Raw genomic sequence first — 54,247 nt, forward strand, 5'->3', positions numbered from 1 at the left:
ACGACCTCGCCGCGCTCAACGCCGCCCTCTATCAGGTGCGGCTCAAACCGGTTCTCGAGGCGTACACCATGATCCTCACCGATCTGCGCCGGTCAGGCCTGCGCATCTCGGACCGGCGGGCGGTGCGCTGCCTGAAGCTGGTGGCGGGAGCCGCCCTGCTGCGCTGCAGCGACGAGGCACGAACCCGGGACCTGTGGCCGCTCGGCCACGTCTGGAGCGCACCGGCCGACCGGGCGCTGGTGCAGGACGCGGTTCAACAGATCGTGCAGGACGACGGCGGCATGGTGGTCACCGGGTTTCGCAGCCCGCACGAGGTCCTTACGGAAGCGAGGTCGCTGGCCGCCCGCTCCGGTCTCGACGACCTGTCCCGCCTGCAGCAGCTGGGCCGGCTCCGGCACGAGCTCCGCCGGCACGGGGACGACGCGGCGGTCGCCGCGATCGACGAGATCATCCGGCCGTTTCTCGAAGACCCGACCCGACAACCCGACCCGCCGGGCGGGCCGTCACAGGAAGGTTCCGCCGATGTGTAACCCACGCCGTCTCGAGGTCCGGCTGACCCGCGAGGTCACCCAGTCCTGGAGCGAGGAGATCACCCGGGCTGCTCAGGCCAGCACCACTGTCGACGGCGAGGCATCGGTCGTCCTGCCGCTGACCCAGGATTTCACCGACGGGCTGCGGGCCGCCTTCCTCGCCGCCCTCGGCACCGATGAGCAGTGGATCGCCGTCCCGGACGGTTACGCGCTCGACGTCGCCGAGGGGACCGCCCGCTACGACGCGGCGACCGGCGAGCTGCGCCTGCAGTTCCAGCTGACCGACGAGGTCGTCGTGGAGGTGGAACAGTCGCAGGTGCTCTCCGATCAACGGACCGCCCGCGTCGCGGCCGAGGCGACCGAGCTCTACCGCCCGTGGCGGTCGGAGACCGAGGAAGCCGCCCGGCGGACCGCCACGGCACGCGTCAACCAGGATCTCGACCGGCTGGAGCGGGAGCGGGAAGTGAGCCTGCAGGACCAGGCCCGGCGCAACGTCGAAAGGCAGCGGGCGGCAGCGGAGCGGGCTCTGGAGCAAGAGGCAACGGCACTGGCCGCAGCCCGCCTGCGAGAGCAGGCCGACGCGCGCCGGGAGGCCCTGCGGGAGCAGGCGGAGCTGCGTCTGGAAAGGATCCGCTCGGCGGCCATGGCGAGCATCAACGCGGCGGTGCTCACCGCGATCCGGACGACGGTGGGCGCCTTCGCCGTCGAGAACAACGGGCAGATCACCCGGGACGAGGAGAGCGACGGCATCCTCGAGCTGGAACTCGTGTGGGAGGACCGGTGAGATATCGGGTCAGCCTGCGGTTCAACAGCCGTACCGGCGAGATGGAGACGTTCGTGGTGGAGGCGGTCGACGCGAACACCCACCGCCCGGAGCACGACGCCGAGCATGTGCGCGCCGCCAACGCCGTCGGCCGGTTGCTCGACCCTCATCCCGGCGTCCAACCGGTCGCCCCGGACCGGATCGGATCCACGGTGAACCGGACCGGGCTCCGCCCGCCGGCCGACGAGGAGAGCGAGACCGGCCGCAACCGGGTGACCGAGTGAGAAGCAGCCGCCGTGACCTGTTGCGGCGAGCCGCCGAATGTTTCCTGCGCGACGGCGTTCCCGACGAGGCGGTGGATTGTTATGTCGCCGCCGGAGACCACCTTCGAGCCGCGGAACTGCTCCGGGATCTGGGCCGCCCCCTCGACGCAGCCCGGCAGTACCAGCAGCTGAGGCAGTGGCGGGCCGCCGCCGATTGCCTCTACGCCGCAGGTCATGTCCGGGAGGCGGTGGACTCCTGGGTTGCCGCCGGCGATGTGCTGCTGGCAGCGTGGGAGCTGGTGTTGTCCGCCGCACCGCGGCGCCCCCCGGCGGCCGCCCGGGACCGGGCACGGCAACTGGCGGCATCGGTGACCGAGCGCTCCGCCGGAGTGCGGCAGCGCCGCCGACTGGTGCTGAGCCTCTGCGAACCGGACAGCACGGCGGCACGCCGGGCGACCGCCGTGGTCCTCACCGAGGCGCCCGCCTGGATCGCCGACCTGCCCCAGGGTGACTGGGCCGAGCTGGAGCGATGGGCGGTTCGTGCCGCCACCTTCATCGAGCGCCCGGACCTCGCCGCCGGAGTGTTCGCGGCGTCCTACCGAGCGGGTGGTGCCGGTGTACTCCCCCGCTGGCGGCAGTGGACGGTGTCCGCCCTCGGCGACGCCACCGGCGTGCCGGAGCGATGACATGAGTTTGCAACCGACCGGTGACCCGCCGCTGCACCAGGTCCGGGTCCTCGGCTGGTTCCCGGACGCGTCAGCGGCGCTGACCTTCGTCGGTATGTCCGTCCCGGATCCGGAAGTGGATCTCGCCCGGTCAGCACGCTTCTTCCGGTGGCCGATCACCCGGCCCGCCGCTCGGCCGGTGTGGGTGAGCGTCGACGCCACGATCCCGCAGATCGGCCACCTCGTCGAGCTGGCCGGCGGCAGGCTGGCGGCGATCCGCGACGGGCGGGTCGTCCGGGTCCGTGGACACAGCGCCGGCCCGGAGCCGATGCCGTCCTACTACTCGGAGTTGCTGCTGGCCGAGGTGAGCGCGGCGTCCCTGCTCGACGGGCTCCCCCACACTCCCGTACCGGCATCAACCCCCGGTGACCTGGTCGTACTCGCCCCGGGTGCGGTGGGCCGGCTGATACTCCGGCGGGCATTCGGCATCGGATCCGTCCGGGCGGCGACCGCCGTCTGGTGGCCGGTTGCCGCGCCGCAACAGATCCACGGCATCTACCTGCGCCTGTCGGCCGATGAACACGCCAGGACCGCGTTCCTGAACGACCTGGCCGAACTGCCCGCCGTCCTCGTCGGCCGGCCCGCGGACGGCGCGGAGGATCTGCTCACCGATGTGCGGTACCGCTTCCCGCAAACGGTCAACCGGTTGCGGACGCTGGTGCCGCCGAACCAGGGCTGGCTGGTGTCCGACCGGCTGTGGGCGTTCCATCTGGCCGGGCAGCCGGTGAACGGCACCGACCTGCTGGACGCGCCGGTCGTGTGCCCGGCGGACGAACTGCCGGCGGCGCCACGCCCGCTCGCCCACCTGGAGCGGTCGGCGGTGGCGGTGGCGGTCAGCCCAGGCGCCGGCTACCGGGTAGACGCCGTTCTGGTGAGCGACGCCGAGCTCGCACCGCTGCGTGGGTACTTGCAGCGAACCACCGCGCACAACGACGCCACCCTGGTTCCCGGACCGGGCCGGCACTTGCTGGTCAGCACCGGTGCCGAGGACCTCGCCGACATCCCGCTCGGTGTCCCGGTCCGCCATCTCGGCCCGGACGGCCTCTACCTGGAATCCGGATGTGTGCTGCGGCCACCGGTCCCGGTCACCGCGCGACCGGCGTTGTTCGGCGTCGACGGAAACGTGCTGGTGGTGGCGACCAGGGCAGGCACCGTCCGGCTCGAACTGGATCGCTCCTGCCCGGCGTGGACTATGTGGCTCGAGGGGCCGGCCGAGGTCGCCGGTGACCTCTCGCCGGAGGCGCTCCGGTTGCTCGAGAACCTGGAGATCAGCGGATACCGGCCGGAGGCCGGGGAGGCCGATGAGCCTGTCACCGGCGTCACCCGGGCAGCCGTGCTGGACAAGGCCGGCGACCTCGTCGCGGGAGGTGCTTTCGAGGCCGCTGCCGAACTGCTCGAACAGATCGGCGAGCAACGCCGAGCGGCGATCCTCTACCGCCGCGCGGCGGAGCAACAGCAGTGACGTCACCGGCCGCGTGGGCGGAAGCGATGGGCAGCACCGTCGGTCGCACCATGAGGTCCGCGTGCCCGTACCGAGGCCTCGACTTCCATGTACGGGGCATGGCGGCCAGCGGATCCCTCGTTGAACCGGTCACCACCGTGCATGGGGGTGCCCGGTACGCGGCCGCGGCCGACGAGGTCCACCGGCGCGGCGCCGGCCCGGTGTGGAGCACACGACTCGCCACGGACGGGCCGATCCTCGACCTTGACGTCTCCGCTGACGGGGAGTTCGTCGCGGTAACTGCCGGTGAGCCCAGCGCCGGCATCCACGTGCTGCGGGCCGATGACGGCGAGGTCCACTGGGTGCTCTCTGGTCACCGGGCATGCGCCTTCGATCCGCGCCGGCCCGGGCACCTCGCGGTGACCGGGCCGGAGGGCCTGACCGTCGTCGACGTCCGGGAGCAGGACGTCCTGGTGCGCCGCCCGGAACGGGACGAGCTGGGCCGGCCGGCCTGGGCGCCGGCGGGTACCCACCTGGCCGCCGGCACCCGCAACCGGATCTTGATCTGGTCGGTGGCGACCTGGGCCCGCGACGTCGTGGTCGAGGCGCCGGGCCCGCACGGCATGTACGGCCGGATCGCCTGGTCCCCGGATGGCACCCGGCTGGCCGCGGCGCCGGGACGGCCCCGCCACGGGCCGGTACACGTGTGGGACACCCGGAGCTGGCGGGTGGTCCGCCTCCTCGGCGAAACCTCCGGGCCGCAGCAGGCGCCGGCACTCTGCTGGTCACCGGACGGCACCGCGCTGTGCTTCGTAGCGGCGCCGGACAGCATCGAGGTGTGGGACGTCGCCGGTGACGTGCTGCTCGCCGTGTTGCGCCCGGTTCCGGGCGATCACGACCGGCACTCGCCGCTCTGGGCCGTTCGCTGGAACGAGCCCGGGTCGATCGAGGTCGGCACCTACGTCAGTGGCACGGTGGAGTGCGCCTTCAGCCCGCCGCCGCCTGGAGCCGCGGCGCCGGAGGTGCCGCTCCCGCACGACTGCCGGCCGGCCGAGGTCGCCTCGCTCGGGGCGGTGGTGGCCTCGTCCGGCGCCGAGGTGCCGTTGCGATTGCTGGCCGACCTGCTGGTGGCGACCGGCACGAGCGGGCCGCTGCTGGCCACCGCGGTCGCCCACTCGGCGGCCATGGCTCGCTTGCGGGCGCTGGACTGGCCGGCCCGGGCCCGATACGGCATCGTGCTGCTGATCGCCAAGCACATTCGCGGCCAGGCCCGGTTCCGTGCGCCGAAGGACGTCCCCCGGCACCGGCTCGAAGCGGACCTGCAGCGCGTCCTGACCGCGTACCACTGCCCCGCAGAGCCGGTGGACGTGCGTGAGGAGATCGTCGCTATGGCTGTCGACCAGGTCGCCGGCCGTTTCCTGGGCCTGCTCACCATCCTGGGTCCGCGAGCGATCGCCGCCGACCCGCTGCTGCCGGTCCGCCTGCTCGGCCTGCCGTCGCTGCCCGAGTTACCGCCGGTCGCCCGGGAACTGATCGACCAGCAGCCGATCGGCGGCGATCTGCGCCACCAGGGCTCGGGTACGGGCGGCGGTTACACCGGGCTGTCCCGGCGGGGTTCGCTGGCCCGGCTGCTGCCACGGGAGCTGGCCATCACGCAGCCCTCGCTGGAGGCCCGGTTCGCCAATCACGACCTGCTCTTCCGCACCGCCGAGGGAGCAGACCCTCGCCTGTCCGGCACCGTCGTCGTGGTCCTCGACGACACCCCGCCGGCCTTCGGACGGGTCGGCGTGACGCTCCGTTCGGTTGCCCATCTGGTCGGAGCCGCCCAGGTCAGGTCGCGGCGCCGTGTCGCGGTGATCAGTCTGGGCGATCCCGCGGACGTCCGGTGGATCACCGCCCCCGCCGAGTTGGTGCTCCTGTGGGACCACTGGCGGGCCACGCCGGCCCGGCCCCGCGACGCTGCACGAGCCCTCACGGCGGTCCGGCGCGACGCCGACGACGGTCGTTCCGGCCCGGCGCGGGCGATCCTGCTCACCCAGCCGTACCAGTCCTTCCCCGAGGTCCCCGGCCTGCGGCGGGTGGACGTGATCAGGCCCGGAGGCGCGTCGGCGCAGCGATCGCCCCACCGGTTCGAACTGGTCACCGACCCGGAGGCCGGGCAGATGCGCCGCCTGCTCGTCGAGCTGATCCGCTGAGGCCGGTCGGGTTCCCGCTCAGCCGCACAGCATCTGGTCGATGGGCCCGCTGCCTATCCGCCGCAGCAGCGCCTCCAGCGCCTCCGGGCGCATGCCGTCACCGAGGATCTCCAGTCCGTTCTCGGTGAACGAGACCCGCAGCCGCACCAGGTTGCCGTCCGGGTAGTCGTCGTACTCGTCGGCCTGAATGAGGTCGGGCAGGTCGTCGACATATCGAGGACCGTCGTTCATGTCCACCTACCTTTCAGCTCGGCGCCGTTGTGGAGGCAGCAGACGGCAACGGCGCTGGGCGCGGCGCTCTTGGCCGGTTCCGGAGGGGGTTCCGGAGTGGCGGACAGGAAGATGGCGACGCCGACGGTCACCACCAGCATGCCGAGGACGGCATGCACCCGCGCGCGACGCAACTGGGCCCGCACCTGCCAGGCGTGCATCAGGGCGAGCAGCCGCTGGCTGGTCTGCTGGACCACCGCCAGGTTGACCCGGGCGTCCTCCAAGCCGTGCACCAGGATCTCCCGGGTGGGATTCCGGGCGACGGCTGCCTCCAGAGCGGCCACTGCTCGCCGCCGCATCCGCAGGGCGTCGCGTAACGATTCCAGGTCACCGAACTGGCCGAACAGCGCGGACGGATCGGTGGCCGCGAGATTTCGCAGACCGGCGGTCTCGCGGCGGTGATAGGTCGCCAAGGAGGTGACCGGCGGCGTGAGTGCCTCGGAGATGTGCCAGATCGCCCACGCGACGCCCACCATGGCTATGGCAAGACCGATGGCGATGGCGACGGCGTCACCGGTGTTCTCGATCCGGCCGAGCGCGGTCAGTGGGACACCGGCGATCAGTGTGGCCCCGACCGCGCCCACGGCAGCGGCAGTCCACCGCGCGGCGGCCCGCATGTCCGCAACGGCGTCCAACGGCGACGGAAGTCCTGACGTGGCAACGGAGGCGACGGGTTCGAGGGGATCCTGCGCGATCGAGGGGAGCGTCATCCCACCGCGCCAGGCTCGTCGCCCTCGCGGAGCAGAACCAGCGCGTCGTCGTCGGCGATCCGCACGTGCGGGACCCAGTCCTGGCCGTCGAAGATGAGGAGCCGGCCGTCGGCCTCCTTGACATCGCCGGCGATCGGCGGATTGGCAGGCGCTGGACTCTCCGACATGGACCCATCCTGCCGGTGACACAGAGCCAGAACAACCCTCCTTTTCGGTGATCAGTGGCTGATACTTCCGCAGCCCGTTCGCTCCTGTGGTTCAGCGCGCGCGGCGATAATGCATGAACACCGCGCCGTTGCGGAGCGGCTCCGCCGACACCAGCTCGAGCTGGCGCGTGCCGGCCAGCCCGTCCTGATAGAGCGTCGGCCCGTGGCCGGCGATCCTGGGGTGCACGAGCAGCTTGTACTCGTCGATCAGGTCCAGCCGGTCGAGCTCGGTCGCCAGTTTGCCGCTTCCGAGGAGGACCCCGGCCGGGGTCGCGTCCTTGAGCTTCTGTACGCCCTCACGCAGGTCACCGCCCGCGATGTGGTGGCTGTTGGCCCACGTGAAGTCCGTGCGCGCCGACGACACCACGTACTTGGGCTTGGCCTCCAGCTTGACCGCCCACTCGTGGATGGCCGGCGGCACCTCCTCGTCGCCGCGGGCGACGGCCGGCCAGAAGCCCTCCATCATCTCGTAGGTGACGCGACCCCACAGCATTGCTCCGTTCTCGTCCATGAGACGGGTGAAGAGGGCGTGCGTCTCCTCGTCGGCGATCCCCTCCTGGTGGTCGACGCAACCGTCCAGGGTGACGTTGAGGCTGAAGGTGAGCAATCCCATGGTCGGCGAGTCTAACGGCACAGCGGCGCCGGCCCGGGCACGTCGCGCCGGCGCCGCCCCTGATCAACGAGGACACTCAGCTGATGGCTTCGACATAACGGTTCTTGCCGGCGGCCTTCGCGGCGTACATGGCGGCGTCCGCCTCCCGCAGGATGTCCTCCGCGTCCACGCCGGGCCGGTTCACCGCGATGCCCACGCTGGCCGAGACCAGGGCCGGCTCCCCGTCGATGTCGATCGGCTGCTGAACCACGGCGATCACCCGTTCCGCGGTCGGGCGCGCGGCGACGTCGTCGGCCAGGCCCTCCAGGATGATGGCGAACTCGTCACCGCCGAAACGCGCCACCGTGTCACCGACACGCAGTTCGGTACGCAGCCGGATGGCGACCTCCTGCAGGACGGCGTCACCGGCATGATGGCCGCGCTGATCGTTGATCTGTTTGAAGCCGTCCAGATCGATGAAGAGCACAGCGAACGTACGATCGCCGCGCGCGTGCGTGGCAATCGCGTGAGTGAGACGGTCGTAGAACAGCAGCCGGTTGGCCAGGCCGGTCAGCGGGTCGTGGAAAGCCAGCTGCTGGAGCTGGGCCTCGACGTGCTCGCGGCGGGTGATGTCCAGGCGCAGCGCGGCGGTGGCCCGGTCGACCTGTTCCAGAGCACGGTTACGGCTGCCGGCCAGGCTGCCGATCATGACGGCGAGCAGGATCGTCAGGAGGACGCCGGCGGCCCCGGTGAGCCGGCTCATGCCCCGGTCGGTGGTGGTGAGCAGCCGGTGGGTGGGCCACACCGTGACGTGCCAGCGGCGTTGCCCGACGGAGAGGTTGTGCTGGCGCACCAGCGTGGTGCCGGAGGCTCGGGTGCCCGGGCTCACGGCGGCGATGACGGCGCCGGACTCGCCGGAGTCGGTGAGACTGACCTGCACGGTGCCGTTTCCGCGGTCGAGCAGGGCCTGCGCCAGGAAGTCCTGGCCGCGCACCCCCATCAGTATCCAGCCCTTGAACTTGTCCGGCGCCGCCGAGCCCAGCCCGCTGTGCACCGGCACGGTCAGCACCACGCTGCTCTGACGTGCCTTCGCGGGCACCGTGCTGTCGCGCAACGCCGGATAGGCGGAACTGATCGCCAGGGTGTTGCTGTGCAGGGCGGTGTACAGCGCGGCGCTGATCGGTTCGCTGACGCCCACGTCCGTACCCTGCATGTCGCGTTCGTCGAACGCTTTCTCCAGGACGAGGAACTCGTGCATCGCCTCCCCCGCCTCCGGTTTCAGCGACAGGGTGGGATTGCCCCGGGCACGCCAGTAACGCTGCACCGCGCCGGTCTGGGCGGTGACGGCCGGCACGACGAATCCGAGCGCACTCGCGCCGGGCAGCCGGGTCGTGTCCAGCCCGGCGGTGATCCGGGTGAAGTCGCCGGCGTTCAGGTCCGACTGTGCGCCGACCGCGTACGCCATGTCGGTGAGCGTCTCGCCGTACCGGGTCACCCGGTCGGTGATCGCCGCGGTGACCTCACCGGCGTAACGATCCATGACCTGGTCGGCGTAGCGATTCTCACCGGCCACGACTGCCGCATAGGCGGTGCCGGTCACCACCAGCCCGGCCAGCAACACGAGCACCATCAAGGCCGCGCCGGCCCGGCGCCGCCGCGGGGACGCCGGGCCGCTCACCACAGTCACATCCCTCTGTTCGGCACCCACGGGCCGTCATTGAACCCGGTGCTGACGGGATCGGGAGTCAGACGCCCGGCAGCCCCGCGAGCCCGGCGATCAGGCCCAGGACCGCGCAGAGCCCGAGCACCCGCAACACCGGCCACGACCGCCAAAAGATCAAAACCGCCGCTACCGCGGCAATTGCCAGGGGTACGGGACGAGCGGTGCCGAAGTCGGGAACAGTGAGATGCAGTGGACCCACGCCGACCTCGCGCACCTCGCCGAACAGCGTGTGCACGGCGAAGTAGAGGCCCAGGTTCGCGATGACGCCGACGACCGCGGCGGTGATGCCGGTGAGCGTGGCCGACAGCGACCGGTTGCCGCGCAGCCGTTCCACGTACGGCGCGCCGAGCAGGATGAACAGGAAACACGGCACGAACGTGACCCACGTGGTGAGCAGCGACGCGACAACGCCGGCGACCCACGGGTCCAGGCTGCCGGGGTTGCTGTACGCGCCGAGGAACGCGACGAACTGCACCACCATGATCAGCGGCCCCGGCGTGCTCTCGGCGAGGGCCAGGCCACGGACCATGTCCCCGGCGGACAGCCAGGCGTAGTGCTCGACGGCTCGCTGCGCCACGAACGCGAGCACCGCGTACGCCCCGCCGAAGGTGACCACGGCGGTGCCGGAGAAGAACAGGCCCTGCTGGGTGTACACGCTGCCGGTGCCGGTGAACACGGCGAACAGCGCGACCGGCACGAACCAGGCGGCCAGCCCGACCGTCAGGATCGTCGCGGTCCGGCGCCCCGACGGCCGGTCGTGGTGCAGCACGTCATCGGAGATCAGCGGCTCGGGTCCGGTCGTCGCCGAACCGTGCCCGCCGGTGGACTCGACCAGCCGCGGCCGCCAGCGGTGCAACGCCCAGCCCGCGAGGGCGGCCGCCGCGACCACGACCGGGAACGGCACCGCGAACCCGGCCAGGGCCAGGAACGCGAGTACCGCGAAGACGACAAGGGTCCGGTTCGTCAGCGCACGACCGGACAGCCGCCACACGGCTTGCACGACGATCGCCACCACCGCCGGGGCGAGACCGGCGAACAGGGCGGTCACCACCGTGGTGTCGCCGAAGCCGACATAGACGGCGGAGAGCGCCAGCAACGCGACCACACCGGGCAGCACGAACAGGGTTCCGGCGACCAGACCACCGCGCAGGCCGTTCAGCAGCCACCCGACGTAGATGGCGAGCTGCTGGGCTTCCGGGCCGGGCAGCAGCATGCAGTAGTTCAGCGCGTGCAGGAACCGTTTCGGCCCGATCCAGCGGCGTTCGTCGACGAGGTGCCGCTGCATGACGGCGATCTGCCCGGCCGGCCCTCCGAACGTCTGCAGCGAGATGCTGAACCAGACCCGGACAGCCTGCCCGAACGGCACGACGTCGCCAGGCGGCACGGCAGCGGTTCCGGGTTGGGTGGTCGTCACAGTGCGTCTCCTGCGAGGTCAGCCGGGCGGGCGGTTGAGCAGCACCAGCCGGCGCTGGTACTCGTAAAGGCCGTCGAAGATCGGTTCAGCCAGCGCGATCACCTGGTTGTCGTCGCAGGTCATCGACAGTCCGCGAAGGACGACGTCCAGGCCGGGGCCTTCCGGGGCGTCATAGCGTTCGTCGGCCAGGTCCGCCTCGTGCACGATCTCGGCGATCTTCCACAGCACCGGGTCGTGCAGTTCGTACCGGCGCAGAATCGTCTCGAACGAGCAGTCACCGTGGTGGTGGCCGAGAGCGGCCCCACGCATGTCGAACGGTGTCGCCCCGGCGGGAACAGCCATGCGGTCGTCGACGAACAGGAACTCCGCCTGCGCATCGATGTGCCGGCGAATCAGCCAGGCACACGCGGCCCTGTCGATGTGGACACCGGCGCGCGTCGCCCACCTCACGCGGTTTCCCGCACGGATGCGCCGGCGAGATCCTGCACCGCGAGCCGGGCCGACTCCCGCTGCGGCGGTGCGAAGTAGTCCCGCTCGGTGATCCGGCGCAGTTCGCCGCGCAGCCTGCGCACCAGCCGGCCACGGTCCGCTTCGTCGCCGGGGACGGCACGGGCCTGGTCGATCACCGACTGGTACTCGGTGGCGCGATCAGCCCGCATCCCGTCGATGATGGCCTGCTCCTGCTCGGCGTCGCCGGTCTCGGCGATCCAGATCATCGCGGTGCCACCGTTGTCGACCACCTCCTCGGCAACCCAGTCGAGCTGCTCCCGGGTCCGGTCGTCGGCGGGCAGGGCGACCAAGCCGTCCCCGAGCCGGGCCACGCCGAGGCGCTCGAGTTTGCGCCACACCGCGATCCGCGGCTGCGATGGCTCTCGCGGGATCCGGTACGACAGCAGCACCCACCGGACGATGTTCCCGACTCGCTTCACCCCAGCAATGTAACCGTGGTTACCGTTTCCATCAATGCTCGTCCGGTCAGCCTCGTTCGGACACGGCTTCGGCGCGCTGCTCGGTGTCGGCGGTGATGCGGGCTCGGCCGGCGCGTTTGCTCGTGTACAGAAGCTGGTCGGCTCGCTGCAGCAGCGCTCGCGGCCCCTCGCGGCCGTCCCAGCGGGCCAGGCCGGCCGAGAAGGTCTGGCGCTGCGGGGTGACGACCAGCAGCCGGTCGAGCACGCCGATCGCCGCGGCCTGTGTGCAGCCGGTGAGCAGCACACCGAACTCCTCGCCACCGTAACGGGCGAGCAGGTCGCCGTCGCGTACCTGTCCGCGCCAGGCGGTCGCGGCACCGGCCAGGAGTTCGTCACCGGCCTGGTGGCCGTACGTGTCGTTGTACTTCTTGAAGTGGTCCAGGTCGATCAGGGCGACGAACAGCGGCTCGCCGGTGGCCGCGCTGTCGGTGATCGCGGCGGCCAGGCGTTCGTCCCACTGGCGGCGGTTCGGCAGTCCGGTCAGCGCGTCGTGCTGCGCGAGTTGTGCCAGCCTGCGGGCTTGAGTTTCGACGCGGCGCAGCAGCCCCGCCATGCGTACTCCGACCAGCAGGAAAAGGAGGATCGAGCAGAGACCGGCGGCAAGCCAGTTCTCACCCGCGTGACCGGTGACGCCCCGGTAGAGGCCGACGGCCGGCGCCAGCAGGATGGTCACGATGAGCAGGATCAGCCGGGGCCGCACGAACGCCGGTGGCCGGGCCAGCGGCACGGTGAGCCGCCGCATCGACGGGTGCGACGCGGCGGCGGCGACCACGACGTTCGCCAGCAACGACAGCACGTCGGCCGGCCCGCTCTGCCCCGGCCGGGGGTCGCTCGCCACGAGCAGGACGTCGGAGACAGCCGTCAGCAGGAGTGCCACCAGCAGGAGCCGATAACTCGCCGTCCGCGCGCCGGGTGTGGTGACCAGCAGGGAGCAGAGAACGAACAGGGCGATGTCACCGGCGGCGATCACCACCGCATCCAGTTTCTGCGGCCAGGGCAGGCCCTGTTCGGCGACCACCGTACCCAGCACGAACGTCCAGTACAGCAGCCCGAGGCTGGTCGCCACCAGGCCGGCGTCGATCAGCGCCGTACGGTCGTGTGCCCGGGCACGTCCGCGGATCAGACCCACCAGGGCCCAGCACATCAGCGGATAACCGGCCATGTCCAACGCGTTGCTGATCAGTGATGAAGCCGGATGGGAGGTGGCCCGGTTGAGGACTGTGCTGGCCAGCCACACGGCCAGCCCGGCGACGAAGGTGTACCAGGTGCCGGGCTGATCGGGCCGGTAGAAGCGAACCGCGGCGACCACCGCGACGACACAACCCGCGCCGATCAGGCCGTAACCCGTCGCATGCCACCCGCCGCCGTCGGGCAGCAGCGCGTACACGATGGTCGCGGCGATGCCGGCGACCAGGCACGTCTGCCACGCCGGCACGCCGCGAAATCGGCTGATCGGCACAATCCGCTCATCGGCATCGCCGGTCACCGGCTGAGCCGCGGTCCGGTTGTCGTAGCGACGCGTTTCCGGGAAATCGTCAGGTTTGTCGGACGATTGCCGACAGGTCCCCTGTCGGACACATCCACGGCGAACGGAACGGCATGAGAAATCTGACGATCGGCCGGCGCTTGGCGGCGGGATTCGCCGTGGTGGTGCTCGCCATGGTGTCGCTGGTGGTCGTCGGGGTCGCCCAGGTCAACAAGATCAATGATGAGCTGACCGTCATCAACGACGTCAACGCCGTGAAGCAGCGTTACGCGATCAACTTCCGGGGAAGTGTGCACGACCGGGCCATCGCGATCCGCGACGTCGTGTACAGCACGACCGATGCGCAACTCGACGAAGAGACCGCCCTGATCACCGAGCTGGCGCAGAAGTACGCGGACTCCGAGACGAAGATGACGAGCATCTTCGCGGACTCGTCCAAGGTCAATGATGCGGAGAAGGCTGCCCTGGCCGACATCGCAGCGGTACAGGAGAGCACGAACCCACTGGTTGCGCAGATCATCGAGCTGCGGCAGGCCGGTTCGCGTACCCAAGCGGTCTCGCTCTTGAACGACCAGGCAAAACCCGCGTTCGTCGAGTGGCTGCGGGTCATCAACGTCTTCATCGACCTGGAAGAGGCGCAGAACAAGACCGAGACGGCCTCGGCCCGTGCCATCGGCGACAACTTCCTGCTGGTCATGGGGCTTGTGCTGCTGGCCGCGGCAGCGGTCGCCATCGCTGTCGCGTGGTTGATCACCCGCCGGATCACCCGGCCGCTCGGCGAGGCCGTCACGGTGATGGCGGCCGTCGCGGACGGTGACCTGAACCGTCGCCTCGACGCCGGCTCCGACGACGAGCTGGGGCAGATGGGCCGGTCGGTCAACGCGGCGCTGGAATCGATCAGTTCGACGATGAGCCGGTTGGCCGGAGGCACCGACACGCTCAGCTCGGCGAGCGAGCGGATGGGCCGGTTGTCGGCGCAGCTGGCCGAGGGCGCCAAGGAGTCCTCGGTGCAGGCCGACATGGTTGCGGCCTCCGCCGACGAGGTGTCGCGCAACGTGCACACCGTCGCCACCGGCTCGGAGGAGATGGGCGCGTCGATCCGGGAGATCTCGCAGAACGCGAACGAGGCTGCCACCGTCGCCGGCCGGGCGGTGACCGCGGTGCAGGTCACGACCGCGTCGGTGCAGCGTCTCGGCGACTCGAGCCGGGAGATCGGCGAGGTCGTCCGGACGATCACCAGCATCGCCGAACAGACCAACCTGCTGGCGCTGAACGCCACCATCGAGGCCGCCCGGGCCGGTGAGATGGGCAAGGGTTTCGCCGTCGTCGCCGGTGAGGTCAAGGACCTCGCCCAGGAGACCGCGCGGGCCACCGAGGACATCGCCCGCCGGGTGCAGACCATCCAGGCCGACACCGCCGGCGCGGTCAGCGCCATCTCCGAGGTGGCCGGCGTGATCGAGCAGATCAACTCGTACCAGACCACGATCGCGTCGGCGGTGGAGGAACAGACCGCCACCACCAATGAGATCAACCGCAGCGTCGCGGAGGCGGCCGGCGGCTCCGGGCAGATCGCCGCGAACATCGGCAGCGTGGCCGCCGTCGCGCGGACCACCACCGAACTGGTCAGCCAGTCGGAACAGGCGGTCGGCGAGCTGACCCAGGTCACCGCCGAGCTCCGTACGCTGGTGTCGCGTTTCCGTTACTGAGCGATCATCGGTTCAGGTACGCCGCCAGCCCACCGAGTTCCTCGCTGGCGATGAAGACCGAACGCACGTTGATGATGGCTTCCTCGACGTGCGAGGGACACCCCCACGCCGCGTCGCCCCACGAGTCAGCGATCTTGATTTCGGCCGGCGCGTCGCATCCGGCGCCACCGCCGAGCTGGCACCGTTCCGGATGCGGCTTCGCGGCCAGCGTGGCCGCTGCCGCGTCCATCCGGGCAGCGAGTTCCGCGGCCGCGGCAGCACGTTGCTCGGCCTCCGCGCGCAGCTCCCGCTCGGCCCGCATCGCCGCCGCCAGGTCGTCGTGCGCCGCCCGAGCCCGCGCCTCCGCAGCGCGTTCCGCCTGCTCACTGTGGTGCCGCTCGATGGCAAGAGCCGCCGTCCCAGCGAAAACCCGAGCCAAGGCAAGATCACCTTCTTGGGGTACGCGGGGAACCCGGTGATACATCGCGAAGGTGCCCAGCAGACCGCCATCCCGGGCCAGGATCGGCGTCGACCAGCACGCGGCGAGGCCCGCCCGCCCGGCCAATTCCCGGAAGTCGTCCCAGAACGGGTCGGTGCCGATGTCGGTGACGATGACCGGCTCGCGCCGGTGCGCCGCGGTCCCGCACGAGCCGACGCCCTCACCGGTGGCGATCCCGTCGATCGCCTCGTTGTAGAAGGCAGGCAGGCTGGGCGCGGCCCCGTGGCGCAGGTGACGACCGTCCGGGTCGGCGAGCAGCACCGAGACCAGCACCTCCTGCGGCGCGAGGTCCTCGATGCTGCGGGCCATCCCGTCGAGCACGTCGGTCAGCGGCGCCTGCCGGGCGATCTGCTCCAGCAGGGCACGATGTTCGGCCATCAGGTGCTGGGCGTGCCGGACCTGGGTGGTCTCCACGCCGATGACGCAGATTCCGGGCACGTCGCGGCGCGGCTCGCAGGTGAAGTCGAAGAACGCCTCCCGCCCGTCCAGCTCGACGCGGACGTCGCGGCCGGTGTACGGCTCACCCGTGGCCAGCACCTCATCCAGCGGGGCGATGAACCCTTGCTCGGCCAGTATGGGCGCGAGCTGCGCGAGCGGGATCCCGGTCCGGCCCTCATCGTCGCCGGTGGCCGCTCCGATGGCCGCTCCAATGGCAGCGAAGAACGCCGGATTGGCCGTCTCGACCAGGTGCGAGGGACCGGAGAGCAGGGCGAACACGGCGGTGGACTGCCCGAACAGCGCCCGCTGATCCTCTGCCGGATCTGCCGTCATGTGTGCTCTGGCCTCTCGTCTGGGGATGCGTGGAACCGCCAACCTACGGGAGCGTGGTCGTACCCACTTCACCCGGCTCCCTAACAGGTGAGATGTCCGGGTCGAGGGTGTTCTTGCGCAGCAGGATGCTGGTCACCGCCGCGCAGGTGAAGAAGAAGGCCATGCAGGACGCCATGGTCAGCACGGTCTGGCTGCCGAGCAGCCCGGTCAGCGGTGTGGTCAGCGCCCCGGCCAGGAACGGCAGCCCGCCGCCGAACGCCGACGCGGTGCCCGCGGCGCGCCGGCCGGCGTACTGGGCGATCGCGCCGTTCGACGGCAGGTACATGCCCAGCCCGGCGGTCATCACAGCGAGGCAGACCCACACCACGGCCAGCGGCGGCCGGTGGTCATCGGCCAGTACGGCGGCGGCGAACAGCGCCAGCACACCGGTCGTCTGCACGGCGATCGCACACCGGCGCAGCACGACCGGTCCGGTACGCATGACCAGAATCCGGAACGTCACGCTCGCGGTGACCATCGCGGTCGCGTTGGTCGCGAAGATGATCGTGTACATCGTGGTGCTGACACCGAGGCCTTCCTGCAGCACGAACGACGACCCGCCGATGTAGATGAAGAACCCGGCCGTGGTCATGCACTGGACCAGCACCGGAGCGGCGAAATGGCGATCGCGCAACAGGTCGGTGGCACGGTGCCGCAGCTGCGCCAGGCCGCCGGGGTGGCGTCGATCGGGCGGAAGCGTCTCCGGCAGCCGCAGGTACGCGGCGATCACCATGGCGGCGCCGACCGCGGCCAGGAACCAGAACACGATGCGCCAGCTCCCGACCGTGACGAGCACTCCGCCGATGGCGGGCGCGATGACCGGCCCGATCAGCGACACCGACGACAGGGTGCCGAACATGGCCGAGGCGGCCCGGCCTTTCCAGGCGTCGTTGACCACGGCCCGGCCGACCGCCACGGCGGTTCCAGCGGCGATGCCCTGCACGGCACGCTCGGCGACGAACAGCCAGTCGCTGGTGACCAGCGCGCACAGCACGGACAGCACGGTGAACGCCACGGAAGCCGCGATGATCAGGCGCCGCCGGCCCCGCGAGTCACTGACCGGCCCGGAGAGCAGCTGGCCGGCGGCCATGCCGACGATGAATGCCGTCATCGTCAGCTGCGCCATCGACGAGGTGGTGCCGAGGGTGGCCTGCACCTCGGGCAGCGAGGCGATGTAGGTGTCGGTCGACAGGGTGCTGGTGCCGGTCACCAGCACCAGCGCCACCATGCTCGGCTTCCGCATTAAAGATGACATCACTCAAACTCTCCGTTGGATCCTTCTCCAGTCTGCTGTTCAGCGAGCTGCACCCAGCACTGGGTTACAGTGACTTCATGGAAATAGGCACCGACGAACGGGTACGCACCTTCGTCGCCTACTCCCCCGGCACGACCCGCGCCGAGATCGGGCAGCAGCTCCGGCTGGCCGCACCCACCGTCACCAGTGCCGTGCGCCGGCTGCTCACCACCGGCGACATCGTCGAGGACACCGGCACCGGCGCCCGGCAGGCACCCGGCCGGCCCTCCCGGCTGCTGCGCGCGCCCGGACCGGACCCGCTGCTCGGCCTGATCCACTGGCAGGACGGTGCCGCACACATCTCCCTGCTCGGCTTCGACGGCAGCGTGCGCCTCACGATCCCGCTCACCGAGGCCGCGTCACCGGCCGGGACCGACGACCTCGACGCGGCCGTCACTCAGCTGCGCCACGCGGCCGGCAAGCAGCCCGGCACCACGCTCACCGCGATCGTGATCAGCGCGCCCGCACCGCTGCGGCACAGCACCGGCGGCACCGGGCCCGCCTTCGCCGTCAGCATCACCGCCGATCTGCGGCACCGGCTGGCCCGCCGCCACGAACTGCCGGTGCTCGTCGAGAACGACGCCAACCTCGCCGCGCTCGGCGAGCTCCACCACGGCGACCCCGCCGCGCGGTCCGGCAACTTCCTCTATCTGGCGATCGGCAAACGCGGCTTCGGCGCCGCGATCATCCTGGGCGGCACCCTGGTCCGAGGAGCCCATGGGTACGCCGGAGAACTCGCCCACCTGCAGATCGACACCGACGGTCCGCTGTGTGCGTGCGACGGCCGTGGCTGCCTGCGGTCACAGATCGACTCGCTGGTCATGGACACGGCTCAGGCGGCGTTCACGCGTACCATCGCCTTCTCCGACCTGGCCGGCCTCGCCGTGAGTGGCAACGCGGGAGCATCGCGGATCTTGCATGACATCGGCCGGGCGCTCGGCAGGCCGCTGGCGCACCTGTGCACCTTCCTCGACCCGGAACGCGTCATCGCCGACACCACCATCGGTCCCGCGATCGAACCGATCGTGGCCGGCATCCGCGAGGCCTTCACCACGCACGCCCCACCGGTGATCGCCCGTGACGTCACGATCACCCTCAGCCGCCTCGGCAGTGCCGCCGAGCTGCGCGGAGCGCTGGAGCTACCACGCGAAACCGCCCGCCGCCCTCCGGTGTGAGGGCGACGGGCGGCGGGGGCGTGTTCGTCAGTGCGTCAGATGGCGGCCATCAGCGTCGTGATCAGCGCGACGATGTCCTGGCGGAGGCTGGTCACTGCCAGGATCAGGCCGCCGGCGATCAAGGCCGCCAGCAGCGAGTACTCCACCGCGGTCGCGCCCTCGTCCGACTTGTGCGCGGCGCGGATGTACGAGACGAGAACGGTGACGAGTTCCACGGTCAATCCCCCAGGTTCTGGCTGGCCGTCCGGCTTGGCGGCCTTGCGCCAGACCTATCGGGCCGCCGAGCCGTTCGCTTGAGAGCGGAAGAGTTGCACCGGGTTGCGGATCGGCTGCCGGATGGCTCGGCCTCATCGCACCCGTGGAGGTCTTGTGCGCTTGGGCCGGCGGGGCAGCCCGAAAAACACACGCACGCCGCGGTCTGTCCCGCTCAGCGGCCCTTCCGTCGTCCCTGCCGGCCGACGCCACCCATCCGCGGCAGATGGTTGGCAGGAGCCCACCGGCCATGAAGAGTTGCTCCATGACGTGCATCGTCGGGATTACGGACGGAAAGGTCGTCACCATCGGTGGGGACTCGGCGGGGAGCGACGGATGGCACGTCGCGGTGCGGTCGGATTCCAAGGTGTTCCAGGTGGGCCCTTACCTGATGGGCTTCACCACCAGCTATCGGATGGGTCAGCTGCTCCGCTACTCCCTGAACGTCGGTGAGCCCGACACCTGGGACGTCGACCGGTTCATGGTGACCACGTTCATCGAGGCCGTCCGCGAATGCCTCTCCACGGGCGGTTACGCGAAGACCGACAACGGCCAGGAACAGGGCGGCCAGTTCCTCGTCGGCATTCATGGCCGCCTCTATGTCGTCGGCGCCGACTATCAGATCGGGCACACCATCTCGGGATACGCCGCGGTCGGGTCCGGTTACCTGGTCGCCCTGGGCTCACTGCACTCCACGGCCAGGTCGCCGATCAGTAGCCAGCAACGAGCGGTGATGGCGCTCGAGGCGGCGGCCGAACTCACCGAGGGCGTCCGGCCACCCTTCACCGTGGTGCAGTCGGACTGAAACGGCTGACTACACCTTCGAAGCCCTGCGGCCTTCGTTACGCGGAGCCCATCATGGCAGCGTCACGGCGAGCGGAGGATGCGGTGCACCCCGAGGAGAACACGTACGTCCAGGATCAGAATGCCCGCGTGGACCCGATGTACACCCTCGGGACGATCACCGTCGCCGGCCTGCGCGACATCCTGGCCGACATGCCCGGCGACGCCGTTGTTGTCGTCGCGGAGCACGGACCGGAGCACGGACCGGAGCACGGACCGGATGACGAAGCGGATAGGGACGGCTGTTCTCCCCTGGCCGATGTGGAGGAGGCCTGGTATTTCCCGGCCACCGGCGAGTCCGTTCCACTCGGCCGGGACTCCGCCGGCAACGTCCACGAGCCAGGCACGCGCGACCTGTACGCCGTGGTGCTGCGGGCCGCCGGCCGCCACTGACCGTCTTCCGCGCCGAGCGAGCCTTGGCGACAACGCCGCGCCCGGAGGCGGACGCGGCGGGATCCGGTCCCGCCGCATCCAACAATCCGGATCAGCGTTCGATGGCCTTCATCTGCGCCTCGTTGTGATGCTCGCCCTCGGCAGGGGTCAGCGCGTCCAGCGCAGCGATCTGCTCGGCCGTCAGCACCACCGCGTCCGCCGCGACGTTCTCCTCCAGCCGGCTCACCCGCTTGGTCCCCGGAATCGGGACGATGTCCTCACCCTTGGACAGCAGCCACGCCAGCGCGACCTGCGCCGGGGTGGCGCCCACCTTCTCCGCGAGCGCCCGCACCTCATCAGCACTGCGCACATTCCGCTCGAAGTTCTCCCCGGTGAACCGCGGGTTGGTCTTGCGGAAGTCGCTGTCGGCGAGATCGGCGGTGGTCCGCAGCGTTCCGGTGAGGAAGCCCCGGCCGAGCGGTGAGTAACCGACCAGCCCGATGCCCAGCTCGCGCAGCACCGGCAGCACCTCCTCCTGGTCGCGGGTCCAGAGTGAGTACTCCGACTGCACGGCCGTGACCGGGTGCACGGCGTGCGCCCGCCGAATCGTGGAGATCCACGCCTCGGACAGCCCGATGTATCGGATCTTGCCCTCGGCGACGAGCCCGGCGAGCACGCCCATGACGTCCTCGATCGGCGTGCCGGGGTCGACCCGGTGCTGGTAGTACAGGTCGATGTACGAGGTGCCGAGCCGCTTGAGTGAACCTTCGACCGCGATCCGGATGTTCTCCGGGCTGCTGTCCAGCCCGCCGGGAGCACCGCCGGTGTGCGAGATGAGGCCGAACTTGCTGGCCAGCACGACCTGATCGCGTCGTCCTCGCAGCGCCTGGCCGACCAGTTCCTCGTTGACGTACGGCCCGTAGACCTCCGCGGTGTCGATCAGGGTGACGCCGAGGTCGATCGCCCGATGGATGGTCCGGATCGACTCGGCGTCGTCGCTGCCGGCGCCGGTGTAACCGTGCGACATCCCCATCGCACCCAGGCCGATCCGGCCCACCTCGAGTTTTCCGAGCTTCGCAGTACGCATGCGGTCCAGTCTGCCAGCGAATCGAGCCACCGGCAGCCCCTGGACTGTTAGGCCAGGCATGCCTAATCTACAGTCTGTAGGAGCAAGGTTAGGCAAGCCTAAAAGGAAGAGAGTCGATGCTCGCCACCTACCTCATCGGCCTGCGCGAAGGGCTCGAGGCCACTCTGGTGGTCAGCATCCTGATCGCGTTTCTCGTGAAGGCCGGCCATAAGGACCGCCTCCCCCAGGTCTGGGCCGGCGCCGGACTCGCCGTCGCGCTCTCCGTGCTGTTCGGATGGTTGCTCAGCTACACGTCGACCACCCTGCTGCGCGACTACGACCAGCGCGAGCTCTTCGAGGCGATCACCTCGATCCTGGCCGTCGTCTTCGTCACCTGGATGATCTTCTGGATGCGCCGGGCCGCCCGCTCGATCGCCGGCGACCTGCGCGGCAAGCTCGCCGACGCCCTCCAAGTCGGCTCGATCGCGGTCGCGGTGATGGCGTTCCTCGCCGTCGTCCGCGAAGGACTCGAGACCTCGCTGATCTTCTACTCCGCGGTGCAGGGCGCCGACATCAACGGCGGCCCGCTGTACGCGCTGCTCGGCGGCATCGCCAGCGCGATCCTGATCGGCTTCCTGATGTACGCCACCGCGATCCGCATCAACCTGACCGTCTTCTTCACCATCACCGGCACGCTGCTCATCCTGGTCGCGGCCGGGATTCTCAAGTACGGCGTCCACGACCTGCAGGAGTCCGGTGTCCTGCCCGGACTGAACAGCCTCGCCTACGACATCAGCACCACCCTCGACCCCTCGGCCTGGTACACGGCGCTGCTCACCGGCATGTTCAACGTCACCCCGGCCGCCACGGTCCTCGAGGTCGCGGCGTGGGTCCTTTACGCCGTACCCGTGCTTGTTCTCTTCTTGCGTCCCTCCGGGCGCAAGAAACCCGCCGAGCGCAAGCAGACCCCCGTTCCCGCGCCGCAGCCCTAGGAGAAATAGTGCGCACAACCCCCCTCGCCGTCACCGCCGTCGCGGCGCTCGGCCTGACGCTGACCGCCTGCGGCTCGGGCGACGCCGACACCGAGACAGCAAGCGGAGGCCCGATCACGGTCGCCGCGACCGACACCGCCTGCGAGGTCGCGAAGACCTCGGTCGACGCCGGGACCAACGTCTTCGCCATCACCAACAAGGGCAACAAGGTCACCGAGTTCTACGTCTACGCCGCCGGTGACCGGGTGATGGCCGAGGTCGAGAACATCGCGCCCGGTCTGTCGCGCAACCTGCACGTCGAGTTGCCGGCCGGCACCTACGAGACCGCCTGCAAGCCCGGCATGATCGGCAAAGGCATCCGCGGCCAGCTCACCGTGTCCGGCTCGGCCGCGCCACTGACCGACGACGCCGCGCTGCTCGCCGCCACCGAGAGCTACTCGCGCTACGTCAAGAGCCAGACCGGCGCCCTCGAGGAGAAGACCACCGAGTTCGTCGCCGCGGTCAAGGCCGGCAAGGCCGACGAGGCCAAGGCGCTGTTCCCGGTCGCCCGCACCTACTGGGAGCGCATCGAGCCGGTCGCCGAGATCTTCGGCGACCTCGACCCGCGCATCGACGGCCGCGAGGAGGTCACCGAGGAAGGCCTCACCTTCGGTGGCTTCCACCGCATCGAGAAGGACCTCTGGGAGACCAAGGACATCTCCCGGTCCGGCCCGATCGCCGACCAGCTGCTGACCGACGTCAAGGAGGTCGTGCAGAAGGCGAACGCCGAGAAGCTGTCCCCGCTGCAGCTCGCCAACGGCGCGAAGGCACTGCTCGACGAGGTCGCGGCCGGCAAGATCACCGGCGAGGAGGACCGGTACTCACACACCGACCTCTGGGACTTCAACGCCAACATCGAAGGCTCCAAGGCCGCCATCGCCTCGCTGCGCCCGGTCCTCGAAGAGCGTGACCCGGAGCTGGTCAAGACGCTCGACACCGAGTTCACCAACGTCGACACCACCCTCGCCAAGCACCGCTCCGGCGACGCGTGGAAGCTGCACACCGACCTGTCGCAGGCCGACCTGAAGGAACTCTCGGACGCCATCAACGCCCTCGCCGAGCCGATCAGCCAGGTGGCCGCTGTGGTCGCCAAGCAGGCATGACCGGAATCAATCGCCGCCGCGCCCTCACCCTTGCCGGGGTGGGCGCGGCCGGCGTTGCCGGCGCCGCTGTCGCCGCAACCCAATTCAAAGGCGACAGCGAGGGTACGCCCGACGCCGTCGCGTTCGCCGGAGAGCACCAGGCCGGCATCGTCACCCCGGCGCAGGACCGCCTGCACTTCGTCGCGTTCGACGTGGTCACCAAGGATCGCGACCGGCTGATCCGGATGCTGAAGGAGTGGACGGCAGCGGCCGCCCGGATGACAGCGGGCAAGGACGCCGGCGAGATCGGCGCTGTCAACGGCATCCCGGAGGCGCCGCCGGACGACACCGGCGAGGCCCTCGACCTGCCGCCGGCCTCGCTGACCCTGACGATCGGCTTCGGGCCGGCACTGTTCCAGCGCTTCGGGTTGAGTTCGCTACGACCGCCGGCGCTGGAGGAACTCCCCCGGTTCACCGGTGACACCCTCGACGCCGCCATCTCCGGCGGTGACATCTGCGTGCAGGCGTGCGCCAACGATCCGCAGGTCGCGGTGCACGCGATCCGCAACCTGGCCCGCATCGGCATGGGCGCGGTGAGTGTGCGCTGGTCACAGCTCGGGTTCGGGCGTACCTCGTCGACCACGACCGGGCAGGTCACCCCGCGCAACCTGTTCGGCTTCAAGGACGGCACCCGCAACCTCAAGGCCGAGCAGGCCGACCTGCTGCGCGACCACCTCTGGGTGCAGCCCGGCGACGGCCCGGACTGGATGGCCGGCGGCTCCTACCTGGTCAGCCGCAAGATCCGCATGATCATCGAGACCTGGGACCGGTCGTCACTCGCCGAACAGGAAATGATCGTCGGCCGGCGCAAGGGCACCGGCGCGCCACTCGGCAGCGACGACGAGTTCGAGGAACCCGACTTCACCGCGGTCGGCGCGGACGGCACCGAACTGATCGCGAAGACCTCACACGTGCGGCTGGCCCACCCGGACACCAACGCCGGCGCCCGGATGCTGCGCCGCGGCTACAACTTCGTCGACGGCTCGGACGGCCTCGGCCGGCTCAACGCGGGACTGTTCTTCATCGCGTACCAGCGCGATCCGCGTACCGCCTTCATCCCGGTCCAGCGCAGCCTGGCGGCCGGCGACGAGATGAACGAGTACGTCCGGCACGTCTCCAGCGCCCTGTTCGCCTGCCCACCGGGCCTCACCACCCCCGACGACTACTGGGGCCGCGCCCTGTTCGCCTGAGTCACCACCAGTAGTTGTCCTGCGCGGTGTAGCCCCCTTCGAGAGCGGCGATCTCACCGCCGGACAGCTCCAGGTCCAGCGCGGCGACCGCGTCCTGCAGGTGGTGCGGCTTCGTGGCGCCCACGATGGGGCAGGAAACCACCGGCTTGGACAGCACCCACGCCAGGGCGACCTGCGCCATCGGGACCGCGCGGTCCTCGGCCACCTGCTGGACGGCGTCCACCACCGGCTGGTCGACGTCGCGGTCGAACGCCTTGGCGACGGCGTCCGACGACGACCGCGCGGTCTGCTCACCCCACGGCCGGGCAGCGCGGCCCTTCGCCAGCGGCGAGTACGGCGTCAGCCCGACACCCTGGTCGAGGCACATCGGGATCATCTCCCGCTCCTCCTCGCGTTTGAGCACGTTGTACTGGTCCTGCATGGCCGCGAACGCCGTCCCGCCGTTCACCGCCGCGGCGAGCTGCATCTTCGCGAACTGCCACGCCCACATCGACGACGCACCGAGATACCGCACCTTGCCCGCGCGGACCAGGTCGTCCAGCGCGGACATGGTCTCCTCGACCGGGGTCTCGCCGTCGAAGCGGTGCACGTAGTAGACGTCGATGTAGTCGGTGCCGAGTCGGCGCAGCGACGCCTCCGCCTGCTCGAGAACGGCCTTGCGGGACAGCCCGCTGCCACCGGGCCCGTCATGCATCCGGCCACTGACCTTGGTGGCGAGCACGATGTCCTCACGGCGGGCGAACCGGCCGATCGCCCGTCCGACGAACTCCTCCGACGTGCCGCCCTGGTAGACGTTCGCGGTGTCCCAGAACGTGACCCCGAGCTCGACAGCCTGCCGGAAGAACGGCGCCGCCGCGTCCTCGTCAAGCGTCCATTGATGCATGCCGGCCCCGGCCTCGCCGTAACTCATGCACCCCAGCCCGACCCGGCTGACCTTCAGCCCGGTCCGCCCCAGCCGCGTGTACTTCACCTCAACACCCCTCGACGATCGCCATGCCCCTATCGGATCACACCGCCGGTGACGACACGTGGTGGCAGCCGACCGTCCCAGGGCAGCAGGCCCGGCGAAATGCCCTAATGGCGAGCCGACCAGGCCGCCCACAGCTGGGCGTACCGGCCGCCGCCGGCGACCAGCTCGGCGTGCGGTCCGCTCTCGACGATCGCGCCGTGCTCCATCACGATGACGCGGTCGGCCGACGCCGCCTGGGTGAGGCGGTGCGCGACCACCAGCGCGGTACGCCCTTCCAGCACCGCCGTGGCCGCCTGCTCCAGATCACGCGCTCCCGCGCTGCCCGCCTCGGCGGTCGCTTCGTCGAGGACCACGACCGGCGGGTCCAGCAGGATCACCCGGGCCAGCGCCAGCTGCTGGGCACGGGCCGCGGTCAGCAGATGCCCGCCGTCGCCGACCACGGTGTCCAGGCCGTCGGGGAGTTCGCGCGCCCAGGACAGCGCGCCGACCCGGGACAGCGCCTCGGCCACCTCGTCGTCGGTGGCGCCCGGCCGGGCCAGTCGCAGATCCTCCACCAGGGGACCGGCGAACACGTGCGTCTCCTGGCTGACGATGGCGATCGTGTCGGCGGGCAGGTCCGAGACTGCGATGCCGCCGATGGAGGCGTACCCATGCAGGGGCCGCAGGATGCCCGCGGCGAGGGAGGCGGCGGTGGTTTTGCCCGCGCCGGTGGAACCGACGAGCGCGACCGTCTCGCCGGGCGCGACCCGCAGGGACACGTTGCGCAGCACCGGCGTGGGACCGCCGTAACCGAAGGTGACGTCGTCGAGAACGAGTTCGCAGCCGGCCGGCGACCTGCCCACTCCACGACGTTCGATGTCCATGCCGAGCACGCCGACGAGCCGGGCCAGGCTGGCGCCCGCGTCCTGCGCCTTGTCGAAGGTGACCATGAGCAGGGCGATCGGCCCGAACAGGCGGTGGAACAGCAACGCCGCTGCGGATACCTCACCGACAGTGACGCCGCCCGAGCGAGCGAGCACGAATCCGGCCACCAGCACGGCGGCGAGACCGGCGAGTTCGGCGCGGTTGATCCGGCCGATGAAGCGGGTGTAGAGCGCGAAGACGTTGATCGAGATGTCGCGGGCGCGGGCCGACGCGGTCTCGATGCCGGCGAGGTGCCGGTCCTCCAGGCGATAGGTGTGGACCGTGCGGGTGCCCTGCATGCTCTCGACGAACAGCTGGGATCGTTCGGCGATCGCGACCCGCTCCGCGGCATAGGAGGGTGCGGCGCGCGGAAGGTACCAGCGCAGCCCGATCACGTAGAGCGGCACCGCAACCGCACCGGCCAGGCCGAGCCGCCAGTCGATGCCGGCGATCGCGGCAAGGCTGATCACCGACAGCAGCACCGCCGAGATCATGCCGGGCAGCACGTCCGAGACGGCCTTGCCGATCGCGGCGATGTCCGCGCCGACCCGCGACAGCAGATCGCCGCGCCCGGCCCGGTCGAGCACCAGCGCAGGCAGCCGCAGAGCGGTCGCGACGGTACTTTCCCGCAGGTCAGCAAGGATCCGCGAACCCAGCCGGTTGATCAGATATCCGCCGAATCCGGTCGCCGCGCCACCCACCACGGCAGCGACCACGATGGTCACCCCGACTTTCACGATCGCGCCCGCATCGGCGCCGGCTCGGACCCGGTCGACAAGCAGACCCAGAGCGTACGCGGGAACGACCGAAGCCCCGGCGGCCAGCAACCCGGTGACCAGGGTGAACGCCGTCTCTCTCGGGCGGGACCGCAGTTCGGTGGCCAGCCAGCCCCGGGTCTCCCGCGGGCCGGTGATGGGAAGCAGCTGATCGGTCACCGCAGCACCGTCCGTCGATAGATGTCATCACCGGCGCTGAGTGAAGCGTGCGAACCCGACGCGGTGACCGTGCCGTCTCCGATGACCACGACCCGGTCGGCCGCGGCGAGCAGAGCCGGGCTACTGGTGATCACAACAGTGCCGAACCCGCTGCCGCGCCCGTTTTCTGGACCGTGCCGCAGCGCCCGGATCCCGCCGGCGATCGCGTGTTCGGTGACCGCGTCCACAGCGGTCGTCGGGTCGTGCAGCACCAGCAGCGGCGGCCGCGCGAGCAGCGCGCGGGCCAGTGCGACCCGCTGCCGCTGACCGCCGGAGAGATTGGCGCCGCGTTCGGCGACAGGCGCTTCGAGGCCGTCCGGGTGCAGGCCGGCGACCTCGTCGGCGGCCGCGGCGCGCAGCACCTCGGCGAGCCGGCCGGCCCCGTCGCCGCGGACGTCGATGTTGGAGGCGAGCGAGCCGGTGAACAGGTCGGTGCGGTGCGGTTCGACGTGCAGCAGCCGGCGGGCCCGGGCGCGGCCGACGGTTTCCAGGGGTTCGCCGCCGAGCAGGAGATCACCCTGATATCCGTCGGGCACGGCCAGCAGCCGCATCAGCGCTTCGGCATCGGAGGGCCGGCTGGCGACGACACCGACGAACTCGCCGGGCTCCACCTGGAGGTCGAGGCCGGCGAGCGAGCCGTACGTGACGCCGCGCAGGCGAAGATCGCAAACGACGTCGACGGGATCAGCGGCACCGGCCGGCAGAATCAACCCGGCCTGTACCACCGACGCGACCCGGTCAGCCGCGGCCCGGGCCGCGGCGACCCAGCTCGGCACCACAGCCAGTGTCCCGAACGGTTCGATGAGGAACTGCGCGGACCCGATCACCGTGATGAACTGGCCGGCTGTGATCCGGCCGGTCAGCGCGAACCAGCCGGCCGCGACGGCGACACCACCGGCCAGCAGGGTGCTCAGGGCCGTGGAGGCGCCCAGGTACGCGTTCTGCGTACGCGACGCTCGTAATGTCGCGGCGAGTGAGCCGCGGCTGACCAGCCGGTAACGCGCGGAGGCCGCGTCCTGTGCGCCGATGCCCCGCAGCGGACGCATCCCGGTGACCAGGTCGGTGGCCAGCGACGTGGCCCGGCCGGCCTGGTTCTGCTGGTCGGCGACGCGCCGGGCGATCAGCGGCGCGGTGAGGTTGAGGATCGCCAGCACCACCGGCGTGGCTACCAGCACGATCACCCCGAGCGGTGCCGAGATCACCAGCAGCGTGATCGCGCTGACCGCCACCGCCAGCACCGCGCTGGTGATCCGCGGAATGTGATCGAGGAAATAGGACGTCAGCTCGGCGTCCGTGGTGGACACCGTGAGCAGGTCACCGGCGTGCCGGTCGGTACGCAGCCCGCGCGGGTGCAGGATCTGCGCGGCGACCTCGACCCGCAGCCGGTGACCCTCCTCGGCGATGGCCCGCTGCAGGTGCCGCGCGCCGAACCGGTAGGTGACCGCCAGCACGAGGTACGTCACCGCGAGGACCGTGATCCAGATCAGCAGCGCGGTCAGGTTGCCGGGCCCGACGGCCTGGTCGACGATCACCCCGATCACCACCGGAACCAGAGCAGCGCAGATCTGATAGACGCCGGCCAGGCCGGTACCGGTCCAGAGGTGCCGGCCGTTGCGGGCGACGGCCCGGCGCAGGATCGCGGTGCCGGGTGCCTTCAGCATTGCTCGCCAAGCCCCTAACTAGAAGATCAAGTTAGGCCAGCCTAACTGCCGGGGTCCTCAGGCGCCGCATCCGTCTGCTCCTGCTCCTTCGTCAACTCCGGCGACATCGGGGGCGCGCGGCCGACCGCTCCCCCTAACCTGATGAACATGTCGTACGTCGCCACCCGTGACGGCCGCAAGAACCGCAGCGCCGCACACCGGGCCCCATCCGTCCCTGACCGGATCGACGACCTGCACGGAAGCAGCATCGGCGTCCTCGAGGTGCCACATCACATGGCTTGCGGGCACGCCAGCCGCCGCCAATATGAGCTCGACGATCCCATCCAGTTGCGGCACGCGTACGAGCAGGTCTTGTGTGAAGCCGCCGGCTGCGCCGAGGTCGAGGACCTGATCAATCCGGCGCTGCTGCGCCGGGTGTGGCGTGATCTGCACCTGCCGTCCCGGGTCCGCGAGGCGTGGGAGACCCAGCACCCGGGCCTGCGCCGCACCATCAACCGCACAGCCTCGTCGTCCTCGTCTGCCGATGTCACCGGCCGCGTCAGCACGAACCGGCCGGCCAAACGCGGTTCCAGCCGCCCGGGCCGGGTCCAGATCGTGCGACCGGCAGCCCGGGTCAGAACAGCCGCATGACGGTCAGGAGTCATCTCTGCGGGAGGATGACGCGGGGTGCTCACTCACCAAGGCTAAGCGGATGCGGCGCATCCACCCCACCCACGTGGTCGACGTCTTCGCCTACGTGACAGTGCTCAACCTCGCCGTTGAACATGTCCCCGCCGTGATCAGCGAAGGCTTCACCCTCTCGCTGCTGACCGCGCTACTGCTGAAGATCGCCCTCGAACTGGTCCTGATCATCAAACAACGCATCCTCGGCCGGATGCGCGAAGCGACCACCAGAACCGCCAAAGTCGTCTCCGGCGCAGCCCTCTGGACAGTCGCCGCAGGCAGCAAGTTCGTCGTCCTCGAACTGGTCGACATCGTCTTCGGCGACGCGGTGAGCCTCGGCGGCTTCTTCTCGGTGACCCTGCTGATCGTCACCCTGCTACTGACCCGCTCAGCGGTACGCCACCTGCTCACCGACACTCCCGCCGGACAGCCCGCGAGGCCAGGACCCAGTGTGTCGATTTAGGGTGCAATCCGCACCCAATATCCACACGGACATGACATACCCTGTGGCATGGTCATCGACGGGGTCATCTTCGACTTTCACGGCACTCTGGTCGCCGGCGGTGACCCCGATCGCTGGGTCACCGCGGCCCTGCGCCACCTGGCCGAATCAGGGAAAACCCCGCCGGAACTCGCCATCAGCGAACTCAAATCCCTGAGCGAGCACCTCGATCACATCTGGCAGCACGCCCACACGATCGACCCGAACAGCGACCGCGACCTCAGCCACGCCCGTCACCACGACGTCTTCACCGCGACGGTCGCCCTGCACCCCGGCGTCGACCCCGCTCTGATCGAGGCTCTGTACACGGTGATGCCCGACCAGTGGATCCCTTTCGACGACACCCTGCCGGTGCTGCGCGACCTGACCACACGGGGCGTCAAAGTCGTGGTCCTGTCCAACATCGGCCTGGACATCCGCCCGCACCTGACCCGCACCGGCATTCTCGACCTGGTCGACGACGTGATCCTGTCGTTCGAGGTGGGCCTGGTGAAACCCGGGCCGGCCATCTTCGCCCACGCCCTCGAACGGCTCGGCGTGCCCGGCAACCGCACGCTCATGGTCGGCGACAGCCCGCGCGACGACGTCGGTGGAACCACGCTGGGCATCCGGACCCTGATTCTGCCCCGAACCGACGGACCCCTGCACGGACTCGGCGCGGTGCTGCGCCTGATGGGTGCCCCTGACGACGCCACGAACAACGGCGCCAGAGACGGCACCCACCAGGGAATCAGCCTCCGCTGACCGGGTGGAACGACTTCGGTAGCGACCGCGGCGCCGCCGACCGAGCCGCCGGCGTCACCACCGGCAGGCTGTCGAACAGCACCCGGCCGATCTTCGCGTGCGCCTGCACCGCCGGGTGCGTGGCGCCGTAGTTCTCCGGCTCACCCAGACCCTCGGCGAACATCGCATAGGTCAGCAGCGGCACCCCGTCCGCGCTGAACATGATGCCCGCCTCGTGCCGGGACTCGCCGAGGTCGTTGAAGTCGGCGCCGTACTTCGTGGCGACCCGCTCCCGCTCCTTCGAGGACATCACCCGGCGCACCCCGTCGTGATAGCCGTTGAGCCAGCGGGTGACGCTCAGCAGGAAATCGCACGACTCCGGCTTCAGCAGCGTTTTGGTGGCCAGCCGCCACAGCAGGTCGTGCATCTCGCGAGGCGTGGTCGTACCCAGGTAGAAGCGGTTGGGGTTGGCCACCGGTTCCACCCGGGTGTGCACGAAACCCTTGGCCGCCAGAATCTCGTTGATCTCCAGAGCCGGCACCACGCGACCGCACATGCGTACCGCGGTGTTGTCCGAGACAAGGAGCATCGCGGTCAGGAAGTTGCCGACGGTGATCTCATCTCCCCACACCCGGTGCAGGTGGTAGATGCCCGAGCCGCCGAGAATGATGTCCGCGGGCAGGTCGAGCTTGGTGCCCAGCGTCAGCTGACCGCGATCGATCTTGTCCATCACCGCGGTGGCCACGGCGAGCTTCTGCACGCTGTAGCCGTAGGTGACGTGATCGGCGTCGTCCTCGACGATCGGCGTGAGAACTCCGGAGGTGTTCACCGCGGCGATGTGCGTGTGCCAGACGCCGCCGGCCTTGGTCTTCTCCTTGCCGTACACCTTCCGGATACCGGCCGGTCCAGCCGCCGGCGCGGCCTGCGCGGGGCTGCTCACGCCGGCACCCGCGGCCGCCGCCGCAGCACCGAGACCGAGTGCGGAACGTCGGGAAATGCTGCTTGACATCGTTCTCCCTCAATGGACGATGAGCCACGCGGCAAGGTACACCATGCCTCAAAACCGCCCACATCTCCGCACACACGGCACCCCCGCGCGCCGGCAGCCGAGAGCGCTGATTTCAGATTCGTGTCCTTCCGATGATGGTCAAGTAACGACCCAGCTGTTAACGTGTCGCCCATCACTTACACGCGTAAGTGACACGCGTAAGCGCTGATGAGGAGGGGCCATGCCCACTGACGAACTACTTCTCCCCAGTCAACAGCGCAAGAGACACGAAGGGCTGCTCATCGCCGCGTACGCCGGCGCCCTCGTGTTCGGCTTCGGCACCAACCTGGCGATCGCCATCACCGCGATCCCGTTGAAGGCACAGCAGATCGATCCGGACGGCGCCACCGGGATCGTCTCGCTGGTGTCCGCCCTCGGCACCCTTGTCGCCCTGGTCACCGGCCCGGTCACCGGCCAGCTCAGCGACCGGACGGTGGCGCGTATCGGGATGCGGCGGCCGTACGTGATCGCCGGATCCGTCATCGCGGCGCTCGGCTACTACCTCACCAGCCAGGCGGGCAGCGGGATCACGCTCGCGCTCGGGTTCTGCGTCGCTCAGCTCGGCGGCAACCTGGTCCTGTCGGCGCTGATCGCCAGCATCGCCGACCAGTTCCCGCCGGATCGCCGCGGGCTGATCTCCGGAGTGGTGGGCGGCGCACAGACCTTCGGCATCGTCGTGGTGTCGGTCATCCTCGGTGTCCTGAGCCCGGCGCTGACCCCGATGTTCCTGGTTCCCGCGGTCCTCGCGGCCGGCGCCGGCCTCCTCTTCGCGGTGGTGCTGCCGGACCGGCGGCTGTCCCGTGAGGATCGCCCGGCACTGACCATCGGCGACATCGCCACCACCTTCTGGGTCAACCCGGTCCGGCACCGCGACTACGGCTTCGCCTGGTTCAGCCGCTTCGCCTTGTTCATCGGCATCGCGGCGATCAACACGTACCAGGTGTTCTTCCTCATCGAGCAGCTGGACATCGACCCTGCTGAGATTCCCGCCAAGATGGCGGTCGCCTCGCTGATCCTGGCGATCACCTCGACCGCCGGCGCGTTGCTGGCCGGCAAGATCTCGGACCGGCTCGACCGGCGCAAACCGTTCGTCTGGGCCTCCGCGGTGATCTTCGCGGTCGGCCTCGCCTGGATCAGCACGGTGGACTCCTTCGGGGCCTTCCTGGCCGGCATCGCCGTCCTCGGGTTCGGACAGGGCATCTACCTGGCCGTCGACCTGGTGCTGGTGACGCGGGTGCTGCCGAGCACCGCGACCATCGGCAAGGACCTGGGTGTTCTCACCATCGCCAGCGTGCTGCCGGGTTCGCTCGTGCCGGCGGTCGCGCCGGCCCTGCTCGCCATCGGCTCGACCGGCGGCGGATCCAACTTCGCCGCGTTGTTCCTCACCGCCGCCGCCATCGCGGTTCTCGGCGCCGTCCTGATCCTGCCGGTCCGCAAGGTCCGCTGAAAACCACCCCGAGGAGACACCCATGACCGCCGCTTCCGAGAAGCCACCGTTCCCACCGGCATACCTGCCACCGACCGAACCGGTGACCCGCCCCGACGGCAGCCGGCACCACGCCGGCATCACCTACGCCGCTATCGGCGGATACCGGCCGCTCCAGCTCGACCTCTGGATACCGGCCCCGGACCCCACCGGCCGCAAACCCGGCCTGGTGCTGTGGATCCACGGCGGCGGCTGGATGGTCGGCGACCGGCGGCATTTCCCGCCGACGCTGCGCCCGAACCAGCTCTTCGACGAGTTGCTGGCCGCCGGACTGGCCGTCGCCACGATCGACTACCGGCACGCGTCCGAGGCGCAGTTCCCGGCCCAGCTCACCGACGCCAAAGCGGCCCTGCGCTGGCTGCGGCACTTCGGCGCCGATCTCGGCGTGGACACCGGCACGATCGGCGTGTGGGGCGAGTCGGCCGGCGGCCATCTGGCCTCCCTGGTCGCGCTGACCTCCGAACGTGCCGAGCTGGAGGGCCGGCACGGTGTCACCGGGCCGTCCATCCCGGTCACCGCCGCCGTGGTCTGGTACGGCCTCGCGGACCTCGACGCGATGCCGCCGCTGGCCATGCCGCCCGAGGCCGCCGCGTTCGCCCCGCCGGAGCTGATGCAGGAACCGATCGGTGTGCTGCTCGGCGGTGTTGACGATGCCACCAGGGCGAACGCGAACCCGCTCGGCCTGGTGCACCCGGACGCACCGCCGTTCCTGCTGCTGCACGGCACCGCGGACAGGCTGGTGCCGTCGGAGCAGAGCACGATTCTCGACGAGGCGCTGCGCAAAGCCGGTGTGCCGGTCGAACTCGTGCTCGTCGACGGCGCCGACCACATCTTCCTCGGCGCCGGCAACATCGACGAGCTGGTCGCCCGCTCGGTCGCGTTCCTCGCCGAGCGGCTCAGCCAGGAGTAAGCCGGGCTTCCTCGCCGAGCGGCTCAGCCAGGACTAAGCCGGGCTTCCTCGCCGAGCGGCTCAGCCAGGGTAGGCGGGGCGACCGAGTCGCGGGATAGCACCTCGATACGCGGCCGCGGGGCCGGGCCGGGTTCCGGTCCGGCCCGGCGGCCGTGATTGAAGCCGGCGACGAGATGATCGGCGATGCCCTCGACATCGAGGGTCACCGTGGTCAGCGGCGGATCGAGAAACGCCGCCATCTCGTCGTCGTCCACGCCGATCAGTGACAGCTCGCCGGGGATGTCGATGCCCTCGAGATGGGCCGCACGATTGACCAGAGCCGCGTAGTTGTCGTTGTAACAGCACAGCCCGGACACCAGGTCCGGGCCCTGCCGCCATGACCGCAGCACGCTTCGGACCCCGGCGATCTGGTCCGGACCGGCGGCCGGAACGGTGTGCACCACCGGCTCCGGCAGGCCCAGTTCGGCCGCCGCGCGCCGGGCACCGTCGAGCCGCCCGGCGACGAACCGCTGAAGCCGGCGGTCCGAGGTGGTGAGATAACCGATCCGCCGGTGCCCGGCCTGCGCCAGGTGCCGCACCTGCAAGCTGCCGGTGACCGCGTCCACGTCACCTGCCGCCGGCTCGTCGCCGGATGACATGCAGAAGTACGGGATGCCGGCGGCCCGGAGCACTGCCGCGTCCCGCTCCGGTGGTTCGAGCAGGGCCAGCACCGCCGCCGGAGTCAGATTCTCCAGCAACGCCTCCACCGACTCGCCCTGCCCGGCCGTCCACAGCACGAGTGAGTACCCGTCCTCGGCGATCCGTGCCGTGACCCGGCCGACGATCAGGGACCGGACGTCCGTACCCGGCAGGTCCGGCAGAATCAGCAGCACCAGATTGGACCGGCCTCTCACCAGGGCGCGGGCGTTGGCGTTCACCCGATATCCCAGGTGGGCGGCGGCGGCCCGGACACGCTCCTGGGTCTCCGGCGGAATGGTCTGCCGGCTGTTGCCCGCCAGCACATAACTGACCGTGGCCCGGGAAACCCCGGCCAGCGCGGCCACGTCCGAGCTGGTCACCCGTGCTGCCACCGCACCTCCCCCGTCCGCTTCGCTACATGCTAGCGATCACCAAAACTGACACGTGTAAGCGGGCGGGTTATTCATATCTGATGCCCCGCTGACTCGACCGCATTTTGCCGAACATCGACGCTCGCGTCAGTTCGCGAGCGCCTTCTCCAGCTCGGCCTTGCTCATCGCCGACCGGCCCTTGATGTTGCGCTTCTTCGCCTCGTTGTACAGCTGTTCCTTCGTCCGCCCCTGAGCCCCGGTGTGCGAACGCTTACCGCCACGGTGCCCGGAGGAGACATCCTCGATGGACAGGCGGCTCGCGGTCCGCGACTCGCCGGCCCGTGCCCGCTCCTTGTTCACCGTGCGCGCGGCCATCTCGGTCGCGACCTTCTCCGGTACGCCCCGCTTCTCGGCGCTCTCCTTGATGTGCTCGTACTGACGCTCGCGTTTGGGGCTGGATCCTGCCGGCATGGCTACCTCCTCGATCGAGCCGATTCTCTCCGGTCACATTTCCCACCGTCCGGGCGGTAAACGCCACCTCGCCGTCAGCCCTCGACACCGGTGGCCTCGTGTGCGGTGCCGACCGGCTTCGACTGGGGCGAGCCACGTTGCCGCAGATAGATCGCGAAGATGGCCATGGAGGCCACGGCGAGCAGCTCCGATTGCCAGTTCTGCAGGGTCCGGTTCCAGAAGTCCGGCTCGGCGAGGTATTCGGTCCAGGACACCGGGTCCTGCAGGTCGGCCAGTTGCCGTTCGTCGAAGGCAGCCCGGCCGGCAACCGACTGGGCCAGCCATGATCCCAGGAAGATCAGCCCCATGACGATGCCCAGCGAGTTGGAGTACAGCGCCAGCCGCCAGCCGCGCTTTCGCGCCCACGCCGGCGACCGGTCGTCCGCGTACCGGCCGACTTTCTGATCCTGGTCGGATTCCAGGCCCGGTTTGTCGAGGCTCTTCGACTCGGGCGAGCCTTTCTGCAGCAGCCAGACGGTCAGGAAGATGTAGAGCGAGAACTGCAGGTACTCCGACTGCCAGTTCTCCGCCACGTCGGCGCCGAAGCTGGCCGAGCTCACGTACCGCCAGAACGACACGATCGGCAGCCCGTCGGTGAGCTGCTGCTGGTTGAAGGCGGCGTGCCCGGCGATTGCCTGGCCGATCAGCGCGACCACAAACAGTCCGCCGAACACCAGGCCGAGCGCGTTCTCCCGGAGAAACCGCTTCATCGGTGCATCACCCCCAGACTCACGATCGCCACCAGGCCGACACCCACGCACACCAGCAGCAAGACGAACAGTGATCGCATGTCAGCTCCCCTGCAGCGTGCAGTCGTAAGGCCGGTCCGGCCGCGGGGTGCACCCGGCCGCGACGACCCGCCACCCACCCGGGAAGATCGCGAGGAAGATCGTGTCGCCGGTGAGACGCACCTGAGCCCACTGCCCGTACACCGAGGTCTCGGTGGCGGGCGCGGGCGGCGGCAGGGCGTCCGCGACGATCGCCTCGGCACAGGGTTGCTCGGCGGAGCGTTCCAGTTCCGCAACCGTGTCCGGGGCCAGCACCGCGCAGGCAGCGTCGCCGCGCCCGTCGTGCACATCCTGCAGGAACCGCTCAGCCGTTGATGCGGCTGCCTCGGCGCGGTCACCGACTGACGAACAGCCCGAAAGCGCGAAAACCACGACGAGCAGGCTCCCCGTGAGCCGACGTTGATTCACAGAGACGCTTATTGCCCCTCAACCAGGGGAAACATGCCTGCCCGCAGCCGCGCGGCCCGCGACTCGAGATAACGCTGCTCCGGCCCGCTGAGCGTGAGCCGCGCCGCCTGCCGGTACTGCTCCCGCGCCTCGTCCCGCGAACCTGCCATCTCCAGATGCGCCCGCACCGCCGTGGCCACCAGCACACCGGCCTCGCGCATCTGCACGGTCAGCCGCAGGTGGCCGAGCCCGAGGTCGGTCCGCTGCTGGTCGGTCAGCGTCTCCCAGACCGCGAGGGACCGCGGGTTCGACTGGGCCAGGATCACGTATTTCATGGCACTCCTTCGAAGTCTTCTCGACCCGGGATGTCGAACCGGCCACCTGGCTTCGACATCATGGGCACAGAGAAAGGTAGGACCTGTCATGGACGAGATCCGGGACGTCATCCTGAGCAAGGCCGCACTGCTGCAGAAGGGTGACGCCAAAGCCATCCTGTCGCACTACGCACCGGCCTTCGTCGAGTTCTCCCTGGCCCCGCCGCTGCGGCAGCCCGGCAACAGCCACGATCCGGCCCGGCTGCGCGCCTGGATGGCGACCTTCGAGGCGCCGCCACGCCGCGAGGTCACCCAGCTGGAGATCACCACCGACGGCGACGTGGCGTTCGCGACAAGCCTCGACAGCATGACCGCGATCCCGCGCGGCTCGACCGAACCGTTCACCCTGTGGTTCCGGGTGACGCACGGCCTGCGCCGCATCGACGGCCGCTGGCTGGTCACTCACGAGCACGAGTCGGTGCCGTTCGAGATGGACGGCTCGTTCCGCGCCTCGATCGGCCTGACCCCTTAACGCAGGGTGCGCAGCGGTGTGCCGGCCCGCCAGGCGGCGATGTTCTCGACGATCTGCTGGAACCAGCCCTGGTACGTCCGGTCGGTGACATATCCGAGGTGAGGCAGCAGCACCGTGTTGGGCGCGGCCCGCAGCGGGTCCCCGGCCGGCAGCGGCTCGGTGTCGAAGACGTCGAGCCCCGCACCGGCGATGGATCCGCTGGTCAGCGCGACGGCCAGGGCGGTCCGGTCGACGATCGGCCCCCGGGACGTGTTGATCAGGACCGCCGACGGTTTCATGGCCGCCAGCTCGGCGGCGCCGACCAGACCGATCGTACGATCGCTGAGCTTGAGATGAACGCTGAGCACGTCGCTGCCGGCGAACAACTCGTCCCGGCTGACCAGGGTGGCGCCTGCCTCGGCGGCGCGTTCCGCGGTGAGATTCTGACTCCAGGCGATCACCCGCATGTCGAACGCCCGGCCGATCCGCGCGACCTGGCTGCCGAGCCGCCCCAGCCCGAGTACGCCCAGCGTGCTCCCGTTGAGGTCCTGTCCGACCGTGGTCTGCCAGCGACCGGCCCGCAGCGCCCGATCCTCGGTGACCACGTTGCGCTGGACGGCCAGGATGAGCGCCCAGGTCAGCTCGGCGGTGTTGGAGCTGACCGCCGAGCCGGCGGCCGTGGTCCCGCTGACGACGATGCCCTGTTCGGCGGCGGCGACCAGGTCGATGGAGGCGTTGACCATGCCGGTGGTGATCAGCAACCGCAGGTCCGGCAGGTCACGGAGAAGCTCAGCGGTGAACGGCGTGCGTTCCCGCATCGCCACGACGACCTGCGCGCCCCGCAGCGCGGTCACCAGCTCGCGGTGGTCGGCGAGGTGCTCGTGCAGCACCTCGACCTCAGTATCCGCCAGCGTCTCGAAAGGCCCGTAACCCCGCGCCACCCGCTGGTAATCGTCCAAGACAACGATCTTCATGAGCCCAGCCTAGGGCCAGAGCAGCAGCTGACGGTGGTGGCTGAAGCCGTTGCGCAGGTAGAAGTCGACCGCCCGCCGGCCGGAGTGGACGGTCACGTGCAACAACCCCAGTCTCCGGGCTTCTACGAGGATCGCCCCGATCAAGGCGGATCCGATGCCGTGTCCGCGGTGCTCCTCGTGGACCATGACCGACTGGATGTCGCCGTACCGCCGATCCAGCTCGCCGTTGCCGGGGACCCGCTCCGCGACGAGCAACCAGGCACAGCCGACCACGTGCCCATCGACCTCGGCGACGAACGGCAGGTGCGTCCGAGTGTGTGCCGCCACCCACTCACCGAACGCCGCGAGTTGGGCAGAATCAACCTCCCGCAGCTCGGCAAGAGCCGCCACATCGGTCACATCGGCCATCCGCACCATCACGATCGGAGTCTAAAGCCTCAATATCTAACCTGGACCGCTCAGATTTTGTGGCCCGGATCTCACAGAAAAACATGTGCGAGTTCCGGAGATTTACTTGCGGCCGAGGGGCATCAGTTGCTACAAAGGTGGTGTCGCTGCTGCTCCACGCGGTGATGGACCACCACGGAGCACGCGGCGACCTCGGCGAGACTGGTCTTCAGCCGAGCGCCACGCGTCCGCCGGAAAGCCCGGCGGACCACTCCGAGGAGGTGGATTCCCGTGGTGCTGACTTTCGATCCTTTCCGTGAGTTCGACCGCCTGGCCGGCCAGATGCTCGGCAGCGGCACCGCCATCCCCGGCGATCGCACCCTGGCGATGCCGATGGACCTCTACCGCTCCGGCGATCACTTCGTGCTGCACTGCGACCTGGCCGGTGTCGACCCCGGCTCCGTAACGATCGACGTCGACAACCGGGTCCTCACGATCCGCGCCGAGCGCTCCCCGCGCACCGACAACGACGTGCAGTGGGTACGCCGCGAACGGCCGACCGGCACCTTCGAACGCCGGCTCACCCTCGCCGACGGCCTCGACCTCAACCGGATCACCGCCACCTGGCAGGACGGCGTGCTGACCCTGACCATCCCGGTCGCCGAGGCCGCGAAACCCCGCCGCATCGCCATCACCACCACCGACAGCCAGGCCGCGGTCGAGGAATCCGCCGGCCACCGGACGGCGATCTCCCAGTCCTGAAACCCGACGCCGGCTGGACGGGAGATTCTCCCGTCCAGCCACAAGGCTCCTCCACCGGTGGCCTGACACGCGATAGCGCGTCGTCGCCCGCCGGGTTTCAGGCGGCCGCGCGGGACCACTGCTGATTTGCGCCGCTCCCGCACGCGAACTGCTGGATGTCCGTCCCGTCCGTGGTCCCGGAACCGACCACGTCCAGGCACTTCCCGCTGTTCTGGTTCACCCATGTTGAGATAACCGCTGCCGGCATCCCGGAACTCCCAGCGCTGATTATTGCCGCCATACCAGTTCACACTCATGCTTGTCGCGCTCGGAAAGCTGATCGGCAACCACACGTACTGCGATTCGTTGACCTGCCCGCCCCAAGCGCCGGCCCAGCGATCACCCATGTAGAGATAGCTGCCACCGACCTGGAGCACGAACGTCGGCTGCGAGCGGAATGTCGTACCGTCGCCGGTGTTCGTCCATCCGCTCCACGGTCCGCCGACGCTGGAGGCAGTGGCGGAGGTGCACGGTTGCAAGCACCACGACGTCAACGACCGTGCCGCGGTAACACCCAGGCCATGGTCATCGGGCATGCTGTCTCCCCATGGAACGGCAAACACGATGACCAACCACGTACAGCGCGGCTGGCTCACCCCGATGCGGGCCCGGTCGGCGGACGAGGGCCACCGGGCGGCAACTCCCCTGGAACTGCTCTTCGACCTCTGCTTCGTGGTCGCCGTCGCGCAGGCCGCGTTACCGCTGCACCACGCGATCACCGAGAACCACGTGGCGCACGGCATCGGCGCGTACCTGATGGTGTTCTTCGCGATCTGGTGGGCGTGGATGAACTTCACCTGGTTCGCCTCGGCCTACGACACCGACGACGACGTCTACCGGATCACCACGCTGGTGCAGATCGCCGGCGCGCTGGTGCTGGCCGCCGGCGTCGAGTCCGCGTTCGAGGCCGGCAACTACACCACCATCACCCTTGGGTACGTCATCATGCGGCTGGCCCTGGTGACCCAATGGCTGCGCGCCGCCCGCACCGATCGGCAACGCCGCCGCGTGGCCCTGAGCTATGCCGCCGGCATCACCGTCGTCCAGGTGCTCTGGCTGATCCGGCTCGCACTCCCCGACTCCTGGTCGGTGCCGCTGTTCGTGCTGCTGGTCGTCGCCGAGCTGCTCGTGCCCGCGCTGGCCGAACGCGCCGACGGCGGCCCGACCACGTACCACCCGCGCCACATCGCCGAGCGGTACGGCCTGTTCACCATCATCGTGCTCGGCGAGGCCGTCGCGTCCGCCACGATCGCGGTGCGCACCGGCGTCGACGAGGGCGAGCACCTCGCCGAGCTGGTCACCCTGGCCGTCTCCGGCCTGGTCATCGTCTTCGCGCTCTGGTGGCTGTACTTCGAGCGCCCGGCACACCGGCTGCTCACCACGCTGCGCACCTCACTGCTGTGGGGTTACGGCCACTACTTCATCTTCGCCGCGGCGGCCGCCATCGGCGCGGGCATCGGCGTCGTCGTGGACTACGACATGCACCACGCGGAGATCTCCGGCACGGTCGCCGGGTACGCCGTCGCGATCCCGGTCGCCGTCCTGCTCGTGTCCATCTGGCTGCTGCACGTGCGACCGGTGCAGACCGGCGCCGGTCTGGCCGCGTACCCGGTGACGGCCGCCCTGGTCCTGCTGGCCCCGTTCGGCCCGGTCCCGGTCACGGTGATAGCCGGCCTGCTGGTGGTGCTGGTCGTCATCACGGTGTCCTCGGCCCGCCGCACAGCCGGAGCGACCGATCCCGGACAGCCCTGACGATCCGGTTCACTCCTGGCGGGGAATCGACAGCCGAAAACGTGCCACGACTATGACTAGTTGTCGCCTACTACTTGGTATGGGACTAGCCTTGTCAGGCATGAACAAGGTGGTCCTTGTGGGTGCGTCGGAGATCCGGTCCTGGCTGCGAGTGTCCCGCCAGCGGGCATACCAGCTGATCAGCCGGGACGATTTCCCCGAGCCGTACCAGGTCTTGCGGATGGGCAAGGTCTGGGACCTGGCCGAGGTGGAGCGCTGGATGCGCGTTCACCGGCCGAACGACGCGGGCAGGGCCTCGCCCTGACCCGCCCTGACCCGCCCTGACCCGCCCTCACGGCAGGAGCACGAGAACTACCAGGACCGCCAGGACCACCAGGACGGCCAGGACGGCCAGGACCAGCAAGGTGGCACGGAACGCCTTCTCGGCCACGGTGGAGGGCCCGGCGGCGAGCGGCATCACGCCACGAGGCGCAGCACCGCCCGTTCGACCGCCGCCTGCCAGTCGCCGCCGACCTGCCCGTCGAACGCGAGCTGGTGCAGGATCACGCCGTCCAGATAGTCGAAGACGGCCGCGCAGTCACCGTCCGGATCAGCCGACCCGATCTGCCGCAACCACGTCGCCGCCCATTTCCTCAGCTCCCGTGCCGACTCGGCGAGAGGGTCCCGTAACTCCGGGCGCAGCGTCGCCTCGAGGAACAGCCCATACCGGGCCACCGTGACGGCACGTTCCGGACCGAGGGCGCGCTGCACGTACCCGATCAGCCCCGCTGCCAGCTCGGCCGCGTTCGCTGGGCGTACGAAAGTGGTTATGGTCTCCCACCCGATGCGATCGCGTTCCGCGAAGCGTTCCACCACCGCGCTGATAAGCGCGTCCCTGCTCTTGTAGTAATTCGCGGTCGATCCGAAGGGCATCGAGGCCGCGGCATCGACCGCGCGGTGGGTCAATGCTCGCGACCCCTGGTTGCCGAGGACGCCGATCGCGGCGTCGAGCAGTTGTTCGCGGCGGGATGGCACCGCGTCACCCTACCCGTCCACAACACCTGTTGTCGAAAAACAACAGGTGTTGTAGCGTCCGAAGCATGGAAATCATCGGTGGCGGCATCGGCGGACTCAGCGCCGCGATAGCACTGGCCCGCGACGGGCACAAAGTCACGCTCCGCGAGCGGGATGCGGCGCTGCCCAGCACCGGCACCGCACTCGGGATGTGGCCGGTCGCGCTGCGGGCACTCGACGAGATCGGAGTCGGTGACCAGGTCCGGCGTACCGGGAGCCGCCAGCAGGCCGGTGCGGTCCTGCGCCCGGACGGCTCGCGGATCGCCACGATCGACGTCGCCAGGCTGCGGAAACGCACCGGCGACGACGTCCACCTGATCTCCCGGCCGGCGCTGCTGGCGATCCTCCACCGAGCCGCCGCCGACGCGGGGGCGGATCTGCGGTTCGGCGAGCCGGTCTCCTCGCTGGACGACACAGCCGACCTCCTGGTCGTCGCCGACGGCGTGTTCAGCCGCACCCGCGACCGCCTGCTAGGCCCGGCCTACCGGGCGCGATACTCCGGCAACACCGCCTGGCGCGGAACCATCGACGGCATGCCGACCAGCGAGTTCGCCGAGATCTGGGGACGCGGCGCCAAATTCGGCGTGACACCGCACGAGGGCGGCCGGACCAACTGGTTCGCGGCGGCCGCAGCACCGGAAGGCCGCTTCGACCCCGGCCAGGAGGTCGCCGCACTGCACCGGCTCTTCGGTGACTGGGCAGCCCCGGTCCGCCCAGTGCTCGACGCGATCGAGGAATCCCGCATCCTGCGCCACGACATCTACGTCACACCGCCGCTGCCGTCGTTCGTGCACGGCAACGCCGTCCTCATCGGCGACGCCGCGCACGCCATGAACCCCGACCTCGGCCGCGGCGCCTGCGAGGCGATCATCGACGCGGTCACCCTCGCGGCCTGCCTGCGGCAGGCGACACCTTCACAACCAGGCCCCCTTTCGTACGATCGAAGCCGCCGCCCCGCAACCCAGCGACTGTCCCGGGTGGCAGCGATCGCTGCCCGGATGACCCGGATGCGCCACGCCCTGCCGCTCCGCAACGTCCTCCTGAAGGCGAGCATGCTCGCCGGCCCTCCGAGCTAGGCACCGGGTCCGCTGTGACCGGTCCTTTTTCGGGGTTTTTTCGGGGTTCCTTTGAGGCGGTCCTTTGGGCGGCGCTTTGGGGCGGCGCTTCGGGGCGGTCCTCTGGGGCGGTCCTTTAGGCTGGCCGCATGCAGATCCGGCTGTTCCGGCCCGAGGACGCTCCAGCCGTGTCCGCCATCATCCGAGCCTGCCTGCGCGACGTGTACAGCCGCGACTACCCCGCCGACGTCATCGACACGATGTCCGCCCACTTCGACCCGGCGCGCATGATCGAGCTGGCCGACCAGCGTCAGATGTTCGTGGCCGAATCCGATCAGATCCTCGGCACCGTCTCCCGAGACGGCAACAAGGTCTACACCATGTTCGTCCGCCCCGACCTGATCGGCACCGGCATAGGCCGCCAGCTCATGGACCACATCGAGTCCTTGGCCGCCGCCGAAGGCTTCGACCACATGGAAACCGGCGCCAGCATCACCGGCCACGGCTTCTACCAGCGCCTCGGCTACACCGACATCCGCAAGAGCGAAACCACATTCGGCCTCAACTACATCCTCCGCAAACCCCTCCCATAACCAAGCCCCAGCCCAGCCCCTGCCCCTGCCCCAGCCCCAGCCAACCGGTGGCCCCCAGTCGGACAAAACCCGCCAAGATCCCAACAACCTGCCATCCACAGCTGCCAGCTGTCGCGCACGGCTGTCGCGTTTCCCGTCCCAGCGCGACCACAAGGACAAGCCGGCCCCGCGGTCCCACGCCACTCAGCTCAAGCCAATCAACCGCGACCGAAAGTCCCGCGCGTCAGCTATAGGCCGGGGCCGGAGCAGACCTGATTAATCACGATTTAGTGGATCCCTTGTTCGAGATCTAGGAGGGTTCCGCCCCACATAGCGACCACCAGCCGCCTAGATCGCGGAAAGGACACCGCCCCCCGATCTTGGCTGCCGCTGGTCGCGCCACACCGGCGGAACTCTCCAAGATCTCGACAACCGGCGTTGAGCCTGCCGGCTGGCGCTGAGGGCTGCCAGCTGTACAGCGTGGCGACCGCCAGCGACAGCCAGCCTCCGACGGCTGTCGCTCACGGCTGCCAGCTGTCACGCATGGCGACCGCTACGTACAGCCGACTCCGGCTTGTCTCGGCGCGGAACCGGCTCGCGCTCGTGGTCGCGTTTCCAGACCCAGCGCGACCACGAGGACGAGCCGGCCGCGGGGTCCACCGGCAGTCGGCTCAAGGCGAACCCCCGCGGCACTCCATGACTATTAGATCGGCCGCCCGCTAAACCCCCGATGCGTTAAAGGCGGCCCGTCGCCTTGAGCAGCAAATACACGTCGGCTACCTTTCCGGCGAACTCGCCCGCGTCGGCGTCGACCACGATCGCGCCGAAGCGTGCCAGCACCTCGCGCACCCGCTCCCGCTCGCTCAGAACCCGCTGCGCCGCCGCGGCCGCGTGCACATCGAACGCCCCCGGCGACTCCGGCAACGACACCAGCCGCGACACCGACGGGTCGCGCACTCCCGCCACCACCACCTGATGCCGGGCCGTCAGCCGCGGCAGCAACGGCAGCAGCCCCTCCACGATCGGCGCCGGCTCCAGCGCCGTGAAGATCACCACCAGCGACCGCTTCTGATCACGCCGAAGCAATGCTGTGGCAAGCGCCGACCAGTCCGTCTCCACCGCCGCCGGCTCCAGTGACGCCATCGCGTCGATCAACCGGCTCAGCGAGGCCGACGACGAGGGCGAGGACGAGGATGACGACAACGAGGAGCGCACCACGGCGTCCAGAGCGAACAGACTCACCCGGTCGCCAGCGCGAACCCCGAGCACCGACAACAGCAGAGCAGCGTCGATGGATGCGTCAAGACGTGGCGCGTTCCCCACCCGAGCAGCCGACGTCCGACCGGTATCGATCACGCATACGACACGGCGGTCCCGTTCCGGGCGCCACGTCCGCACCATCACGTCGTTGTGCCGCGCGCTCGCCCGCCAGTCGATCGACCGCACGTCGTCGCCGATCACATACTCCCGCAAAGCATCGAATTCGGTGCCGTGCCCGCGCCCACGGGTGACCGCCGACCCTTCGACGACCCGCATCCGGGCGAGTTTCTCCGGCAGAATCCGGCGCGACGGAAAATGCGGCAGAACACGCAGAACCCAAGCCGGGGAGATCGCCGCGTTCCACTTGCGGCTCTTCTGACGGTACGCGACACCGAACGGCCCCAGAGACCGCACAGTGACCCGGACAGCCGGCCGATCCCCGTGCCGGACCGGATTCAGTTTGGTGACGAGGTCCTGATGCGAGCCCCGTGGCAGAAACACGTCATGCCGCGACGGCCACGCCCCGGCCGACGGCACCCAGCTGTCCCGCAGATGCAGCCGCAACGGCCGCCGCCCGGCATTGGAAACGGCGAGCGTGACGGTCGCGGTACCGCCGAGCCACACCGTCCGATCCCCCGACCGGGACAGCCGCACCGCGTTCAACGGCCCGGCGACGGCGACGTCGAGAACGGCCACACACACGGCGAACCCGAGCACGATCAGCAACCCGATCCACGGGGCAGGCAGCAGCGCGGGCAACGGCAACCCGGCGATCAGGATCAGCGCGAACCGGCGGGTGACCATCAGCGCGGCGCGGGCACGGCGGCAAGCACCCCGGCCAGCACCGCCGGCACGGTCGCACCGTCGAGTTCGGCGTCGGCACGCAGGCGTACCCGGTGGCGCAGGGCGGCGATGGCGTACGCCTTCACGTCATCCGGCACCACGTAGTCCCGCCCGGACAACCACGCGTACGCCTTGGCGATCCCGAGCAGAGCTGTCGCACCACGGGGTGAAGCGCCGAGCTCCAGCGCGGGTGTCTGCCGCGTCGCCCGGCAGAGGTCGACGATGTACGCGAGAACCGGCTCCGCCACCGACACCCGCTGCACGGCCGCCCGCCCCGCCGCGAGATCAGCCGGCCCGGCCACCGGAGTGATCCCGGCCGCCTTCAGATCACGCGGATCGAAGCCGTGGTGGTGCGCCCGGAGCACATTCAGTTCGTCGTCGCGCTCCGGCAGCGGCACGGCCAGCTTCAGCAGGAACCGATCCAGCTGAGCCTCGGGAAGCGGGTACGTTCCCTCGTACTCAATGGGGTTCTGGGTGGCCGCGACCAGGAACGGCTGCGGAAGCGGCCGCGGGGTTCCGTCGACGCTGACCTGGCGTTCCTCCATGGCTTCGAGGAGCGCGGCCTGGGTTTTCGGCGGCGTGCGGTTGATCTCGTCGGCGAGCAGCAGGTTGGTGAAGACCGGTCCGGGCCGGAAGTTGAACGCCGAACTGCGGGCGTCGTAGACGAGCGAGCCGGTGACGTCGCCGGGCATCAGGTCCGGGGTGAACTGGACCCGTTTGGTGTCCAGCGCGAGCGCCGCCGCGACGGCCCGCACGAGCAGCGTCTTCGCCACCCCGGGTACGCCTTCGAGCAGCACGTGTCCACCGCAGAGCAGCGCCACCATGACGCCGCCGACGACCGCGTCCTGTCCGACGACGGCCTTGCCGACCTCGGCGCGCAGCCGGCTCAGCGCGAGGCGGGCCTGTTCGGATTCGGCGGTCACGACGGTTCTCCTTCAACGAGTTCATCGAGTTCATCGGGTTCACCGGGTTCACCGGGTTCACCGGGTTCACCGGGCCGGTACATGACGTCATGCACCAGCTTCTCCACGTTCTGCGCGGCCGTCACCAGGGCCGCGTCGGTCTGCGGCGCGGGTCCGTCGAGCACGTCGCGGACGTGGTCCGGTTCGAGGCCGGTCCGTTCGGCGATCTCGTCGCCTGTCGCGCCGGGCGGCAGGCCGAGGTGGTCGGCGAGCCGGCGCCGGGCAGCGGTCCGCAGGATGTCCAGCGTCGATCGGCGGGCGCGGGCCCGCTGGTAGAGGCGGGCGTGCCCGAACAACGTCTCGTGCGCGGGCACCCGGGACGGCAGCGGCTCGGCGACCGGGGTGCCGAGCCGCCGGGCGGCCGCCGCGGCGAACGCCAGCAGGGTGATCGCGACGAGCACGAGGGCTGCCCAGAACGCCTGCGGGAACGCCTCGGACAGCGGCGGTTTCGGCGGCTGCCCGCCACCGGCGGCGGGTGGTGGATCGGTGGGCGTACCGGTCGGTGCCGGTCCGGTGGGCTGGCCGTTGTTGTCGGGCGACGGTTCGAACGGCTCCGAGGACACCGATTCTGACGGCTCCGGTTCGGCGTTCTCCCGCTGGTGCATGCTCAGCCAGACGACGCGGTCACCGCCGAGGACCGTGGTCGCGAAATCCTCGTTGGCGTGCTCGCCGATCCGGTCGTTGCGGAACGGGTCGGCCGCCCCGACCAGGATCACCGTGACCGGACCGTCGGTGAAGGCGGCCAGCCCGCCGCCGAAGCAGACGGTCCCGTCCGGTGCCTTGTACCGGTGGCGCAGCACGGCGGCCGGTCCGGGCAGCGGGATCGTGCAATCGGCGCCGACCGCTTTCGCCGCCCAGCGGGTGCCGGTGTGGCTGACGTTCCAGCCTGTCCGTTCGAGATCACGCAGCTCGGCGCCGGCCACAACGATCCGGGTACCGGTCGGCAGGCTCACCGTGCCGATCAGATTCTGCAGGTCGACGAACGACGGCGCGGGCACGAACAGGGTTGCGCCGGGGCTCTTGCGTACCAGGTCGAGAGCGTCCTCGGACGTCGTCACCTCGTCCACGGCGATGCCGCGCGCGCGGAGCGCGGCGGCGAGACGGTCACTCCCGGTGCCTTCGCTCGCGCTCGGGCTGAGGTACGCGGGATCGCCCGGATCCGCCTGTTCCAGGCGGTGCACCAGCAGCGTCCCGAAGACCAGCACGCTGAGCAGCGCGAACGGCAGCACCACCCGCATCCGCCGATGGGTGAGCGGGTTCAACAGATTCACTGAGCACCGCCCGAACGAAAGCCCAGCGACGCGCGGACCTCGTCGGTGAGCCGCCGCATGTGCTCGTCGTGTGACGGTCCCGCCACACGCCGGCCGTACCAGACCTCGGAGAACAACGCGGCTGCCGCGTCCATGGCGGGCCCGGCCCCCGGCTGGTTGACCGCGGTCACGTCGGCGAGTTCGGCCACCGTGGTCCCGGGCTCCGGGGAGACGACACCGGCCCGGGTCAGGTCCATGACGGTGTCCCGCAACCGCTGACGGATGGCTTCGTCATAACGCCCCTCGGCGGCGAGGAGGTTGGCGTCCGGCGGGAAACTGGGCGCTTTTGCGCGTACCGAAGGAGGCTCTTGATCGGATTGTGGCTTGTCCCCGCGGCGCGGCCGGCGTGCGAGCCGCGGCAGGGCAGGCAGGTGGAACGACGGCCAGCGGCGGGGTATCCAGGCCGGAAACGAGTACCAGAGCACGGATCCGGCCAGCGTGATCAGAAACAGTCCGAGCAACAGGAGCCGGCCCGGGATCACGTCGAGGACGTCGGCGATCCACGCGTCGTAACCGCGGTTCATGCGGCGTCCACCAGCGCGGCCGAGCCGTCGCCGCCGCGCGCCCGATCCCGTGCGATCTCGATGTCCAGCCCTTCGGTCCGAATCCGCGCCTCCACCAGCAGCACCGCGTCCAGGCAGGCGAGCGCCGGATAGGCGACCGTGTTGGCCAGGCCCCAGGCGAGCGGGACCACCCAGGCGAGCACGGTATTACCAACCGTCCACCCGGCCTGCGAGGCGACCGTGACCCAGGCCGTCCCGAGCGCGAACCGCACCATGAACCAGGTGAAGTACCCGAGCAGCCGCAGCAGCGCCGGCCGCACCCCGTCCCGGACAGCGAGCCGCGCCGACCGGCCGAAAGCGGACAGCGGCCCCGGCACCCGGTCGAGCGTGAGAGCAGGCGTCGCCATCCCGATAAGTCCGTAAAGGATCAGCCACGGCACGAACCCGGCATAGGCGCCGGCCGCCGCGATCAACCCGGCGACGACAGCGACCACCAGAACCGGCAGCGGCCGGGTACGCGCCCACAGGTCCCGATGCCGCACCGGCCGGCGCAGCAATGCGGGCCCGGCGGCGGCACCCGCATAAGCGCCGAGCAACGCGATGATCGCCGCCTCGATGCCGAACCCGACCGCCGTGATCAGCCACCAGCCGCCGAAATCCCCGAAATCCGGCATGAACGTGGGTGCGTCGAGCCCGGCGTTTTCCCGCATCCGGCCGAGGATCACCTGCTCGGCGGCGACGAACGGCGCGGCGAGGGCGACGAGCGGGAACGCCCGCTGGCGCAGCAGCGCGGCACCGGCATCGAGGAGTTCCCCGGCGGTCATCGGCCGCATCGGCAGAACTTCGGGCGCCATGGCGGCAAATCCTAGGTGATCACCCTGCGATATTGTCTCCGGCTATGTCCGGGCTCTCGAGGTTGCAGCACATCCTGGTCGTCGACGACGACCCGGCGGACACCATGATGATCGAGGAAGCCCTGCTCGGCGTGGACACTCCGCCGGTTGTGCACTCCGTCGAGGACGGCCGCGAAGCCCTCGACTTCCTGCGCCGGCGCGGCCGGTACACCGAGGTCCCGCGCCCGGATCTGGTGCTGCTCGACCTCAACATGCCGCGGATGAGCGGCCACGAGGTGCTCCGGGACATCAAGAACGACGACGACCTGAAGAGCATCCCGATCGTCGTGCTGACCACGTCGACGGCCGGGCCGGACATCACGGCGAGTTACGCGACGCACGCGAACGCGTACGTCTCCAAGCCGATGGATCTGGATTCGTTCGAGGCGGCGGTCCGTTTGATCAGCCACTTCTACAGCGAGATCGCGGTGCTTCCGGCCGATTCCTGACCGCAATCGCGGATAGCGTCCGGGGTGTGAATCGCCGTGCACTCAACCGTGCCACCCTCGCCCGGCAGCTGCTGCTGGAACGCGCCGATCTGAGCGTCCCGGAGGCGCTCACCCGGCTCGGCGGCCTCCAGGCACAGACCCCGCATACCTGGTACGCAGGTTTGTGGAGCCGGTTGCGCGACTATTCTCCGGCGGACACGGCGGCGCTGCTGTCGACTGGTGAGATCGTCCGGATGGCGCTGATGCGCTCGACGATCCACCTGGTCACCGTGGATGACTGCCGGTGGCTGCGCCCACTGGTCGAGCCGGTGATCATCCGCAGCACGATGGGCGCGTTCGGCCGGCATCTCCGTGACCTGGACCGGGCGGCGCTGGTCGGCGCGGCCGCCGCGGCGCTGGCGGAGCGGCCGATGACGTTCAGCGAGCTGGGGAAGACCCTGGCTCCGTCGTTCCCGGGCCGTGATCCGGGTGCGCTCGCTCAGGCCGCGCGGATGTGGATGCCGCTGGTGCAGGTGCCGCCGCGAGGGCTGTGGGGCCGCAGTGGCAAAGCGGCGCATGCGCCACTGGCTCTGTCACCGTCGCGGGAAACGGCACAGGATCTCTTCCTGCGCTATCTCGCCGCCTTCGGCCCAGCGACGGTACGCGACGCCCAGCAGTGGTCCGGCCTCACTCGCCTCGCGTCAGCGGCGGAGACCCTGCGACCGAAACTGATCACCTTCCGTGATGCCGATGGCCGTGAGCTGTTCGACCTGCCGGACGCGCCCCGGCCGGACCCGGACACCCCGGCGCCGGCGCGTTTCCTCTACGACTTCGACAACCTGCTGCTGTCGCACGCCGACCGCACCCGCATCACCGGCGACACCGACTACACGGCACAGGGCTGGGGCGGCGCCAACATGGAACAGCCCCGCTCGATCCTGCTCGACGGCTTCGTAGCGGCAACGTGGCGGATAGCGATCACCCGCCGGGAAGCCGTGGTGACGATCCGCCCATTCCGGGCGCTGACCAGCGCCGAGAAGGCCGCCCTGGAAGAGGAAGGCACCGCCCTGGCCCTCTTTAACGCCCCGGCCGCCAGCCCGTCCGTGGTCTTCGCCGTGTGATTGTGATGACCACTCTGGCGGCTCAGGTGATTTTGGCGAGCCACGCGGGCAAACGATCGATAGTCACGAACTCATGGACGCGGTCATCGTGGAATGCCGCCGGAATCGGTTCCCGCGTCACGAACATTCCCCGAACCGCAAACGGCCCTGAATGTTCCCCAACGCCGAGGCGGGAAGCGACGATTTCTGGATCTGCAGCAACATCCAAGACCTTCAGCTGAAGCTGCCGCACATATGGCTTCTTGGCCCAGAAATACTTCTGCAGATTGCCTCTGATCTGGCGAGCAGAGAATGGTGCCGCGGAGTCTTTGGCCTCGATCACCCAGATGGTTCGCGTGTGCGGCACGACAACTATCGCGTCTATCTCTGTGCTGACCGATACCCCAATCGCCGCTGCCGGGCGATCAGGTTGACTTGTTCCAATGTTGACCGCATACGGCAACCCGGTGGCATCGAGGATGGCCGCGAGTTCACGTTCGAATCCGACGATAGGACGTATCCGTTCCCGACGCGCATCCAGAGACCTCTTCAAGTTCACGTCGTCCGGCGGGAGCCGCTCCGGCCACGTTCCCTCGATGAGCCGGCTCACCCACACCAGCAACGCCATCCTCTGCGCACCGCGCGGTGCCATCAAAGTTTCGTCGGCGAACTGAAGGACCGGCCTGCTGTACAGCCGAGCTTCGGCGCTGCGATATTGAAACAAGTCGATATCGTTCCGTTGCAGAAGATCCTGGCTCCAAACGAGTTTTCGGCCTGCCGCAACTGCTGAATCCGGGTCGGCGTGTGGCACCAGAGCGCGTACATTGTCGCGGACAGCTTGATCCAGAGCGCTAGCATCTTTGAAGCGGTATCCGACGGTATCTTTCTCCCCGAACTCGCTCACCCGGATCATGACCTGAAATGCAGCTAGAAGGTCGACGATCCCATGGCCGCGATCCCGCCGCATGGCGGCATCGATGTCATCGAATTCTTCTGGAATGTCGGCTCCCTCACGCAAAACGTTCACGAGGGCCGCCGCCAGCGTCACATCAACGGACCCTCGCGCCGGATCGCGATTGGCCATTCGGTGAAAATAGGCCTTCTCGAAACGGGAAATCCGGAACGGGAGCCTGTCCGACACATCGAACCTGATGAGACCGTCGCGAGTCAGCCGTGCGCCCTCGAAGATCGTCAGCCCCGACCTGACACGGTCCGCCACCGTACGTAAGTGGCATAGCTGACTTCCGAGCAGGCCCAAGGCTTCCAGATCGCGCGCGCTCGGCTCATGTCGGCGACGAACGCCCACCGATCTCCGCGCGGCGATCTCAAGAATCACGCCCCACGCCGTGAAACTCTCAGCATGAAACTGTGCCCGTGCGGGTGATGGAGAGCGCGCGACTCGCGCGCGGTACTGCGCGTCGGCATGTGCAGCGAGCACTCCAGCCGCGAATCGTTGCGTTTCGACCACGTCCAGAGCGGCTAGCCGCGAGCACAAATCGTGTTCCACGGCATCGGCGATCGCAGCAACGGTGCGACCTTCGGGATCGCCCTCCCACGGTCCGCGGCCAAGCCCCGCGACCCGCAACGACTCACGCAACGACTCGTAGACCTGATCACGCGCAGTTGGCGGACGCATAACCATCGATGTTAGCCGGATCACCGCTCAGCCCGGCTGAACCTGCCCTGAAACCCGGCCGATCCGCCCCTGCTCGTCGAACTCCACCCGCATCTCACTCCCGCCCGGGTGATGACCCACCACCAAACCCGGGCCGTCCTCACCGATCGACCACCCCTGCTGCCCGAGGAACGCCAGCAGCATCGCCCGGTGATCAACCGGGAACGCCTGGATCACCTGCCCGAGAACCAGAAACGCCCGTTCGGGCGACACCGGCTCGATCAGTGAGGCCGGCAACCCCTCCAGGTGGAAGAAGACCGCCCCGCCGTCATACGGCCCCCGGTAGTAACACCGGCCCGTCAACCCGGACGCGATCAACGCCAGCCGGGCGCCGTCCGCGCGCTCCAGGGGGAACGACGCTTCGGTCAGCTCGGCCACGCCGGCCTGTTCGCCGTACCCTCGAAGCCACTCACTCAGGTGGAGCAGATGCACCGGCAGGTTGCTGCCGGTGTTCGCCCAGGCCCACAGCCAGGAGCCGTGACTCCCGGAACCATCGCTCTCCGTCCCGAGCAGCTGCACCGGATAGCGCAGGTCCTCGCCGAACGTGACCACGCCCTCGGTCAGATCGAGCTGCCAGTCACGCTCCCCGATTCTGTCGGCGAGGGCGAGCTGCCGGGCGAAAGCGGTGGCCACAT

Annotated in this window: 60 protein-coding genes (2 of these 60 running past the window's edge); 26 read left to right on the plus strand and 34 right to left on the minus strand. The window is 69.7% G+C overall.

What is annotated here, in order from left to right; genetic code table 11:
• The 6 genes in view from ACQP2E_RS20845 to ACQP2E_RS20870 are tightly spaced (at most 1 nt apart) and all read left to right on the plus strand, a layout consistent with a single transcriptional unit that may run on beyond the window.
• Positions 1-530, plus strand: partial view of an AAA family ATPase gene (locus ACQP2E_RS20845; protein ID WP_433824593.1) — the 3' end only. The gene continues 631 nt to the left of window position 1, outside the view; only the last 530 of its 1,161 coding nucleotides appear in the window; its start codon lies off the left edge, out of view; it ends in the stop codon at positions 528-530.
• The gene (locus ACQP2E_RS20850) at positions 523-1,314 is read left to right on the plus strand and encodes a hypothetical protein (RefSeq protein WP_433824594.1); all 792 of its coding nucleotides are present in this window, start codon (positions 523-525) and stop codon (positions 1,312-1,314) included. Before ACQP2E_RS20845 ends, ACQP2E_RS20850 begins: the two co-directional genes overlap by 8 nt.
• The gene (locus ACQP2E_RS20855; protein WP_433824595.1) at positions 1,311-1,577 is read left to right on the plus strand and encodes a hypothetical protein; all 267 of its coding nucleotides are present in this window, start codon (positions 1,311-1,313) and stop codon (positions 1,575-1,577) included. The genes ACQP2E_RS20850 and ACQP2E_RS20855 overlap by 4 nt, the downstream gene beginning before the upstream one ends.
• On the plus strand, positions 1,574-2,242 hold the full coding sequence (locus ACQP2E_RS20860) for a hypothetical protein (RefSeq protein WP_433824596.1): 669 nt from the start codon (positions 1,574-1,576) through the stop codon (positions 2,240-2,242). Before ACQP2E_RS20855 ends, ACQP2E_RS20860 begins: the two co-directional genes overlap by 4 nt.
• A gap of 1 nt (position 2,243) precedes the next feature.
• Positions 2,244-3,743, plus strand: coding sequence for a hypothetical protein (locus tag ACQP2E_RS20865; RefSeq protein WP_433824597.1), 1,500 nt, complete (start codon positions 2,244-2,246; stop codon positions 3,741-3,743).
• Complete coding sequence (locus ACQP2E_RS20870) at positions 3,740-5,917, plus strand: hypothetical protein (protein ID WP_433824598.1); 2,178 nt, start codon at positions 3,740-3,742, stop codon at positions 5,915-5,917. The genes ACQP2E_RS20865 and ACQP2E_RS20870 overlap by 4 nt, the downstream gene beginning before the upstream one ends.
• A gap of 18 nt (positions 5,918-5,935) precedes the next feature.
• Here the strand turns inward: ACQP2E_RS20870 and ACQP2E_RS20875 are convergent, their stop codons facing one another.
• From ACQP2E_RS20875 to ACQP2E_RS20915, 9 genes are all read right to left on the minus strand, one after another.
• Entirely contained in the window at positions 5,936-6,148 is a 213-nt protein-coding gene (locus tag ACQP2E_RS20875; protein ID WP_433824599.1) for a radical SAM-modified peptide, FtsH ternary system-associated, read from the minus strand.
• On the minus strand, positions 6,145-6,897 hold the full coding sequence (locus ACQP2E_RS20880) for a hypothetical protein (RefSeq protein WP_433824600.1): 753 nt from the start codon (positions 6,895-6,897) through the stop codon (positions 6,145-6,147). Before ACQP2E_RS20880 ends, ACQP2E_RS20875 begins: the two co-directional genes overlap by 4 nt.
• Positions 6,894-7,064: a hypothetical protein gene (locus ACQP2E_RS20885; RefSeq protein ID WP_433824601.1), complete on the minus strand. Its 171-nt coding sequence runs from the start codon at positions 7,062-7,064 to the stop codon at positions 6,894-6,896. The genes ACQP2E_RS20880 and ACQP2E_RS20885 overlap by 4 nt, the downstream gene beginning before the upstream one ends.
• Positions 7,065-7,155: 91 nt before the next feature.
• Positions 7,156-7,716 (minus strand): dihydrofolate reductase family protein, encoded by a 561-nt coding sequence (locus ACQP2E_RS20890; RefSeq protein ID WP_433824602.1) that lies wholly within the window; start codon positions 7,714-7,716, stop codon positions 7,156-7,158.
• Positions 7,717-7,792: 76 nt separating this feature from the next.
• Positions 7,793-9,376: a diguanylate cyclase domain-containing protein gene (locus ACQP2E_RS20895; protein ID WP_433824603.1), complete on the minus strand. Its 1,584-nt coding sequence runs from the start codon at positions 9,374-9,376 to the stop codon at positions 7,793-7,795.
• Between the two features lie 64 nt (positions 9,377-9,440).
• Positions 9,441-10,832 (minus strand): chromate efflux transporter, encoded by a 1,392-nt coding sequence (chrA, locus tag ACQP2E_RS20900; RefSeq protein WP_433824604.1) that lies wholly within the window; start codon positions 10,830-10,832, stop codon positions 9,441-9,443.
• Positions 10,833-10,850: 18 nt separating this feature from the next.
• Entirely contained in the window at positions 10,851-11,282 is a 432-nt protein-coding gene (locus tag ACQP2E_RS20905; protein ID WP_433824605.1) for a chromate resistance protein ChrB domain-containing protein, read from the minus strand.
• On the minus strand, positions 11,279-11,761 hold the full coding sequence (locus ACQP2E_RS20910; RefSeq protein WP_433824606.1) for a Chromate resistance protein ChrB: 483 nt from the start codon (positions 11,759-11,761) through the stop codon (positions 11,279-11,281). Before ACQP2E_RS20910 ends, ACQP2E_RS20905 begins: the two co-directional genes overlap by 4 nt.
• Positions 11,762-11,807: 46 nt before the next feature.
• Positions 11,808-13,259 (minus strand): GGDEF domain-containing protein, encoded by a 1,452-nt coding sequence (locus tag ACQP2E_RS20915; protein WP_433824607.1) that lies wholly within the window; start codon positions 13,257-13,259, stop codon positions 11,808-11,810.
• Positions 13,260-13,399: 140 nt separating this feature from the next.
• Here ACQP2E_RS20915 and ACQP2E_RS20920 point away from each other — a divergent pair, with 140 nt between their 5' ends.
• Positions 13,400-14,992, plus strand: a complete 1,593-nt coding sequence (locus tag ACQP2E_RS20920) for a methyl-accepting chemotaxis protein (protein ID WP_433824608.1) — start codon at positions 13,400-13,402, stop codon at positions 14,990-14,992.
• A gap of 4 nt (positions 14,993-14,996) precedes the next feature.
• Here ACQP2E_RS20920 and ACQP2E_RS20925 read toward each other — a convergent pair whose 3' ends face one another.
• Together ACQP2E_RS20925 and ACQP2E_RS20930 are read right to left on the minus strand one after the other, a co-directional pair.
• Positions 14,997-16,241, minus strand: coding sequence for a GAF domain-containing protein (locus ACQP2E_RS20925; protein WP_433824609.1), 1,245 nt, complete (start codon positions 16,239-16,241; stop codon positions 14,997-14,999).
• Between the two features lie 43 nt (positions 16,242-16,284).
• A complete protein-coding gene (locus tag ACQP2E_RS20930) occupies positions 16,285-17,535 on the minus strand; it encodes a multidrug effflux MFS transporter (RefSeq protein ID WP_433824610.1) in 1,251 nt (416 codons plus the stop codon).
• Positions 17,536-17,612: 77 nt separating this feature from the next.
• Here ACQP2E_RS20930 and ACQP2E_RS20935 point away from each other — a divergent pair, with 77 nt between their 5' ends.
• Positions 17,613-18,749, plus strand: a complete 1,137-nt coding sequence (locus ACQP2E_RS20935; RefSeq protein WP_433824611.1) for an ROK family protein — start codon at positions 17,613-17,615, stop codon at positions 18,747-18,749.
• 35 nt (positions 18,750-18,784) lie between these two features.
• On the opposite strand, the gene ACQP2E_RS20940 is transcribed toward ACQP2E_RS20935, so the two are convergent.
• A complete protein-coding gene (locus ACQP2E_RS20940) occupies positions 18,785-18,964 on the minus strand; it encodes a Flp family type IVb pilin (protein ID WP_433824612.1) in 180 nt (59 codons plus the stop codon).
• Between the two features lie 302 nt (positions 18,965-19,266).
• Between ACQP2E_RS20940 and ACQP2E_RS20945 the strand changes: the two genes are divergently transcribed.
• Together ACQP2E_RS20945 and ACQP2E_RS20950 are read left to right on the plus strand one after the other, a co-directional pair.
• A complete protein-coding gene (locus ACQP2E_RS20945; protein WP_433824613.1) occupies positions 19,267-19,806 on the plus strand; it encodes a hypothetical protein in 540 nt (179 codons plus the stop codon).
• A 53-nt stretch (positions 19,807-19,859) separates the two neighbouring features.
• A complete protein-coding gene (locus ACQP2E_RS20950; RefSeq protein ID WP_433824614.1) occupies positions 19,860-20,237 on the plus strand; it encodes a hypothetical protein in 378 nt (125 codons plus the stop codon).
• Positions 20,238-20,328: 91 nt separating this feature from the next.
• Here ACQP2E_RS20950 and ACQP2E_RS20955 read toward each other — a convergent pair whose 3' ends face one another.
• On the minus strand, positions 20,329-21,303 hold the full coding sequence (locus ACQP2E_RS20955) for an aldo/keto reductase (RefSeq protein WP_433824615.1): 975 nt from the start codon (positions 21,301-21,303) through the stop codon (positions 20,329-20,331).
• A 116-nt stretch (positions 21,304-21,419) separates the two neighbouring features.
• Here ACQP2E_RS20955 and efeU point away from each other — a divergent pair, with 116 nt between their 5' ends.
• The 3 genes from efeU to efeB are packed head-to-tail and all read left to right on the plus strand — an operon-like array spanning position 21,420 to position 24,645.
• Positions 21,420-22,274 (plus strand): iron uptake transporter permease EfeU, encoded by an 855-nt coding sequence (efeU, locus tag ACQP2E_RS20960; protein ID WP_433824616.1) that lies wholly within the window; start codon positions 21,420-21,422, stop codon positions 22,272-22,274.
• 8 nt (positions 22,275-22,282) lie between these two features.
• A complete protein-coding gene (gene efeO, locus ACQP2E_RS20965; RefSeq protein WP_433824617.1) occupies positions 22,283-23,416 on the plus strand; it encodes an iron uptake system protein EfeO in 1,134 nt (377 codons plus the stop codon).
• On the plus strand, positions 23,413-24,645 hold the full coding sequence (efeB, locus tag ACQP2E_RS20970) for an iron uptake transporter deferrochelatase/peroxidase subunit (protein WP_433824618.1): 1,233 nt from the start codon (positions 23,413-23,415) through the stop codon (positions 24,643-24,645). The genes efeO and efeB overlap by 4 nt, the downstream gene beginning before the upstream one ends.
• A gap of 1 nt (position 24,646) precedes the next feature.
• Here efeB and ACQP2E_RS20975 read toward each other — a convergent pair whose 3' ends face one another.
• From ACQP2E_RS20975 to ACQP2E_RS20985, 3 genes are all read right to left on the minus strand, one after another.
• The gene (locus ACQP2E_RS20975) at positions 24,647-25,615 is read right to left on the minus strand and encodes an aldo/keto reductase (RefSeq protein WP_433824619.1); all 969 of its coding nucleotides are present in this window, start codon (positions 25,613-25,615) and stop codon (positions 24,647-24,649) included.
• Positions 25,616-25,719: 104 nt separating this feature from the next.
• Positions 25,720-27,453: an ABC transporter ATP-binding protein gene (locus ACQP2E_RS20980; RefSeq protein WP_433824620.1), complete on the minus strand. Its 1,734-nt coding sequence runs from the start codon at positions 27,451-27,453 to the stop codon at positions 25,720-25,722.
• Positions 27,450-29,153 (minus strand): ABC transporter ATP-binding protein, encoded by a 1,704-nt coding sequence (locus ACQP2E_RS20985; RefSeq protein ID WP_433824621.1) that lies wholly within the window; start codon positions 29,151-29,153, stop codon positions 27,450-27,452. Before ACQP2E_RS20985 ends, ACQP2E_RS20980 begins: the two co-directional genes overlap by 4 nt.
• A gap of 147 nt (positions 29,154-29,300) precedes the next feature.
• On the opposite strand from ACQP2E_RS20985, the gene ACQP2E_RS20990 reads away from it, so the two are divergent.
• The 3 genes from ACQP2E_RS20990 (at position 29,301) to ACQP2E_RS21000 (ending at position 31,062) form a co-directional block, all read left to right on the plus strand.
• Positions 29,301-29,783, plus strand: a complete 483-nt coding sequence (locus ACQP2E_RS20990) for a hypothetical protein (RefSeq protein ID WP_433824622.1) — start codon at positions 29,301-29,303, stop codon at positions 29,781-29,783.
• Positions 29,784-29,844: 61 nt separating this feature from the next.
• Complete coding sequence (locus tag ACQP2E_RS20995) at positions 29,845-30,279, plus strand: hypothetical protein (RefSeq protein ID WP_433824623.1); 435 nt, start codon at positions 29,845-29,847, stop codon at positions 30,277-30,279.
• A 48-nt stretch (positions 30,280-30,327) separates the two neighbouring features.
• Entirely contained in the window at positions 30,328-31,062 is a 735-nt protein-coding gene (locus ACQP2E_RS21000; RefSeq protein ID WP_433824624.1) for an HAD family hydrolase, read from the plus strand.
• Here ACQP2E_RS21000 and ACQP2E_RS21005 read toward each other — a convergent pair.
• Positions 31,049-31,981, minus strand: a complete 933-nt coding sequence (locus ACQP2E_RS21005) for a serine hydrolase (protein ID WP_433824625.1) — start codon at positions 31,979-31,981, stop codon at positions 31,049-31,051. The two genes, ACQP2E_RS21000 and ACQP2E_RS21005, sit on opposite strands and share 14 nt — an antisense overlap.
• Before the next feature lie 289 nt (positions 31,982-32,270).
• Here ACQP2E_RS21005 and ACQP2E_RS21010 point away from each other — a divergent pair, with 289 nt between their 5' ends.
• Both ACQP2E_RS21010 and ACQP2E_RS21015 read left to right on the plus strand, forming a co-directional pair.
• Entirely contained in the window at positions 32,271-33,536 is a 1,266-nt protein-coding gene (locus ACQP2E_RS21010) for an MFS transporter (RefSeq protein ID WP_433824626.1), read from the plus strand.
• Between the two features lie 22 nt (positions 33,537-33,558).
• Complete coding sequence (locus ACQP2E_RS21015) at positions 33,559-34,485, plus strand: alpha/beta hydrolase fold domain-containing protein (RefSeq protein WP_433824627.1); 927 nt, start codon at positions 33,559-33,561, stop codon at positions 34,483-34,485.
• Positions 34,486-34,508: 23 nt separating this feature from the next.
• Here the strand turns inward: ACQP2E_RS21015 and ACQP2E_RS21020 are convergent, their stop codons facing one another.
• The 5 genes from ACQP2E_RS21020 to ACQP2E_RS21040 all read right to left on the minus strand — a co-directional run bounded on the left by ACQP2E_RS21020 (position 34,509) and on the right by ACQP2E_RS21040 (position 37,554).
• Entirely contained in the window at positions 34,509-35,555 is a 1,047-nt protein-coding gene (locus ACQP2E_RS21020; protein WP_433824628.1) for a LacI family DNA-binding transcriptional regulator, read from the minus strand.
• A 126-nt stretch (positions 35,556-35,681) separates the two neighbouring features.
• Positions 35,682-36,005 (minus strand): plasmid stabilization protein, encoded by a 324-nt coding sequence (locus ACQP2E_RS21025; protein WP_433824629.1) that lies wholly within the window; start codon positions 36,003-36,005, stop codon positions 35,682-35,684.
• 74 nt (positions 36,006-36,079) lie between these two features.
• A complete protein-coding gene (locus tag ACQP2E_RS21030; protein ID WP_433824630.1) occupies positions 36,080-36,754 on the minus strand; it encodes a DUF6766 family protein in 675 nt (224 codons plus the stop codon).
• An 81-nt stretch (positions 36,755-36,835) separates the two neighbouring features.
• Positions 36,836-37,204: a hypothetical protein gene (locus ACQP2E_RS21035; RefSeq protein WP_433824631.1), complete on the minus strand. Its 369-nt coding sequence runs from the start codon at positions 37,202-37,204 to the stop codon at positions 36,836-36,838.
• 44 nt (positions 37,205-37,248) lie between these two features.
• Positions 37,249-37,554, minus strand: coding sequence for a hypothetical protein (locus ACQP2E_RS21040; protein WP_433824632.1), 306 nt, complete (start codon positions 37,552-37,554; stop codon positions 37,249-37,251).
• A gap of 88 nt (positions 37,555-37,642) precedes the next feature.
• Here ACQP2E_RS21040 and ACQP2E_RS21045 point away from each other — a divergent pair, with 88 nt between their 5' ends.
• Entirely contained in the window at positions 37,643-38,065 is a 423-nt protein-coding gene (locus ACQP2E_RS21045; protein WP_433824633.1) for a YybH family protein, read from the plus strand.
• Here the strand turns inward: ACQP2E_RS21045 and ACQP2E_RS21050 are convergent.
• Together ACQP2E_RS21050 and ACQP2E_RS21055 are read right to left on the minus strand one after the other, a co-directional pair.
• Positions 38,062-39,018: a D-2-hydroxyacid dehydrogenase family protein gene (locus ACQP2E_RS21050; RefSeq protein WP_433824634.1), complete on the minus strand. Its 957-nt coding sequence runs from the start codon at positions 39,016-39,018 to the stop codon at positions 38,062-38,064. The two genes, ACQP2E_RS21045 and ACQP2E_RS21050, sit on opposite strands and share 4 nt — an antisense overlap.
• Positions 39,019-39,027: 9 nt before the next feature.
• On the minus strand, positions 39,028-39,435 hold the full coding sequence (locus tag ACQP2E_RS21055; protein WP_433833991.1) for a GNAT family N-acetyltransferase: 408 nt from the start codon (positions 39,433-39,435) through the stop codon (positions 39,028-39,030).
• Between the two features lie 261 nt (positions 39,436-39,696).
• On the opposite strand from ACQP2E_RS21055, the gene ACQP2E_RS21060 reads away from it, so the two are divergent.
• Positions 39,697-40,167: an Hsp20/alpha crystallin family protein gene (locus ACQP2E_RS21060; RefSeq protein WP_433824635.1), complete on the plus strand. Its 471-nt coding sequence runs from the start codon at positions 39,697-39,699 to the stop codon at positions 40,165-40,167.
• A gap of 97 nt (positions 40,168-40,264) precedes the next feature.
• On the opposite strand, the gene ACQP2E_RS21065 is transcribed toward ACQP2E_RS21060, so the two are convergent.
• Positions 40,265-40,447: an RICIN domain-containing protein gene (locus ACQP2E_RS21065; protein ID WP_433824636.1), complete on the minus strand. Its 183-nt coding sequence runs from the start codon at positions 40,445-40,447 to the stop codon at positions 40,265-40,267.
• Between the two features lie 323 nt (positions 40,448-40,770).
• On the opposite strand from ACQP2E_RS21065, the gene ACQP2E_RS21070 reads away from it, so the two are divergent.
• Complete coding sequence (locus ACQP2E_RS21070; RefSeq protein WP_433824637.1) at positions 40,771-41,958, plus strand: low temperature requirement protein A; 1,188 nt, start codon at positions 40,771-40,773, stop codon at positions 41,956-41,958.
• Positions 41,959-42,058: 100 nt separating this feature from the next.
• Positions 42,059-42,262, plus strand: coding sequence for a helix-turn-helix transcriptional regulator (locus tag ACQP2E_RS21075; protein ID WP_433824638.1), 204 nt, complete (start codon positions 42,059-42,061; stop codon positions 42,260-42,262).
• Positions 42,263-42,289: 27 nt separating this feature from the next.
• Here ACQP2E_RS21075 and ACQP2E_RS21080 read toward each other — a convergent pair whose 3' ends face one another.
• Together ACQP2E_RS21080 and ACQP2E_RS21085 are read right to left on the minus strand one after the other, a co-directional pair.
• Entirely contained in the window at positions 42,290-42,415 is a 126-nt protein-coding gene (locus tag ACQP2E_RS21080; protein ID WP_433824639.1) for a hypothetical protein, read from the minus strand.
• The gene (locus ACQP2E_RS21085) at positions 42,415-42,972 is read right to left on the minus strand and encodes a TetR/AcrR family transcriptional regulator (protein ID WP_433824640.1); all 558 of its coding nucleotides are present in this window, start codon (positions 42,970-42,972) and stop codon (positions 42,415-42,417) included. The genes ACQP2E_RS21080 and ACQP2E_RS21085 overlap by 1 nt, the downstream gene beginning before the upstream one ends.
• Positions 42,973-43,037: 65 nt before the next feature.
• On the opposite strand from ACQP2E_RS21085, the gene ACQP2E_RS21090 reads away from it, so the two are divergent.
• Positions 43,038-44,087 (plus strand): FAD-dependent oxidoreductase, encoded by a 1,050-nt coding sequence (locus tag ACQP2E_RS21090; protein WP_433824641.1) that lies wholly within the window; start codon positions 43,038-43,040, stop codon positions 44,085-44,087.
• 128 nt (positions 44,088-44,215) lie between these two features.
• Positions 44,216-44,659: an N-acetyltransferase family protein gene (locus ACQP2E_RS21095; protein WP_433824642.1), complete on the plus strand. Its 444-nt coding sequence runs from the start codon at positions 44,216-44,218 to the stop codon at positions 44,657-44,659.
• 714 nt (positions 44,660-45,373) lie between these two features.
• Here the strand turns inward: ACQP2E_RS21095 and ACQP2E_RS21100 are convergent.
• Genes ACQP2E_RS21100 through ACQP2E_RS21120 form a run of 5 tightly spaced genes read right to left on the minus strand, consistent with a single transcriptional unit; the run spans position 45,374 to position 50,370 of the window.
• Positions 45,374-46,702, minus strand: coding sequence for a DUF58 domain-containing protein (locus ACQP2E_RS21100; RefSeq protein ID WP_433824643.1), 1,329 nt, complete (start codon positions 46,700-46,702; stop codon positions 45,374-45,376).
• Positions 46,702-47,664: an AAA family ATPase gene (locus ACQP2E_RS21105; protein WP_111650497.1), complete on the minus strand. Its 963-nt coding sequence runs from the start codon at positions 47,662-47,664 to the stop codon at positions 46,702-46,704. Before ACQP2E_RS21105 ends, ACQP2E_RS21100 begins: the two co-directional genes overlap by 1 nt.
• Complete coding sequence (locus ACQP2E_RS21110) at positions 47,661-48,974, minus strand: DUF4350 domain-containing protein (RefSeq protein WP_433824644.1); 1,314 nt, start codon at positions 48,972-48,974, stop codon at positions 47,661-47,663. The genes ACQP2E_RS21105 and ACQP2E_RS21110 overlap by 4 nt, the downstream gene beginning before the upstream one ends.
• Positions 48,971-49,537, minus strand: coding sequence for a DUF4129 domain-containing protein (locus tag ACQP2E_RS21115; RefSeq protein ID WP_433824645.1), 567 nt, complete (start codon positions 49,535-49,537; stop codon positions 48,971-48,973). Before ACQP2E_RS21115 ends, ACQP2E_RS21110 begins: the two co-directional genes overlap by 4 nt.
• Complete coding sequence (locus ACQP2E_RS21120; RefSeq protein ID WP_433824646.1) at positions 49,534-50,370, minus strand: hypothetical protein; 837 nt, start codon at positions 50,368-50,370, stop codon at positions 49,534-49,536. Before ACQP2E_RS21120 ends, ACQP2E_RS21115 begins: the two co-directional genes overlap by 4 nt.
• 44 nt (positions 50,371-50,414) lie before the next feature.
• Between ACQP2E_RS21120 and ACQP2E_RS21125 the strand changes: the two genes are divergently transcribed.
• Positions 50,415-50,858 carry a response regulator gene (locus ACQP2E_RS21125; RefSeq protein WP_433824647.1) on the plus strand — a complete coding sequence of 148 codons (444 nt, stop codon included), beginning with the start codon at positions 50,415-50,417 and terminating at the stop codon, positions 50,856-50,858.
• Between the two features lie 26 nt (positions 50,859-50,884).
• Positions 50,885-51,958: a winged helix DNA-binding domain-containing protein gene (locus ACQP2E_RS21130; protein ID WP_433824648.1), complete on the plus strand. Its 1,074-nt coding sequence runs from the start codon at positions 50,885-50,887 to the stop codon at positions 51,956-51,958.
• Positions 51,959-51,980: 22 nt separating this feature from the next.
• Here the strand turns inward: ACQP2E_RS21130 and ACQP2E_RS21135 are convergent, their stop codons facing one another.
• Positions 51,981-53,573: a hypothetical protein gene (locus ACQP2E_RS21135; RefSeq protein ID WP_433824649.1), complete on the minus strand. Its 1,593-nt coding sequence runs from the start codon at positions 53,571-53,573 to the stop codon at positions 51,981-51,983.
• Positions 53,574-53,600: 27 nt separating this feature from the next.
• On the minus strand, positions 53,601-54,247 hold the 3' portion of the coding sequence (locus ACQP2E_RS21140) for a DUF6882 domain-containing protein (protein WP_433824650.1). It continues 31 nt past the right edge of the window; the window shows 647 of its 678 coding nt (coding positions 32-678); the start codon falls outside the window, past its right edge — the gene reads right to left on this strand; it ends in the stop codon at positions 53,601-53,603.

It is taken from the genome of Actinoplanes sp. CA-015351 (genome assembly GCF_050955685.1).
GTDB lineage: Bacteria > Actinomycetota > Actinomycetes > Mycobacteriales > Micromonosporaceae > Actinoplanes.

What these genes read in the sequence shown, in the direction of transcription:
- ACQP2E_RS20850 (WP_433824594.1), top strand. Translation starts at nt 523, where the DNA reads ATGTGTAACCCACGCCGTCTCGAGGTCCGGCTGACCCGCGAGGTCACC.
- ACQP2E_RS20865 (WP_433824597.1), top strand. Translation starts at nt 2,244, where the DNA reads ATGAGTTTGCAACCGACCGGTGACCCGCCGCTGCACCAGGTCCGGGTC.
- ACQP2E_RS20875 (WP_433824599.1), bottom strand. Translation starts at nt 6,148, where the DNA reads ATGAACGACGGTCCTCGATATGTCGACGACCTGCCCGACCTCATTCAG.
- ACQP2E_RS20880 (WP_433824600.1), bottom strand. Translation starts at nt 6,897, where the DNA reads ATGACGCTCCCCTCGATCGCGCAGGATCCCCTCGAACCCGTCGCCTCC.
- ACQP2E_RS20885 (WP_433824601.1), bottom strand. Translation starts at nt 7,064, where the DNA reads ATGTCGGAGAGTCCAGCGCCTGCCAATCCGCCGATCGCCGGCGATGTC.
- ACQP2E_RS20890 (WP_433824602.1), bottom strand. Translation starts at nt 7,716, where the DNA reads ATGGGATTGCTCACCTTCAGCCTCAACGTCACCCTGGACGGTTGCGTC.
- ACQP2E_RS20920 (WP_433824608.1), top strand. Translation starts at nt 13,400, where the DNA reads ATGAGAAATCTGACGATCGGCCGGCGCTTGGCGGCGGGATTCGCCGTG.
- ACQP2E_RS20925 (WP_433824609.1), bottom strand. Translation starts at nt 16,241, where the DNA reads ATGACGGCAGATCCGGCAGAGGATCAGCGGGCGCTGTTCGGGCAGTCC.
- ACQP2E_RS20930 (WP_433824610.1), bottom strand. Translation starts at nt 17,535, where the DNA reads ATGTCATCTTTAATGCGGAAGCCGAGCATGGTGGCGCTGGTGCTGGTG.
- ACQP2E_RS20935 (WP_433824611.1), top strand. Translation starts at nt 17,613, where the DNA reads ATGGAAATAGGCACCGACGAACGGGTACGCACCTTCGTCGCCTACTCC.
- ACQP2E_RS20945 (WP_433824613.1), top strand. Translation starts at nt 19,267, where the DNA reads ATGACGTGCATCGTCGGGATTACGGACGGAAAGGTCGTCACCATCGGT.
- ACQP2E_RS20950 (WP_433824614.1), top strand. Translation starts at nt 19,860, where the DNA reads ATGGCAGCGTCACGGCGAGCGGAGGATGCGGTGCACCCCGAGGAGAAC.
- ACQP2E_RS20955 (WP_433824615.1), bottom strand. Translation starts at nt 21,303, where the DNA reads ATGCGTACTGCGAAGCTCGGAAAACTCGAGGTGGGCCGGATCGGCCTG.
- efeU (WP_433824616.1), top strand. Translation starts at nt 21,420, where the DNA reads ATGCTCGCCACCTACCTCATCGGCCTGCGCGAAGGGCTCGAGGCCACT.
- efeB (WP_433824618.1), top strand. Translation starts at nt 23,413, where the DNA reads ATGACCGGAATCAATCGCCGCCGCGCCCTCACCCTTGCCGGGGTGGGC.
- ACQP2E_RS20985 (WP_433824621.1), bottom strand. Translation starts at nt 29,153, where the DNA reads ATGCTGAAGGCACCCGGCACCGCGATCCTGCGCCGGGCCGTCGCCCGC.
- ACQP2E_RS20990 (WP_433824622.1), top strand. Translation starts at nt 29,301, where the DNA reads ATGTCGTACGTCGCCACCCGTGACGGCCGCAAGAACCGCAGCGCCGCA.
- ACQP2E_RS20995 (WP_433824623.1), top strand. Translation starts at nt 29,845, where the DNA reads ATGCGGCGCATCCACCCCACCCACGTGGTCGACGTCTTCGCCTACGTG.
- ACQP2E_RS21000 (WP_433824624.1), top strand. Translation starts at nt 30,328, where the DNA reads ATGGTCATCGACGGGGTCATCTTCGACTTTCACGGCACTCTGGTCGCC.
- ACQP2E_RS21010 (WP_433824626.1), top strand. Translation starts at nt 32,271, where the DNA reads ATGCCCACTGACGAACTACTTCTCCCCAGTCAACAGCGCAAGAGACAC.
- ACQP2E_RS21015 (WP_433824627.1), top strand. Translation starts at nt 33,559, where the DNA reads ATGACCGCCGCTTCCGAGAAGCCACCGTTCCCACCGGCATACCTGCCA.
- ACQP2E_RS21025 (WP_433824629.1), bottom strand. Translation starts at nt 36,005, where the DNA reads ATGCCGGCAGGATCCAGCCCCAAACGCGAGCGTCAGTACGAGCACATC.
- ACQP2E_RS21030 (WP_433824630.1), bottom strand. Translation starts at nt 36,754, where the DNA reads ATGAAGCGGTTTCTCCGGGAGAACGCGCTCGGCCTGGTGTTCGGCGGA.
- ACQP2E_RS21040 (WP_433824632.1), bottom strand. Translation starts at nt 37,554, where the DNA reads ATGAAATACGTGATCCTGGCCCAGTCGAACCCGCGGTCCCTCGCGGTC.
- ACQP2E_RS21045 (WP_433824633.1), top strand. Translation starts at nt 37,643, where the DNA reads ATGGACGAGATCCGGGACGTCATCCTGAGCAAGGCCGCACTGCTGCAG.
- ACQP2E_RS21050 (WP_433824634.1), bottom strand. Translation starts at nt 39,018, where the DNA reads ATGAAGATCGTTGTCTTGGACGATTACCAGCGGGTGGCGCGGGGTTAC.
- ACQP2E_RS21055 (WP_433833991.1), bottom strand. Translation starts at nt 39,435, where the DNA reads ATGGTGCGGATGGCCGATGTGACCGATGTGGCGGCTCTTGCCGAGCTG.
- ACQP2E_RS21065 (WP_433824636.1), bottom strand. Translation starts at nt 40,447, where the DNA reads ATGGCGGCAATAATCAGCGCTGGGAGTTCCGGGATGCCGGCAGCGGTT.
- ACQP2E_RS21070 (WP_433824637.1), top strand. Translation starts at nt 40,771, where the DNA reads ATGACCAACCACGTACAGCGCGGCTGGCTCACCCCGATGCGGGCCCGG.
- ACQP2E_RS21075 (WP_433824638.1), top strand. Translation starts at nt 42,059, where the DNA reads ATGAACAAGGTGGTCCTTGTGGGTGCGTCGGAGATCCGGTCCTGGCTG.
- ACQP2E_RS21080 (WP_433824639.1), bottom strand. Translation starts at nt 42,415, where the DNA reads ATGCCGCTCGCCGCCGGGCCCTCCACCGTGGCCGAGAAGGCGTTCCGT.
- ACQP2E_RS21090 (WP_433824641.1), top strand. Translation starts at nt 43,038, where the DNA reads ATGGAAATCATCGGTGGCGGCATCGGCGGACTCAGCGCCGCGATAGCA.
- ACQP2E_RS21095 (WP_433824642.1), top strand. Translation starts at nt 44,216, where the DNA reads ATGCAGATCCGGCTGTTCCGGCCCGAGGACGCTCCAGCCGTGTCCGCC.
- ACQP2E_RS21100 (WP_433824643.1), bottom strand. Translation starts at nt 46,702, where the DNA reads ATGGTCACCCGCCGGTTCGCGCTGATCCTGATCGCCGGGTTGCCGTTG.
- ACQP2E_RS21115 (WP_433824645.1), bottom strand. Translation starts at nt 49,537, where the DNA reads ATGAACCGCGGTTACGACGCGTGGATCGCCGACGTCCTCGACGTGATC.
- ACQP2E_RS21120 (WP_433824646.1), bottom strand. Translation starts at nt 50,370, where the DNA reads ATGGCGCCCGAAGTTCTGCCGATGCGGCCGATGACCGCCGGGGAACTC.
- ACQP2E_RS21125 (WP_433824647.1), top strand. Translation starts at nt 50,415, where the DNA reads ATGTCCGGGCTCTCGAGGTTGCAGCACATCCTGGTCGTCGACGACGAC.
- ACQP2E_RS21135 (WP_433824649.1), bottom strand. Translation starts at nt 53,573, where the DNA reads ATGCGTCCGCCAACTGCGCGTGATCAGGTCTACGAGTCGTTGCGTGAG.